This is a genomic window from Kitasatospora sp. NPDC114501 (assembly GCF_055633695.1).
On sequence record NZ_JBVKDS010000009.1, the window covers coordinates 94652 to 141243 of the forward strand.

Below are 46592 nucleotides of genomic sequence, written 5' to 3' on the forward strand. Positions count from 1 at the left end.
TCTCGCTTCTTGTTGGGGGGCCCCCGGGATAACAACCCCCCAACCCCCATCCCTCCCACCCCGGCGGCCCCCCCCCGGGGGGCAACCCCTCCGGGTGGGCCGCCGCGCTCGGGTCGTGCCACGGGACCCGGGCCGGACGGGGGTGTGGCCGGCCCGGTCCCGCGCCCGGCGTCAGGAGTCGCGTCGAACAGCCTCGACGCGACGGCGCCGGAGCACCATGCCGGCCCAGCCGACACCGATCGCGGCCGCGCCCGCGAGGAGCAGCGGACCGGTGGCCGTGGTGCCGCCCACGGCCGCGGCGGCGGTCGGGACCACCTGGCCGGCCGGGGAGTCAGGGTCCCCGCCGTGGCCGTGGTGGGCGACCGTGGACCTGGACGCGTCGGCCGCGATCTGGGCGTCGCTCGGCGCGGCCGGGGCCTGGGCGGCGAGCGCCGACACGGCGGTGGTCGAGGCGCCGAAGTCGACGTCGGAGCAGGCGTAGAAGGCCTCCGGGCTGTCGCTGCGCTGCCACACCGTGTACAGGACCTGGCGGCCGGTGCGCTGCGGCAGGGTGCCGGAGTAGGAGTACAAGCCGTTGACGGTGTTGCGGTCGACCTGCACCGTGGCCACCGGGGTCGGGTCGAGGTCCGACCACTTCAGCGGCTTGGTGGGGTCGTAGCCCGCCTTGGTGATGTAGACGGTCTGGGTGCCGACGTGCGGGGCGGTGGCGCGGAACTGGAAGGTGAAGGCGCCGGCCTTCACCGCGGTGGCCGGCCAGTCGGTGCGCGGCCAGTCCAGTGCCGCGTACTTGTCGCGGTTGGCCGAGCAGAGCCTGCCGTCCGGGATCAGCGCCTGGTGGTTGCCGCCGGCGTTGGCGATGTTGACCTCGTTCCAGTCGTACAGCGGCTGGGTGCCGCTCGCGGCGACGAGGTCCTTGCAGATCTGGGACACCGGGTGCTCGGGGCCCTCCGCGTAGCAGGCGGCGATCCGGCTCACGGGGTTGGTCATCGTGCCGTGGGCGCTGGCGGTGCCGGCGGTGGCACCGGCCACCGCGAGGACCGCGGCGCCGATCACGCCGACGGACAGGGCACTTCGCTTGATGGACATGGGGTGGGGACTCCTTGACCGTCGTTCCGGGCGAGTGTGGGGGAGCGGGCACGCCTGCCCGTTCGGGAGCCGCCGGCCCGGCGCGCGGCCCCCGGCCAGAGCGTAGGATTGGTCTGGACCAGATGGCAATAGCCGCGCGTGCCGCGCTTGTTGACGGACTGTAGGCCGCCGAACAGCGCAAAGGCCCGACGGACGGCCGTGGTTAGCCGTTCCATCGGGCCCCGTTAAGGCTCCGGAAAGGTCAGAGGTTCAGACTGTTGATCGTGTGGGCCTGTACGACCTTGCCGTGGATCCTGGCGTTCCCGCTGATCTCGTTGTGCACCGTGCCGAGTACCTGCTCGGACCGAGCTGGTGCGAACTCATCGAGGATCGCCCGGAGTTCGGCAACCATGGCCGGGTCGTTGGCCAGCAGTCGACGCAGCTTGGGCTCCCACTCGCCCTGTGCGCTCTGAGCGGCGGATTCGCGATCGTCCTCCGGTGTCGCGATCAACTCCGCCTGGGTTTCGTCCAGCTCCTCGGAGACCGACTCCGCCCGCCGACCGAACATCGCGGCTACGCGCGGCTTGACCCGTTCCCAGGCCGACGTGACCATGAGGCCGGCCAGGGCGGTCGCGCCCCTTGTCGCAATCTCGGTGATCTCGGCGTCCATGCGGCCCCCTTGGTGTCAGCGGTGTCGGCACCACGGTAGGGCAAGGACGGACGGAACGTCAGAGGAACGTCCTGCCCTCACCCCGGTACGTCGGCACGGTCCGGACGATCCGGTCGCCCTCGATCAGGTGCAGCTCGGCGAAGCGTTCGCACAGCTCGCCCGCCTTGGCGTGCCGGAACCAGACCCGGTCGCCGATCAGCAGGTCGTCCGCCGCCGAGCCGAGCAGCGGGGTCTGCACCTCCCCGGCGCCCTCCATCGGGTCGTAGCGCAGCCCGGCGGGCAGGTACGGCACCGGCGAGCGGTCCGGGCCGGCCGCGCCGGAGGCCGGGTAGCCGCCGCCGAGGACGGTGACCACGCCGAGGCCGGGGCGGCGCACCACCGGCTGGCCGAACAGCGCGGCCGGGCGGCCCCGGAAGGAGCGGTAGTTGTCGAACAGCTGCGGCTGGTACAGCCCGGAGCCGGCCGCCACCTCGGTGACGGCGCGCTCGGCCGCGGTGGACTCCACGCTGCCGGTGCCGCCGCCGTTGACGAACTCCAGGTCGGCCACCTGCCGCAGCCGCCGGACCGCCGCCGCCCGGCGCTCGGCCAGCTCGGTCCGGGCCCTGGCCTGCATCAGCCGGATCAGCTGCGAGCGCACCGGCCGTCCGGGCACCCGGTCGCCCACTCCGGCGACGTGCCCCTCGTAGGCCATCAGGCCGACCACCCGGAAGCCCCGGCGGCGCTGGACGAGTTCGGCGAAGGCGCCGAGGCCCTCGGGGGTGCGCAGCGGCGAGCGCCGGGCGCCGACCCGGACCCGGCCGCCGAGCAGGTGCAGCGAGGTGTCCAGCTCCAGGCAGACCCGGACCTCGGCGTCGCCGCTGCGGGCCTCGTCGATCAGGTCCAGCTGGGCCGGGTCGTCCAGGACGACGGTGATTCCGCGGGCGGCCTCCGGGTCGGCGGTCAGCTCGGCGAAGCCGGCCCGGTCGGCGGAGGGGTAGGCGAGCAGGATGTCGCGGACGCCGGCGCGGGCCAGCCAGAGCGACTCCTCCAGGGTGAAGGTCATCACCCCGAGGAAGCCGTCCACCGCCAGCGCCCGCTCCAGCAGTGCCCGGCAGCGGAGTGACTTGCTGGCCAGCCGGATCGGCTTGCCGCCCGCCCGGCGGACCAGGTCGGCGGCGTTCGCGTCGAAGGCGGCGAGGTCCACGACGGCCACCGGCCCGTCCAGGTGGGCGGTGGCGCGGTCGTACCGGAGGCGGTCGGAGACCGGGGCGGGCGCGGCGGGTGCGTCGAGGATCACCATGGGCGCAGGGTGCCACACCGCACTACCGGTGGGTAGGCCCCGTGCGGGGAAAACGGGGGATGCCCCGCGTGCGGGGGCGTGCAGCGGAATGGGGCGGCTGGGGCACGGTGGCATAGGCTCGGGCGGGTGGACCGCAAAGACTTCTCCAACCCGGCGTTCGTCGGCAAGAGCATCCCGAATCCCGGCTTCTCCGACGACGACGGCACCGCCGACCCGGCGCTCACCGAGGCTCTCGCCCGCTGGGCGCGGGACCGCGCGGCCGAGCCGGAGGTGCTGGCGGCCCTGACCCCCACCCGGCTGATGGTCCCGATCGTCGCGATCCTCGGCGAGGTCGAGGTGAGCCCGGAGGGGCACCGGCACGAGAAGACCAGCGACATGGCGGTCCCGGTGCTGGAGGCCGCGGACGGTCGCCGCGCGCTGCCGGCCTTCACCTCGCTCGAGTCGCTGACCCGCTGGCGGGCCGACGCCCGCCCGGCGCCGACGGCGGCCCCGCAGGCCGCGATGGTCGCCTTCGCGGAGCGCGCCGACACCCTGCTGATCGACCCGGCCGGGCCGGTGCCGTTCCAGCTGAGCGGCGCCCGGCTGCGGGCGCTGGCGGAGAACCGCCCGTTCCTGCCGCCGGTCCGGGACCCGGAGGTGCGCGAGGCGGTCCGCGGGCTGCTGGCGGCCGAGCCGCAGGTGGTCACCGGGCTGCTGGCGGCCTCGGACGACTCGGACGGGGTGCTCGCGGTGGTGTTCGACCCGGCGCTGGACCAGGCCGGGTTGCAGGCGGCCGCGCAGCGGGTCGGGCAGGCGGTGGCCGCCGACCCGTTGCTGCGGGTGCGGCTGGACCGGGGGCTGGACCTCGCGGTGCTGCCGGCCGGCGCGGAGCTGCCGGGGGAGCCGCTTCACAAGCGGTAGGGCGGTAGGACGAAGGGGCAGCGAACCGTACGGTCCACTGCCCCTGGTGCGTCGTGTCTCAGGAGTAGACGGGCCCGGTGAACTTCTCGCCCGGGCCCGCGCCCGGGGCGTCCGGGACGATCGACGCCTCGCGGAACGCCAGCTGGAGCGAGCGCAGCCCGTCCCGCAGCGGCGCGGCGTGGAAGTTGCTGATCTCCGGGGCACCGGCGGTGACCAGCCCGGCCAGCGCGGTGATCAGCTTGCGGGCCTCGTCCAGGTCCTTGTCCTTCTCGCCGCCCTCGGCGAGACCGCACTTGACGGCGGCGGCGCTCATCAGGTGCACCGCGACGGTGGTGATCACCTCGACGGCCGGGACCTCGGCGATGTCGCGGGTGAGGTCGTCGAAGCCGATCGCGGCGTCGTCAGCGCCGGGGTTCTGGGTGGGCTCGCTGCTCAAGGGAGGCTCGTTCCGTTGTGCCGTGTGGGTACAGGTGGAGCGTACAAGGGGTCCTGCGGAGGGGCGGAATAGCGTTCGACGGCGCGACGCTGTAAGCTTCGAGACTGACCGGCCGGGCTCCCTCAAGGGTCCCCGGCCAGCAAGAGGAGGCTCCACTGAGGAGGCCCGAGAGGGCAACCGCGAAAGTCTCCCACCTGATCGGCCTCGCGGTCGACGGGTCCCGGTCCGCGACGGGCGCCCCTGGCGCCGAGTCGCCGCAACGCCCCTCACCGGGCGTCGCCCCCGGTTGTGTGGAGCCCCGCTTGTACCGAGCGGGGCTTTTTTCGTGCGGCGGTGTACCCACCGGACAGCGCAGCACGAATGAAGCCCCGCCCAGTGGTCGAGTCCACTACGTGCGACCGCCGTCCGACGGCCGCATCGCAGAAGGTGCAACCGAGGAGGCCCCATCAGCACCGAGCCCCGCATCAACGACCGGATTCGCGTCCCCGAGGTGCGACTCGTCGGTCCCAGCGGCGAGCAGGTCGGCATCGTGCCGCTTGCCAAGGCGCTGGAGCTCGCGCAGGAGTACGACCTCGACCTGGTCGAGGTCGCGGCGACCGCCCGGCCGCCGGTGTGCAAGCTCATGGACTACGGCAAGTTCAAGTACGAGTCGGCCATGAAGGCCCGTGAGGCGCGCAAGAACCAGGCGCACACGGTCATCAAGGAGATGAAGCTCCGGCCGAAGATCGACCCGCACGACTATGACACCAAGAAGGGTCACGTCGTCCGGTTCCTCAAGCAGGGCGACAAGGTCAAGATCACGATCATGTTCCGCGGTCGTGAGCAGTCCCGCCCCGAGCTGGGCTTCCGTCTGCTCCAGCGGCTCGCCGACGACGTCCAGGACCTGGGCTTCGTCGAGTCCTCGCCGAAGCAGGACGGCCGTAACATGATCATGGTCCTTGGCCCGCACAAGAAGAAGACCGAGGCGATGGCCGAGGCCCGCGCCCTCGCGGACGCCCGCAAGGCCGAGCGTCAGGGCCGCACCCCCGGCTCCGACGCCGCCGCGGACGACGACGTGGCGGTCGACGATGACGCCGTGATCGACGACGCCGTGACCGAGGCGCAGGACGCCCCGGCCGAGGCGCCGGCCGCCGAGGCCGACGCTCCGGTCGAGCAGCCGGCCGCCTCCCAGGGCGCCTGAGCCTTCACCGGCCAGGAGGCCCGGGAGACCGGCCCACAGGGTGACGGGGCGGCCCGCCCGGTCACCGCAGATCCATCCAGTTCACGCCCGCGTGGCAGCCGCCGCGCGGGCGTGGACGGGACCGACGAGGAGATACGGCGAAATGCCGAAGCAGAAGACGCACAGTGGCGCCAGCAAGCGCTTCAAGATCAGTGGCTCTGGCAAGGTGCTGCGCGAGCGCGCCGGCCGCCGCCACCTCCTGGAGCACAAGCCCTCGACGCTGACCCGCAAGCTGGCCGGGACGATCGAGCTGGCCCCCGCTGACGCCAAGAAGATCAAGAAGCTTCTCGGCAAGTGATCGCCCTCCCGCCCGGTGCGAGCCGCGAGCGGGGCAGCTGATCCTTCCCGACCCATTCGAATGACGGACCACGTGAAGTAGTCCGTGGTCCAACCCAAGGAGTAATCAAGTGGCACGCGTCAAGCGGGCAGTCAACGCCCACAAGAAGCGCCGGGTCATCCTGGAGCGCGCCAGCGGCTACCGTGGCCAGCGTTCGCGCCTGTACCGCAAGGCCAAGGAGCAGGTCACCCACTCGCTGGTCTACAACTTCAACGACCGCAAGAAGCGCAAGGGCGACTTCCGTCAGCTGTGGATCCAGCGCATCAACGCTGCGGCCCGTGCCAACGGCATCACCTACAACCGCTTCGTGCAGGGCCTGAAGGCCGCCAGCGTCGAGATCGACCGCAAGATGCTGGCCGACCTGGCCGTCAACGACCCGGGTGCGTTCGCCTCCCTGGTCGAGGTCGCCCAGAAGGCGCTGCCGGCCGACGTGAACGCCCCGAAGGCCGCCGCCGACGCCGCCTGATCTTCCGAGATCGGTTGAGCTCCGACCGGACCCGCAGGTTCGCCTGCGGGTCCGGTCCTGCTTCTGCCCCTCCTTCAGCGCCTCCAGAGAACGAGACCATGCCGAGCACCGACACCCCCCTGCTGACCTCCCTGCGCTCGCCGCGCGTCGTCGCCGCCCGCCGGCTGGCCAAGCGCAACCAGCGCACCAAGGAGCGCCGGTTCCTGGCCGAGGGCCCGCAGGCGGTCCGGGAGGCCGTGGCCTTCGGCAGGCTGCCGGGCACCGGTGAGCACGCCGTGGTCGAGGTCTACGTGACGCCGGAGGCCGCCGAGCGGCACGCCGGCATCGTCGAGGCGACCCTGGCCGAGGGGCTGCCGGTGCTGACCGCCACCGACGAGGTGATCGCCGAGATCTGCGACACGGTGACCCCGCAGGGCATCGTGGCGCTCTGCCGCTTCATCGACACCCCGTTCGCCGAGGTGCTCAAGGCCCGTCCCAAGCTGGTCGCGGTCCTCGCCCACGTGCGCGACCCCGGGAACGCCGGCACCGTGCTGCGCACCGCCGACGCGGCCGGCGCGGACGCCGTGGTGCTCACCGACGCCTCGGTGGACCTCTACAACCCGAAGGCAGTCCGGGCCTCCGTGGGCAGCCTGTTCCACCTGCCGGTGGCGGTCGGCGTGCCGGTCGAGGAGGCCGTCGGGAAGCTGCGCGAGGCCGGCGTCCGGGTGCTCGCCGCGGACGGCGCGGGGGAGCGGGACCTGGACCGGGAGCTGGACGAGGGCACCCTGGGCGCGCCCGGTGCGTGGGTGTTCGGCAACGAGGCGTGGGGGCTTCCGGAGGAGACCCGCGCGCTCACCGACGAGGTCGTGCGCGTCCCGATCCACGGCCACGCGGAGAGCCTCAACCTGGCCACCGCGGCGGCCGTCTGCCTGTACGCCTCGGCCCGCGCCCAGCGTTCGCCCGGCGGCTGCCGCTCGAACGCCTGACGCACCGCCGAGCGCACCCGGGGGCGCGTCCGGATCACCCCGTTGCAAGCCCTACTGCACGGGCCTGGGAGGCGCTAGGGTCTGCCTCGGTGGGGGGAACGGCACGGTGGGTAATCGGGGAGGCAACCCATGGTCGGCAGCGGGCCCGAGCTCGACCCGGACGACCTGCCGGACGGCCTGGTGGTCGCCGACGCGCTGGGCCGGGTGGTCTGCTTCAACCGGGCCGCGGCCCGGCTCACCGGCGTGCTCCCGCAGGCCGCGCTCGGCAGCGGTCTGGAGGACGCCCTCCCGCTGGAGGACCTGGACGGCCGCCGCTGGTGGCAGCTGACCGACCCGTACGGCGGCCTGGCCATCCGCACCCGCCAGCCGGAGCGCAACCTGCTGCTGCCCGGGGGGCGCGAGGTGCTGGTCTCCGCCCGGTACGTGCGCAGCGCGCCGGGCGGGCCGCTGGAGCGGCTGGTGATCGCCCTGCGCGGCACCGAGGCCCGGCGCCGCACCGAGCGCAGCCACGCCGAGCTGATCGCCACCGTGGCGCACGAGCTGCGCTCCCCGCTGACCAGCGTCAAGGGCTTCACGGCGACGCTACTGGCCAAGTGGGAGCGGTTCACCGACGGGCAGAAGCGGCTGATGCTGGAGACCGTGGACGCCGACGCCGACCGGGTCACCCGGCTGATCGCCGAGCTGCTGGACATCTCCCGGATCGACGCCGGCCGGCTGGAGCTGCGCAAGCAGGTGGTCGACCTGGCCGCGGCGGTGCGCCGGCACGTCGAGCGCAAGGTCGCCACCGGCATCCCCGAGGACCGCTTCGACATCCGGATCGCCGAGCCGCTGACCGTCCTGTGGGCCGACCCGGACAAGGTCGACCAGGTGCTCGCCAACCTGCTGGAAAATGCGGTGCGGCACGGTGAGGGAACTGTCACGATCGAGGTGGCACCGGCCAAGGAGGTCGTCGAGGCGCCCCTCTGGGAGCGCGGCGGCACCCCGCCCCGCATCGTGGAAGGCACAGCGGTCACCGTGAGCGACGAAGGCAGCGGCATCCCCGAGGAGTCGATGCCGCGCGTCTTCACCCGCTTCTGGCGCGGCTCCAAGCGCGGCGGCACGGGCCTGGGCCTCTACATCGTCAAGGGCATCGTGGAGGCCCACGGCGGCTCGATCCGCGTCGACCGCGCGCCCGGCGGCGGCGCCCGGTTCCGATTCATCCTGCCCGCCGGGGTACCCGACTTCATGCTCTGAGGGAGCAGGAACGACAGGCACAGCGTGCCGTGGGTTCCCGAGCAGGTCGGACGTCGCTCCCCGGACGGGCTTCGCGGCAGCGGTGATACCCGCTGCGACTACACTCGACCTTTGGCGTTGGCCCAAAGACCTTGAGCACGGACGAGCAGGAGCACGGGAAAGATAGAGATGTCGGCACCCAACAAGTCGTACGACCCGGTCGAGGTCGAGGCCCTGAAGCCCGAGGTGGTGGAGCAGGCGCGGGACGAGGCGGTCGCCGCGTTCGCCGCCGCCGGTTCCCTGGACGAGCTGAAGCAGGCCAAGGTCGCCCACACCGGCGACCGCTCCGCGCTCTCTCTCGCCAACCGCGAGATCGGCGCCCTGCCCCCGCATGCCAAGGCGGCCGCCGGAAAACTGATCGGCCAGGCCCGCGGGGCCGTCAACCAGGCACTCGCCAAGCGGCAGGCCGAGCTGGAGGCGGAGCGGGACGCCCGCGTGCTGGTCGAGGAGGCGGTGGACGTCACGCTGCCGTACGACCGCGCCCCGCGCGGCGCCCGGCACCCGCTGACCACCATGGCCGAGCTCATCGAGGACACCTTCGTCGCGATGGGCTACCAGGTCGCGGAGGGCCCCGAGGTCGAGGCCGAGTGGCTCAACTTCGACGCCCTCAACCTGGGCCCGGACCACCCGGCCCGCTCGATGCAGGACACCTTCTTCGTCCAGGCCCCGGACGGCTCCGCCGACTCCGGCGTGGTGCTGCGCACCCAGACCTCCCCGGTCCAGGCCCGCACCATGCTCGACCGCGAGCCGCCGCTCTACGTGGTCTGCCCGGGCCGGGTCTACCGGACCGACGAGCTGGACGCCACCCACACCCCGGTCTTCCGCCAGGTCGAGGGCCTCGCGGTGGACGAGGGCATCACCTTCGCCGACCTCAAGGGCACCATCGAGGTGCTGGTCGAGAAGCTGATCGGCGGCGGCCTGGAGCTGCGCTGGCGCCCGTCGTACTTCCCGTTCACCGAGCCGAGCGCGGAGATCGACCTCCAGTGCTTCGTGTGCCGCGGCGCGAGCGTCGGCAACCCGGACCGGCCGTGCCGGACCTGCTCCTCCGAGGGCTGGATCGAGCTCGGCGGCTGCGGCGTGGTCAACCCGCGGGTGCTGGTCGCCTGCGGTGTCGACCCCGACCGCTACAGCGGCTTCGCCTTCGGCCTGGGCCTGGAGCGGATCCTGATGAATCGTCACAACGTCGCCGACATGCGCGACATGGTCGAGGGTGACGTCCGCTTCACCCTCCCGTTCGGGATGGAGATCTGATGCGCGTCCCGCTTTCCTGGCTGCGCGAGTACGTCGACCTGCCGGCCGGCGAGACCGGCCGTGACGTCGCGGAGCGCCTGGTCCGGGCCGGCCTGGAGGTCGAGACCGTCGAGCAGCTCGGCGCGGACCTCAAGGGCCCGCTGGTGGTCGGCGAGGTGCTCTCCATCGAGGAGCTGTCCGGCTTCAAGAAACCGATCCGGCACTGCTTCGTGAACGTCGGCGACGCCAACGGCACCGGCGAGCCGCAGGAGATCGTCTGCGGTGCGACCAACTTCGCCGTCGGCGACAAGGTCGTGGTCGTGCTCCCGGGCGCGGTGCTGCCCGGCCCGTTCCCGATCGCGGCCCGCAAGACCTACGGCCACACCTCGGCCGGCATGATCTGCTCCGCCCGCGAGCTGGGCATGGGCGACGACCACAACGGCATCATCGTGCTCCCGCCGGAGTACGAGCCCGGCACCGACGCCGTCGAGCTGCTCCAGCTCGTCGACGAGGTGCTCGACATCGCCGTCACCCCGGACCGCGGCTACTGCCTGTCCATGCGCGGCGTGGCCCGTGAGGCCGCCGCCGCGTACGGGCTGCCGCTGGCCGACCCGGCGCTGCTCGACGTGCCGCCGGCGAACTCCTTCGGCTACCTGGTGAAGGTCAACGACCAGGCCGGCTGCGACCGCTTCGTGGCCCGTACGGTCGTCGGCGTCGACCCGAACGCCAAGTCCCCGATCTGGCTCCAGCGCAGGCTCCAGAAGTCGGGCATCCGTCCGATCTCGCTGACCGTCGACATCACCAACTACGTGATGCTGGAGGTCGGGCAGCCGCTGCACGCCTACGACAAGCAGCGCGTGGACGGCCCGATCGTGGTCCGCCGGGCGGAGCAGGGCGAGACCCTCACCACCCTCGACGGGGTCGAGCGCAAGCTCGCCGCCGAGGACCTGCTGATCTGCGACAACAGCGGCCCGATCGGCCTGGCCGGCGTGATGGGCGGCGCCTCCACCGAGATCCTCGACCCGGCCGCCGGCCCGGGCACCACCGAGGTGGTCATCGAGGCGGCGCACTTCGACCCGGTCGCCATCGCCCGCACCGCCAAGCGGCACAAGCTGCCCTCCGAGGCGTCCAAGCGCTTCGAGCGCGGCGTCGACCCGGAGGCCGCCCGCGCCGCCGCGCAGCGCGCCGTCGACCTGCTGGTCCTGATCGCCGGCGGCACCGCCGAGGCCGGGGTCACCGACATCGCCGCCCCGCACCCGGTGCGCACCATCACCATCGCCGCCGACCTGCCCGACCGGGTGGCCGGCACCGCGTACGGCCGCGAGACCGTCACCCGGCGCCTGCAGGAGATCGGCTGCTCGGTCTCCGGCGCCGACGTCCTGGAGGTCACCCCGCCGACCTGGCGCCCCGACCTCACCGACCCGTACGACCTCGCGGAGGAGGTCATCCGGCTGGAGGGCTACGACAACGTCCCCGCCCGGATGCCCGATGTGCCCCCGGGCAAGGGCCTGACCGAGGCCCAGCGGGTCAACCGCCGGATCGGCGTCGCGCTGGCGGCGGCCGGCTACGTCGAGGTCAACAACTACCCGTTCCTCGGCGAGGCCGCCTTCGAGGCGCTCGGCCTGGAGGCGGACGACCGGCGCCGCCGCACGGTGAAGCTGGTCAACCCGCTGAACGACGAGGAGCCGGCGCTGCGCACCACGCTGCTGCCGGGCCTGCTCGGCGCGCTGCGCCGCAACGTCGGCCGGGGCAACACCGACCTGGCGGTCTACGAGACCGGCACCGTCTTCCTGCCCAAGGACGAGCTGAGCGTGGCCCCGCGTCCGGCGGTCGACCACCGGCCCAGCGACGAGGAGCTGGCCGCGCTGGACGCCGCGCTGCCGGACCAGCCGCGCCGGATCGCCGTCGCCCTCGCGGGCGAGCGGCTGCCGTCGGGCTGGTGGGGCAAGGGCGCCCAGGCCTCCTGGGCGGACGCCGTCGAGGCCGCCCGTACGGTGGCCCGCGCGGCCGGCGTCGAGCTGACCGTCCGCCAGGGCCAGCTGGCACCGTGGCACCCGGGCCGCTGCGCCGAGCTGGTGGTGGCCGGCACCGACCGGGTGGTCGGCCACGCCGGTGAGCTGCACCCGCGGGTGGTCAAGGCGCTCGGGCTGCCGGCCCGTACCGCCGCCATGGAGATCGACGTCGACCTGCTCACCGCCGACGGCGCCGAGCGGGTCGGCGGCCCGACCGTCTCCGGTTTCCCGGTGGCGACCCAGGACGTCGCGCTGATCGTCGACGCCGCCGTCCCGGCCGCCGACGTCGAGGCCGCGCTGCGTGCCGGCGCGGGCGAACTGCTGGAGGCCATCCGGCTGTTCGACGTGTTCACCGGTGAGCAGGTCGGCGAGGGCAGGAAGTCGCTGGCGTACGCGCTGCGCTTCCGCGCGGTCGACCGCACCCTGACCGCCGACGAGGCCACCGCCGCCCGCGAGGCGGCCGTCGCCGAGGCCGTCGCCCGCACCGGCGCGGTGCTGCGCGGCGCCTGACGCGGCAGCGCCCCAGGAGGGCCCCGCCCCGGACCACGCGTCCGGGGCGGGGCCCTCTCCGTTTGCCGGGCGCGCGGGGCCCGACCGCACCAAGATCTCTTGAAGAGGTTCCGTCAAAACCCTTGCGGGAGCACGGCCGGAGGCGTTTTCCTTTTCTCGTTAGGAAAGTTTCCTAACCCCCTGAGGAATCGGAGCGTCCCATGCGCCCTCAGCCCCGTCGTGCCCTCCGCATCGCCCTCGCCGCCGCCCTGGTGGCCGCGCCCCTGACCGTCGCGGCCACCTCGGCGGCCCAGGCCGCCCCGTCGCCGGCCGCCGCCGTCCAGTTCAAGGGGGTCGGGCTGGACGACCCGCACAAGAAGGACATCGCGATGCAGCTGGTGTCCAGCGCGGAGAACTCGTCGCTGGACTGGAAGGCCCAGTACAAGTACATCGAGGACATCAAGGACGGCCGCGGCTACACCGCCGGCATCATCGGCTTCTGCTCCGGCACCGGTGACATGCTGGAGCTGGTCCAGCACTACACCGACCTCAAGCCCGACAACGTCCTGGCCAAGTTCCTGCCGGCCCTGAAGAAGGTCAACGGCTCCGACTCGCACGCCGGTCTCGGCTCCGCGTTCGAGAAGGCCTGGGCCACCGCCGCCAAGGACTCCGTCTTCCAGCAGGCGCAGAACGACGAGCGCGACCGGGTGTACTTCAACCCCGCGGTCAACCAGGCCAAGAGCGACGGCCTGCGCGCGCTCGGCCAGTTCGCCTACTACGACGCCATCGTCATGCACGGTCCGGGCAACAGCTCGGACAGCTTCGGCGGCATCCGCGCCGCCGCTATGAAGAAGGCCAGGACCCCCGCCCAGGGCGGCGACGAGGCCACCTACCTCAAGGCCTTCCTGGACGCCCGCAAGGTGGCCATGAAGAAGGAGGAGGCGCACTCCGACACCAGCCGGGTCGACACCGAGCAGCTGGTCTTCCTCAACGCGAAGAACTTCGACCTCAACCCGCCGCTGAAGTGGAAGGTCTACGGCGACAGCTACGCCATCAACAGCTGACGTCAGGTCAGAAGCCGGTCCCGGCAGCCGGATCACGGCCGCCGGTCCCGGCTTCCCGGTGTCGCGAGGGGTCAGGCGCTCGCGGTGTAGTCGTAGAAGCCGCGGCCGGACTTGCGGCCCAGCAGGCCCGCGTCGACCATCCGGGAGAGCAGCGGGGGAGCGGCGTACAGCGGCTCCTTGTACTCGTCGTACATCGACTCGGCGATCGAGACGATGGTGTCCAGGCCGATCAGGTCGCACAGCCGCAGCGGGCCCATCGGGTGGGCGCAGCCGGCCTCCATGCCCTTGTCGATGTCGGAGGCGGTGGCCACGCCCGACTCGAACATCCGCACCGCGGACAGCAGGTACGGCACCAGCAGCGCGTTGACCACGAAGCCGGCCCGGTCGCGGGCGCGGATCGGCTCCTTGCCGAGCACCTGGGACGCGAAGGCCTCGACCCGCTCGGTGGTGGTCGCCGAGGTGGTCAGGGTCGGGATGACCTCGACCAGCTTCTGCACCGGCGCCGGGTTGAAGAAGTGCAGGCCGATCACCTGCTCCGGGCGGGTGGTGGCGGCGGCCAGCTTCACGATCGGGATCGAGGAGGTGTTGGAGGCCAGGATCGCGTCGCGGCGCTCGACCACCCGGTCCAGGGTCTCGAAGATCCGGACCTTGACGTCCTCGCGCTCGGCGACGGCCTCGACCACCAGGTCGCGGTCGGCGAAGTCGGACAGGTCGACGGTGAAGGACAGCCGGGCCATCGCCTCGTCCCGCTGCTCGGGGGTCAGCTTGCCCCGCTTGACCGCCGTGTCCAGGGAGTTGGTCAGCCGGGTGCGGCCGAACTCCAGCGCCTCGCCGCTGGCCTCCGCCACCAGGACGTCCAGCCCGGCCCGGGCGAAGACCTCGGCGATACCCGACCCCATCAGGCCGCAGCCGATCACTCCGACGCGCGCGATGTCACTCACTCAGTTGCCCTTCGACGGTGCTGGGGATCGCCCAGCTACGGGTGGCCCAGCGAGGTGCTGGACGACGGGCCGGTGTACCGGAATGGGTGCACCGGTCACCGCCCCGACGACGTTACTACTCCGTACCGGCCAGTAGGTCACCCCCTCCCCGGCAGGGTGCCACGAACGGGAATCCCCCGAACGAGTGACGGAGCACCCCCGGACCCGTGTGCCCGGGGCCGGCTCCGCCCGGCGGCCGACAGAATGCCGCAGACGGGGCCGGGGGCGGAAGCGGACAGGGCCGGGGGTTCGAAGGGAGCACAGGTGTCGACGGGATCGCTCGCAGGACAGGTCGCCCTGATCACCGGCGCCGGGCGGGGCATCGGCCGGGAGCTCGCCGTCGGACTGGCCGCCGAGGGGATGTCCGTCGGCCTGGTCGGCCGCACCCACGAGACGCTGACCGACACCCTCAAGGAGTGCGTCAGGCGCGGCTCCCGGGGCGTCGCCGTGACCGCCGACGTCACCCGCCCCGGCTCGGTGCGCGAGGCGGTCCGGGTGGTCGAGCGCGACCTCGGACCGATCGACCTGCTGGTCAACAACGCCGGCCTGGTCGACCGCGCCGAGGTGCCGCTCTGGGAGACCGACGCCAACCAGTGGTGGCAGGTGATCGAGACCAACCTGCGCGGCCCCTACAACCTGCTGCGCTGCGTGCTGCCCGGCATGGTCGCCCGCCGGCGCGGCCGGGTGGTCAACCTCAACTCCGGCTTCGCGCTGCGGCCGGACGGCGACTACACCGCGTACGCGACCTCCAAGGGCGCGCTGCTCCAGCTCTCCGACAACATGGCGGACTCGCTCGCCCGCAACGGCATCGTCGTCCTCGACATCAGCCCGGGCGCGGTGCCCACCGACATGACCGCCGGGATGCCGATGTTCAAGGACGCCAAGGACTGGAACTCCATCCCGTACATGGTCGCGGTCACCGTGGACGCCGCCCGCGGCCGCTTCGACGGGTTGCACGGGCGGTTCATCCACGCCGGCCGGGACAACCTGGAGGAGCTGGTCAACCGGGCCGACGCGATCCGCGCCGCGGACGCCCGCACGCTGCGGCTGCGCCCGTACAAGGACGACGACCCGATGGCCTGAGCGCGTCCTCAGGCGCAGAGCTGGCTGGCGGTCACCGGCTTGAGCCCCGCCTTGGCCAGCCCGTCCAGGATCCCGGGCAGCGCGTCCACCGTGCACTGGTGCCCCATGTGCAGCGCCACCACCGAGCCGCCGCGCACCGAGTTCAGCACCCGGCGCTGCAACTCGGCGGCCGACGGGTCGCCGTAGTCGCGCGGGTCGACGTCGAAGGACAGCACGTGCTCGTACCCGACCGCCCTGGCCTGCTCGCGCACCATCGGCGTGGCGTACTGCGCGGCGGAGGGGCGGAACCAGCGGCCGATCGAGCCGGTGAGCCGCTGCAGGCGCTCCGCGCACTGGGCGATCTCGGCGCGCGCCTGGTCCGGCGTCATGGCCGAGATGTTGAGGTGGTTCTGGGTGTGGTTGCCCAGCTCGTGGCCGCCGTCCAGGATCCGCCGGGCCATCTGCGGCTGCTGGTCGAGCCAGCTGCCGACCACCATCACGGTCAGCCTGGCGCCGCGCTGCTCGGCGGCCTCCAGCAGGGCGGTGGCCAGCTTCGGGTCGCCGCTGCCGTGGACGGTGAGCGCCACGTTCCGGCCGGTGCGCGGCCCGTACGCGACCTCGACCGGGGTGCCGGGCGCCAGCGGCGGCAGCGCGGGCGGGGCCGGCGGGGCGGAGGGCTGGGCGGCGGCCGCGGCGGTCGGCTCACCGGCCGGACCGGGCTCCGCCGGGGCGCTGGGCGCGGCGGAGGCCGGAGCTTCGCCACCGTTCCAGGCCGGGTCGGTGGTGTGCTGCGGGTCCACGGTGCCGGGGTGCGCGGCGAGCGCCCCCGGATCGGCCCGGCGGCGCGTTCCGGTGCCGCAGGCGGAGAGCAGGCCGCCGGTGGCGGCGAGGGCGGCGAGTCGGGCGGTGGTGCGCAGCACGGTGCGGCGGTCGGCAGTCATCGGCAGCCAGCATAAAGAGCGCGGTTCGGCCGGGCGATCCGGTGGGACCGGCCGTACCGGCCTTTGACGTGGACACCGTCCGTCACCGGGTGTTGCGTGAACCTGAACTCCCGCTGTTTCCGCGGATCGTCCTTGGATACGATCACCGCGCACCGCGTGACGGGCGGTGGCCAGGCTCTTCCGGCACGGCGCATTGGGGGCGGACAGGATGTACGAGGACAGCGCGGCGACCGGCCGGGGCGCGGACACCGAGTGGGACTGGGTCGGAGCCGACGACTGGCAGCCGCCGAGCGAGCTGGACACCGGCGTCCCGCACACCGCCCGGATGTACGACTACTACCTCGGCGGCAAGGACAACTTCGAGGCCGACCGCAAGGCCGCCCAGGCCGCGATATCCGCCTACCCCGCGCTGCCGCTGCTGGCCCGCACCAACCGGCAGTTCCTCGGCCGCGCGGTGGAGTTCGTGGCGGGCCGGGGCGTGCGCCAGTTCGTCGACATCGGCACCGGCATCCCGACGGTCGGCTCCACCAGCGAGGTCGCCCAGCGCGTCGCCCCGGACGCCCGGGTGGTGTACGTGGACAACGACCCGATCGTCGCCACCCACGCCCGCGCCCTGCTGGCGAGCCACCCGGCCGGGCACACCTCGGTGATCGAGGCCGACCTGCGCGACCCGGCCGCGATCCTCGGCCACCCCGCGCTGGCCGGCGCCGTCGACCTCTCCCAGCCGGTCGCGCTGATGCTGGTCGCCGTCCTGCACTTCATCCGCGACGAGGAGGGCGCGCAGCAGATCGTCCGCGCCCTGCGCGACGCGCTCGCCCCGGGCAGTGCGCTGATCCTCTCCCACGGCAGCCCCGACTTCGCCTCCCGCGAGAGCGCCGCCGAGGGCACCCGCATCTACCGGAGCGCCAGCGCCCCGCTCGTGCTGCGCCCGCGCTCCGGCGTCGAACCCTTCTTCGGCGACTTCGAGTTCGTCGGCCCCGGGCTCGTCCAGCTCCCGCTCTGGCGCCCCACCGCCGGCCACGTGCCCACCTCCGAACTCCCCGAGGGCTGGCAGGACGTCTCGGCGTACGCCGGCGTCGCCTTCAAGAAGTAGCCCTTCCCCGCTCCGTCGCGTCCGGCCCCGGCGCCCCCCTCCTACGCCGGGACCGGACGGCAGAAGCCTACGGACCCCCACTGACAACCCCTCACCTCCGGAGCCATCCCGCACCGTGACCCCCGCCCTGCCGCCGCTGCCCCCGGACGTCGCCGACCTCCTGCGGGCCGTCGACGCGCCGCCCCGCCTGGTCGCCCACCTCGCGCTGGTGCACCGGGTGGCCGAGGAGATCGCCGACTTCTGCGCCCGCGAGGGTCTGGCCTTCGACCGCGAGGCGGTCCGCTTCGGCGCCGCCACCCACGACATCGGCAAGGTCGTCCACCCCGAGGAGCTCTCCGGCCCCGGTTCCCTGCACGAGTCCGCCGGACACCGGCTGCTGCTCTCCCGCGGCGTCCCCGAGCGCCTCGCCCGCTTCGCCCGCAGCCACGCGAGCTGGGGTGAACCCGGTGTCACCGTCGAGGAGCTGCTGGTCAGCCTCGCCGACAAGGCCTGGAAGAACAAGCGCGTCCAGGACCTGGAGGACCGCGTGGTGGACCTCCTCGCCGCCGGCGGCAGGGAGCGCTGGGAGGCCTTCCTCGCTCTGGACGACCTGCTCACCCGGATCGGCGAGGACGCCCCGCGGCGGCTCGCCGTCCAGGCCGCCCATCCGGTCCGCACCGGGTGAAAACGGCGCGACAGGGCGAGCGGGTCGGTGTTAGCTTCCGCGGCATGGAACCCCTGAGTGAGAACGAGATCCGCGCGTCCTTCGTCAACTGCTCCAAGGGCGAGGCCCGTCGGCTCAACCTGCCCCGGGGCCTGGCCGAACTGCCCTGGGAGCACCTGGACTTCCTCGGCTGGCGGGACCAGGGCGCGCCCGACCGGGCGTACCTGGTGGCGCCGTACGGCGGCGAGCTGGTCGGGGTGACGCTGCGCTCGCCGGTGATCCGGCGCAGCCTGACCAAGACCAACGTGTGCTCGCTGTGCATCACCGCGCACGCCGGGTCAGGGGTGGCGCTGCTCGCCGCCCGCCGGGCCGGGACGGCCGGGCGCGAGGGCAACACGGTCGGCACCTACATCTGCGCCGACCTGGCCTGCTCGCTCTACGTGCGCGGGCTGAAGAAGTCCACCCTGGTCACCCGGCCCGACGAGTCACTGCCGCTGGAACTGCAGATCGACCGCACGGTGGGCAACCTCGGCGGCTTCCTCGCCAAGGTGCTCGCCACCGCCGACGCGTAACGGTCCGGTACCCCTCAGTGTCCGCGCAGCTGGTCCAGCTCGCGGCGCTCCCGCTTGGTCGGCCGCCCGGCGCCGCGGTCCCGCGTCCCGGCCGCCGCGACGAACTCGCGCGGCGGCCGCGGCGGGCTGTTGTCGAGCAGGCACTCTGCCGCGACCACGGCGCCGACCCGCTTGCGGATCAGCTTGCGCACCACCACGACCCGTTCGTAGCCCTCCTCGCGGATCCGCACCTCGTCGCCTGGCTTCAGCGCCTGGGCCGGCTTGGCCCGCTCGCCGTTCACCCGGACGTGCCCGGCCCGGCACGCGGCGGCCGCCAGCGCCCGCGTCCTGACCAGCCGGACCGACCAGATCCAGCTGTCCACCCGCACGCTTCCCTCGTGTTCAGCCATCCTCGGAGCCTACCCAAGACCTATCCCGCACGCGGTGCCTCCTGGACCGCCCAGCCGTTCCCGTCCGGGTCGTTGAAGAACACGAAGTTGTTCCACGCCTCGCCGTGCCCGTCCACCCGGCCCCCCGTCACGAAGTGCTGGACGGGGCTGACCGGCACGCCCCGCGCCGTCAGTTCGGCGTGCGCCTTGTCGATGTCCGGCACCACCAGCTGGAGGCCCTTCACCGAGCCGGGCGGCGAGTCGATCACCCCCTTGCCCACCACGATGGAGCAGGGCGAGCCGGGGGGAGTCAGCTGGACCACCCGGATCCCGTCCCGCAGCAGGGTGTCGTGGTCGACGGTGAACCCGACCTGCTCCTCGTAGAAGAGCTTCGAGCGGTCCACGTCGGACACCGGGACCACCACGACTTCGAGCTTCCACTCCATCGCCCTCACCCCTCTCGGTCGGGCTCTTCCAGTATCCGTCCGTAATCGTCCCCGGGGGCCGTCGGATAGCCTGAGAGCACGATGAATTCCCAGACCACGCCCGCCGCGACCCCGTCGAACACCGCCTTCGCCACCCCGTGGGGCACCTTCGAGCTCACCCGCTTCCCGGTGGACCCGCGCGAGCGGCTCCGGGGCTGGGACGCCGCCGACGAGTACCTGCTGCGCCACCTCGCGGGCGAGGCCGACAGCGCGGCCGGCGCCGCGACGGACCTGGCCGGCCGAACGGTCGCCGTCCTCGGTGACCGCTGGGGTGCGCTGACCACCGCGCTCGCCGAGTACCGGCCCCTCCAGATCACCGACTCCCACCTCGGCCGGCAGGCCACCCTGGCCAACCTGGCCCGGGCCGGCGCCGCCGTCGACGAGGCGCGGCTGCTGACCACCCGGGACGCGGTGCCGGAGCGGATCGACGTGCTGCTGGTGCGCGTCCCCAAGAGCCTGGCCCTGCTGGAGGACCAGCTGCACCGGCTCGCGCCGGCCGTCCACGAGGGCACCGTGGTGATCGGCACCGGCATGGTCACCGAGATCCACACCTCCACGCTCCAGCTGTTCGAGCGGATCCTCGGCCCGACCCGCACCTCGCTGGCGGTCCGCAAGGCCCGGCTGATCCTCTGCACCCCGGACCGGACCCTCGACCCCGGCCCCAGCCCGTGGCCGCACCGCTACGCGCTGCCGCCGGACATCGGCCCGGCCTCCGGCCGTACCGTCGTCAACCACGCGGGCACCTTCTGCGCCGAACGGCTCGACATCGGCACCCGCTTCCTCCTCGCCCACCTGCCCGTCCCCGCCCCCGGCGCCCGGGTGGTGGACCTCGGCTGCGGCAACGGCGTGGTCGGTACGGCCGCGGCGCTGGCCGGGCCCGGCGCGGAGCTGCTGTTCGTCGACGAGTCGCACCAGGCGGTGGCCTCCGCCGAGGAGACCTTCCGCACCAACCTGGGCCCGGACGCCCCGGCCGAGTTCCTGGCCGCCGACGCCCTGGCCCCGGACGTGGTCGCGGCCGGGTCGGTGGACCTGGTGCTCAACAACCCGCCGTTCCACTCCCACCAGGCCACCACCGACGCCACCGCCTGGCGGATGTTCACCGGCGCCAAGCGGGCACTGCGGCCCGGCGGCGAACTCTGGGTGGTCGGCAACCGCCACCTCGGTTACCACGTCAAGCTGCGCCGCCTCTTCGGCAACTGCCGACTCGTCGCCGGGAACCCCAAGTTCGTGGTGCTGCGGGCCGTCAAGCGCTGACCCGGGCGGCTCCGCCCCGCCGGGTCCCGGCATGAACTCCTTGCATGAATTTTCCGCCACGCGTATATTCATGCCAAGTCGAAGGAGGAACGCCATGGCATTGCGAGTCGCCGTCGCCGGCGCGAGCGGTTACGCGGGCGGTGAGGTGCTGCGCCTGCTGCTCGACCACCCGGAGGTGGAGATCGGGGCGCTGACCGGCGGCTCGAACGCGGGCACCAGGCTGGGCGCGCTCCAGCCGCACCTGTTCCCGCTCGCCGACCGCGTCCTCGACGCCACCACCCCCGAGGTGCTGGCCGACCACGACGTGGTGTTCCTGGCGCTGCCGCACGGCCAGTCCGCCGCCGTCGCGGAGGAGCTGGGCCCGAACGTCCTGGTGATCGACTGCGGCGCGGACTTCCGGCTCCGGGCCGCCGCCGACTGGGAGCAGTTCTACGGCTCCGCGCACGCCGGCACCTGGCCCTACGGCCTGCCCGAACTCCCCGGCCACCGCGCCGCGTTGAAGGGCAGCAACCGGATCGCCGTGCCCGGCTGCTACCCGACGGCCGTCTCCCTGGCGCTGTTCCCCGCGTACGCCGCGCAGCTCGCCGAGCCGGAGGCCGTGGTGGTCGCCGCCTCCGGCACCTCCGGCGCCGGCAAGGCCGCCAAGCCGCACCTGCTGGGCAGTGAGGTGATGGGCAGCGTCAGCCCGTACGGCGTCGGCGGGGTCCACCGGCACACCCCGGAGATGGCGCAGAACCTCACCCCGCTCGCGGGCGAGCCGGTCACCGTCTCCTTCACCCCCACCCTCGTCCCGATGCCGCGCGGCATCCTCGCCACCTGCTCGGCCAAGGCCAGGCCGGGGGTGACGGCCCGGAGCCTGCGCGCCGCCTACACCGAGGCGTTCGCGGACGAGCCCTTCGTCCACCTGCTGCCCGAGGGGCAGTGGCCGCAGACCAGCAGCGTCTACGGCGCCAACACCGCCCTGGTCCAGGTCGCCCTGGACGCCGCCGCCGGGCGGATCATCGCGATCAGCGCGATCGACAACCTGGTCAAGGGCACCGCCGGCGGCGCGGTGCAGAGCATGAACATCGCCCTGGGCCTACCCGAGGAGCTGGGCCTTCCCGTGAACGGAGTCGCACCGTGAGCAACAGCGTGAACGTCGGAGTGACCGCGGCCAAGGGCTTCCGTGCCGCCGGTGTGACCGCCGGCATCAAGGCCTCCGGCACCCCCGACCTCGCCCTGGTGGTCAACGACGGCCCCTCGCTCGCCGCGGCCGGCGTCTTCACCGCCAACCGGGTCAAGGCCGCGCCGGTGCTCTGGTCCGAGCAGGTCCTCAAGGGCGGCCGGGTCTCCGCCGTCGTGCTCAACTCCGGTGGTGCCAACGCCTGCACCGGCCCGCTCGGCTTCCAGGACACCCACGCCACCGCGGAGAAGGCCGCCGAGGAGCTGGGCCTCAACGCGGGCGAGGTCGCCGTCGCCTCCACCGGCCTGATCGGCGTGCGGCTGCCGATGGACATCCTGCTGCCCGGGGTCGCCCTGGCGGCGGGCGAACTCGGCGAGGCCGGCGGCGAGGCCGCCGCGATCGCCATCAAGACCACCGACACGGTGCACAAGACCGCCCAGTTCACCAGCCCGGCCGGCTGGACGGTCGGCGGTATGGCCAAGGGCGCGGGCATGCTCGCCCCGAGCCTCGCCACCATGCTGGTGGTGCTCACCACCGACGCCGCCGTCGACAGCGCCGCCCTGGACGCCGCGCTGCGCGGCGCCACCCGCACCACCTTCGACCGGATCGACTCCGACGGCTGCATGTCGACCAACGATACCGTGCTGCTGCTCGCCTCCGCTGCCTCCGGCGTCACCCCGGAGCAGGCCGAGTTCGCCGAGGCCGTCCGGACGGTCAGCGCCGACCTGGCCCGCCAGCTGATCGGCGACGCCGAGGGCGCGAGCAAGGAGATCCGGATCGACGTCACCGGTGCCGCCACCGAGGACGAGGCGGTCGAGGTCGCCCGGACGATCAGCCGCAACAACCTGCTCAAGTGCGCCATCCACGGCGAGGACCCCAACTGGGGCCGGGTGCTGGCCGCGATCGGCACCACCTCCGCCGCCTTCGACCCGAACGAGCTGGACGTCGCCATCAACGGCGTCTGGGTCTGCCGGGCCGGCGGCGTGGGCGAGGACCGCGACCTGGTGGACATGAAGGGCCGCGAGGTCGTCATCACCGCGAACCTCAACGCCGGTACGGCGGGCGCCACGCTGTGGACCAACGACCTGACGGCCGACTACGTTCACGAGAACAGCGCCTACTCGACCTGATCCGCGTCACTTCGTCCGCGACACCCTGGGCGGCGACACCCGGTCCGCGGACCGGATCCGCGACACCCGGTCCGCGACGCCAGATCCGCGACATCCGTTCCGACGAGGGAATCCCGTGCAGATCGCACCCAAGGGCGAACAGGCCCGCAACAACACCGCGTTGCCCAAGGCCATGACGCTGATCGAGGCGCTGCCGTGGCTGGAGCGCTTCCACGGCAAGACCGTCGTCATCAAGTTCGGCGGCAACGCCATGGTGGACGACAGCCTCAAGGCCGCCTTCGCCCAGGACGTGGTCTTCCTGCGCTACGCCGGCCTGCACCCGGTCGTGGTGCACGGCGGCGGCCCGCAGATCAGCGCCCAACTCGACCGGCTGGGCCTGGAGTCGAGCTTCACCAACGGCCTGCGGGTCACCACCCCGGAGACCATGGACGTGGTCCGGATGGTGCTGGCCGGCCAGGTGCAGCGCGAGCTGGTCGGCCTGCTCAACGAGCACGGCCCGTTCGCGGTCGGCATGACCGGCGAGGACGCCCACACCATGACGGCCGTCAAGCGCTACGCGGTGGTGGACGGCGAGCAGGTGGACATCGGCCTGGTCGGCGACATCGTCAACATCGAGGCCGGCGCGGTGAAGGCGATGATCGCCGACGGCCGCATCCCGGTCATCTCCTCGATCGCCCGCGGCACCGACGGCCACGTCTACAACATCAACGCCGACACCGCGGCCGCCGCCCTCGCGGTCGCGCTCGGCGCCGAGATGCTCGTCGTCCTCACCGACGTCGAGGGCCTCTACAAGGACTGGCCGAACTCCGACGACGTGATCAGCCAGCTCACCGCGAGCGAGCTGGAGGAGCTGCTGCCCGACCTGGCCAGCGGCATGCTCCCCAAGATGGAGGGCTGCCTGCGCGCCGTCCGCTCCGGCGTGGGCACCGCCCGCGTGCTGGACGGCCGGGTGCAGCACAGCCTGCTGCTGGAGATCTTCACCGACGAGGGCATCGGCACGATGGTCGTGCCGGACGACGAACCGACCGTGACCGGGGGACTGGCATGACTGGCATGACTGGCGGGACTGGTGCGACCCACAACGAGCAGCTCGCCGAGCGCTGGCAGCACTCCTTCACCGACAACTACGGCACCCCCCGCATCCCGCTGGTGCGCGGCGAGGGCAGCAAGCTCTGGGACGCCGACGGCAAGGAGTACACCGACCTGCTCGGCGGCATCGCCGTCAACGCCCTGGGCACCGCCCACCCGGCCGTCGTCGAGGCGGTGAGCCGGCAGATCGCCACCCTCGGCCACGTCTCCAACCTCTTCATGGCCGAGCCCACCATCGCGCTCGCCGAGCGGCTGCTGGAGCTGGACGGCCGCCCCGGCGGCCGGGTGTTCTTCTGCAACTCCGGCGCCGAGGCCAACGAGGCCGCCTTCAAGATCAGCCGGCGGACCGGCCGCACCCACCTGGTCGCCCTCCAGGGCGGCTTCCACGGCCGCACCATGGGCGCCCTCGCGCTGACCGGCCAGCCCGCCAAGCAGGACCCGTTCCGCCCGCTGCCCGGCGACGTCACCCACGTCCCGTTCGGCGACGTCGAGGCGCTGCGCGCGGCCGTCACCGAGGAGACCGCCGCCGTCTTCCTGGAGCCGATCCAGGGCGAGAACGGCGCCGTCCCGCTGCCCGAGGGCTACCTGAAGGCGGCCCGTGAGATCACCCGGGCCACCGGCACCCTGCTGGTCCTGGACGAGATCCAGACCGGCGTCGGCCGCACCGGCCACTGGTTCGCCCACCAGGCGTACGAGGGCGTGGAGCCGGACGTGGTCACCCTGGCCAAGGCGCTCGGCGGCGGCCTGCCGATGGGCGCGGTGCTCGCCTTCGGGCCGGCCGCCGAACTGCTCACCCCGGGCCAGCACGGCACCACCTTCGGCGGTAACCCGGTGGCCGCCGCGGCCGGGCTCGCGGTGCTGGACACCATTGAGTCCGAGGGCCTGCTGGAGCACGCCCGCAAGCTCGGCGAGCGGCTGCGGCACGGCGTCGAGGCGCTCGGCGACCCGCTGGTCTCGCACGTGCGCGGCGCGGGCCTGCTGCTCGGCATCGTGCTGACCGCACCGGTCTCGGCCGAGGTCCAGGCCGCCGCGCAGGAGGCGGGCTTCCTGGTCAACGCGGCCGTCCCGGACGCCGTCCGGCTGGCCCCGCCGCTGGTGCTCACCGAACCGGAGGCGGACGCGTTCCTGGCCGCGCTGCCGGGCATCCTCCGGACGGTGCGCGAGAGCGCCCCGGCCGATGCGAGTTGACCGCCGTCCGGGAGAATAATCACATGACCGCATCCCACTCCGGCCCATCCGCCGCCGGCCCGACGCCGCAGGTCCCGCAGACCCGCACCGCGCGCCACCGGCGGATCGTGGACCTGCTCACCCGCCAGCCCGTGCGTTCGCAGAGCCAGCTCGCCAAGCTGCTCGCCGACGACGGACTCGTGGTCACCCAGGCCACCCTCTCCCGGGACCTGGACGAGCTGGGCGCGGTCAAGATCCGCAACCGGGACGGCGCGCTGATCTACGCCGTCCCGGCCGAGGGCGGCGACCGCACGCCGCGCGCCCCGATGGGGGAGTCGGCCAGCGAGGGCCGGATGGCCCGGCTGGCCGGCGAGCTCATGGTCTCCGCGACGGCCTCCGGCAACCTGGTGGTGCTGCGCACCCCGCCGGGCGCCGCCCAGTTCCTGGCCTCGGCGATCGACCAGGCCGAGGTGTTCGAGATCATCGGCACCATCGCGGGCGACGACACCGTCCTGCTGATCAGCCGCGACCCGGCCGGCGGCCAGGCGCTCGCCGACCACCTCATGCAACTCGCCCAGGCGAAGGCGCAGTAGCGCCCCGCCGCGGCGAGCGCGGCACCGCCCGACCCCACGACCCCGGCCGACGGAGACCGTCCGGCCGGGGTTTGTTTTTCATACGGCATCGTGCATACTTATGCCACGCACCGCACATCCATGAAGGAGCCACGCGATGACCGCCGAGCAGTCCTCCGACGTCCGCCTCTGGGGCGCGCGCTTCGCCGACGGCCCGTCCGAGGCGCTGGCCAGGCTCTCGGCCTCGGTCCACTTCGACTGGCGCCTCGCGCCGTACGACATCGCCGGCTCCAAGGCGCACGCCCGGGTCCTGCACAAGGCGGGACTGCTCTCCGACGAGGAGCTGGCCGGCATGCTGGCCGGCCTGGACCGGCTGCTCGCCGACGTCGAGGCGGGCGCCTTCACCGGCACCGTCGCCGACGAGGACGTGCACACCGCCCTGGAGCGCGGCCTGCTGGAGCGCCTCGGCCCCGACCTCGGCGGCAAGCTCCGGGCCGGACGCTCGCGCAACGACCAGATCGCCACCCTGTTCCGGATGTACCTGCGGGACCACGCGAGGACCATCGGCGGCCTGCTGCTCGACCTCCAGCAGGCCCTGGTCGGCCTCGCCGAGGCGCACCCGGACACCGCGATGCCGGGCCGCACCCACCTCCAGCACGCCCAGCCGGTGCTCTTCGCCCACCACGTCCTCGCGCACGTGCAGGCCCTCGGCCGGGACGCCGAGCGGCTGCGCCAGTGGGACGCCCGCACCGCCGTCTCGCCGTACGGCTCCGGCGCGCTGGCCGGCTCCTCGCTCGGCCTCGACCCGCAGGCCGTCGCCGCCGACCTCGGCTTCGAGGGCGGCTCGGCGGGCAACTCCATCGACGGCACCGCCTCGCGCGACTTCGTCGCCGAGTTCGCCTTCGTGACGGCGATGATCGGCATCAACCTCTCCCGGATCGCGGAGGAGGTGATCATCTGGAACACCAAGGAGTTCGGCTTCATCACGCTGCACGACGCCTTCTCCACCGGCTCCTCGATCATGCCGCAGAAGAAGAACCCGGACATCGCCGAGCTCGCCCGGGGCAAGTCCGGCCGGCTGATCGGCAACCTGACCGGCCTGCTGGCCACCCTCAAGGCGCTGCCGCTGGCCTACAACCGGGACCTCCAGGAGGACAAGGAGCCGGTCTTCGACTCCTGCGACACGCTGGAGGTGCTGCTGCCCGCGTTCACCGGGATGATGGCCACCCTCACCGTGCACCGGGAGCGGCTGGAGGAGCTGGCCCCGGCCGGCTTCTCGCTCGCCACCGACATCGCCGAGTGGCTGGTCAAGCAGGGCGTGCCGTTCCGGGTCGCGCACGAGGTGGCCGGTGCCTGCGTCAAGGTCTGCGAGGCCGAGGGCATCGAGCTGTCCGACCTGACGGACGAGCAGTTCGCCGCGATCTCCGGGCACCTGACGCCCGAGGTGCGCTCGGTGCTCAGCGTCCACGGGGCCATCGCCGCCCGTGACGGGCGCGGCGGCACCGCCCCCTCGGCGGTCGCGGTCCAGCTCGCCGAGGTGAAGGCGGACCTGGCGCGGCAGCGGGAGTGGGCCCGGGGCTGACCTCCGGCGAACGCGGGCCGGGGCCGACCCCCGGCGCGGCGGGGGAGGGGCGCGGCGGTCCGACCGGCGCGCCCCTCCCGCGTCCGCGCGTCGGCCCGGGCGTAACCGGCCCCGCCCCGGACCGTCATCCACGGTGTGTGCACCGCCATCCCGCCCGTCCCCTCCGCCGAGGACGTCTACCTCGCCGAACACCGCCGCCGGGTGGTCCGCGACACTGTCGCCGCCCTGCCCGGCCGCTGTCCGCAGCTGATCGCCGCGCTCGCCGAGGACCCGCCGCCCACCTACCGTGAGCTCGCCGAGCGGCTCGGCATGCCGCGCGGCTCGATCGGCCCCACCCGTTCCCGCTGCCTGGCCTGCCTGCGGACGCTGCTCCACGGGGAGCGCTACCCCTGAGCGCGGGCCCGTACGACCCCGCGGAACCCTCGTGGCCCGGGAGGTGACCCTCCTCACGTCCACCCCCGCGAAGGTTGAGGGGAGCTGACCCCCGGGTAGAGCGCTGGCGAACGCAGCTCTTGACGGTGACGCGATCACTCGGATACTGAGCGTGAGCGCGCCACCCTCTGCGCGCCGGGCACGACGACTGGGGAGGCCCCTTCACATGGGCATGAGCGTGATCATCTCGGCCGCGACGGCCGAGGATGCGGAGCAGATCCTCAAGCTCCAGTACCTCGGCTACCAGCCCGAGGCCGAGCTGTACGGCGACTGGGCGATCGAGCCCCTGACGCAGAGCCTGGAGAGCCTGCGCGCCGAACTGTCCGAACAGCACTTCCTGGTCGCCCGGCTGGGCGACGAGGTGGTGGGCACGGTCCGCGGCCATGTCGGCGCCGACGGCGTCGGCCGGATAGGGCGCCTGGTCGTCCATCCGCGGATGCAGCGCCACGGCCTCGGCAGCCGGCTGATGGACGCGCTGGAGCGCAGCATGGCCCAGGACGGCCCGGTGAGCGCCTACCGGCTGACCACCGGCCACCGCAGCCTCGGCAACCTGCGGCTGTACGCCCGCCAGGGGTACCGTCAGACCCGGGTCGAGCAGGTCAACAGCCGGCTGAGCGTCGTCCACCTGGAGAAGCCCGTCGCGACGCCGTTCGCCGCGACGGCCTGAGCCCGCCCCGCGCACGGTTCCCGGCGCCGCCACCATCCGGACCCCCGGTGGCGGCGCCGAGCCGTATCCGCGCTGGTAGCAGCGGTGCATGTCCGCATTGCGGACAGCTCCGGCAAATAATTGGGCGGAAAACCACCCATCTGTTTTACTGGCTCACATGACTGCGACGACGAACTGGACCCCCACCGGCACCCTGCCGGCAGGTGAGCGTGCCATGTGTCGTCGAATGTGTCACTGCTGAGGGCCACCGCCCCCGGCACCCCCTGAGGGTGCCTCCCCCTCGCGCCCCGAAGCGAGACTCCGCGCCGCTCCCGCCCGTGCGAGCGCGCCCCTTCTCCCGGACCCCTCCCTCCGCCGTGCCCGCCCACCCGCGGGCCGGTGACTCGTTAGGGCCACGCCGTCGCGCGGCCCGGCCGTCCAGCGGCCACGATCAGGGGATGGTAGGTCCGGACCCTCCCGGCGCAGCGCCGTAACGCCGCCGCCGACCGCACACCGGTCGCGCGGTCGGCCCACGCCGCCCGCCCCCGACCCACGGAAAGTCGCTGTGATCACCACCACGGACCTGACGAAGGTCTACCGTTCCCGAGGCCGCGAGGTGACCGCCCTCGCCGGCGTCGACCTGCACGTCCGCCCGGGCGAGGTCTACGGAGTCGTCGGCACCAGCGGCGCCGGCAAGTCCACCCTCATCCGCTGCGTGAACATGCTGGAGCGCCCGACCTCCGGCACGGTCACCGTGGACGGGGTCGAACTCACCGCCCTGGCCGGCGGCGAGAACCGGGCCGGCCGGGAGCTGCGCGAGGCCCGCCGCCGGATCGGCATGGTCTTCCAGCACTTCAACCTGCTCTCCTCGCGGACCGTGCAGCAGAACGTCGAGCTCCCGCTGGAGATCATCGGACTGGACCGCACCGAGCGCCGCCGCAAGGCCGCCGAACTGCTCGACCTGGTCGGCCTCGGCGACAAGGCCCGCAGCTACCCCCACCAGCTCTCCGGCGGCCAGAAGCAGCGCGTCGGCATCGCCCGGGCGCTGGCCGGCGACCCCAAGGTGCTGCTCTCCGACGAGGCCACCTCGGCGCTCGACCCGGAGACCACCCGCTCGATCCTCAAGCTGCTGCGCGACCTCAACCAGCAGCTGGGCCTCACCGTCCTGCTGATCACCCACGAGATGGACGTGATCAAGTCCGTCTGCGACTCCGCCGCCCTGATGCGCGGCGGCCGGGTGGTCGAGTCCGGCGAGCTCACCGACCTGCTGGCCGAGCCCGGCTCGGAGCTGGCCCGCGAGCTGTTCCCGCTCAGCGAGTTCGGCACCGGCCACGCCGGCTCCACCGTCCTGGAGATCACCTTCCAGGGCGACAGCTCGGCCCAGCCGTTCGTCTCCCAGCTCGCCCGCACCTACCAGATCGACATCAACATCCTCGGGGCCGCGGTGGAGACCATCGCCGGCCGGATGGTCGGCCGGATGCGGGTCGAACTGCCGGGCAGCCACCAGGACAACGTGGTGCCGATCGGCTACCTGCGCGAGCAGGGCCTGCAGGTGGACCTCCTCGGTGCGGACGGCATCGGCACGGCGAACGGAGCGGTGGCATGACCTGGGACCAGATGCAGGAGCTGATGTGGCCCGCCACCCAGGAGACCTTCCAGATGGTCGGGGTGTCCGCGCTCGTCACCGTGCTGCTCGGCCTGCCGCTGGGCGTGCTGCTGGTGCTCACCGACAAGGGCGGCCTGCTGGCCAACCGGGCCGTCAACAAGGCCATCGGCTTCGTCGTGAACATCGCCCGCTCGGTGCCGTTCATCATCCTGATGATCGCGCTGATCTCCTTCACCCGGTGGCTGGTCGGCACCTCCATCGGCTGGCAGGCGGCGACCGTGCCGCTGACCATCGGCGCCATCCCCTTCTTCGCCCGCCTGGTCGAGACCTCCGTGCGCGAGGTCGACCGCGGCCTGGTCGAGGCGGTCCAGTCGATGGGCGGCAGCACCTGGACGATCGTCCGCAAGACCCTGCTGCCCGAGGCCCTGCCCGGCGTCGTGGCCTCGGTCACCACCACGGTCATCACCCTGATCAGCTACTCCGCGATGGCCGGCACGGTCGGCGGCGGCGGCCTCGGCACCCTCGCCGTCAACTACGGCTACCAGCGCTTCGAGACCGCCTTCATGTGGGTCATCGTGGCCGAGCTGGTGATCCTGGTGACCGCCGTCCAGCTGATCGGCGACTTCGCCGTCCAGCGGCTCTCCCAGCGCGGCCGCGCCGGCGGCCGGACCAGGCTGCTCCGCCGCACCCCGACGGCTCCCGACAAGGACCTCGTCGCCTCCTAGACCTCCCCCGTCCGACCCCGGACGCGGCTCCCCGTTCCATGCAGAAAGGCACTTTTCGTGCGCAACGCCCTGAAGTCCACCAGCATCCTCGCCACCGCCGGCATCGCCCTCTCGCTCGCCGCCTGCGGCAGCTCCGGGTCCTCCTCCTCGGACCCGAACGCGCCGCTCAAGGTCGTCGCCAGCCCCACCCCGCACGGCCAGATCCTGAAGTACGTCAAGGACAACCTCGCGGAGAAGGCGGGCCTCAAGCTCGACATCAAGGAGGTCACCGACTACGTGACCCCCAACACGGCGGTGCAGGACGGTTCGGCCGACGCCAACTACTTCCAGCACGTCCCGTACCTGGAGGACTTCAACAAGAAGCGCGGCACGGACATCGTGTCGGTCGAGCCCGTGCACCTGGAGCCGCTGGGCGTCTACTCCAAGAAGGTCAAGGCGATCACCGACCTGCCGGACGGCGCCACCGTCGGCCTGCCGAACGACGCCACCAACGAGGGCCGCGCGCTCAAGCTGCTCGCCGACAACAAGCTGATCACGCTCAAGGACGGCGTCACCACCACCGCCACCCCGGCGGACGTGACCGGCAACCCGAAGAACCTCAAGTGGAAGGAGCTGGAGGCCGCCCAGCTGCCCCGCTCCGTCGCCGACCTCGACGCCGCCGTCATCAACGGCAACTACGCGATCGACTCCGGCCTGAAGCCGGCCACCGACGCCCTGGTGCTGGAGAAGGCCGAGGGCAACCCGTACGCCAACATCCTCGCCGTCAAGAAGGGCAAGGAGAACGACCCGCGGGTCAAGAAGCTCGCCGAGCTGCTGCACTCCGACGAGGTCAAGAAGTACATCAACGACACCTTCCAGGGCTCGGTCGTCCCGGCCTTCTGAGTCGCGACCCGCTCGACGCCCCGATCCCGACCGGGCCCCCGCCGCACCTCGGCGGGGGCCCGGTCGGGCAGTATGCAGCAGCGACACTCCGGCCGATCGCGTTCTGACGTACCGTCGTGCGGGCAGCGCACCGCGTGGCACCCGGGGCACGACGGAGGCGTACGGTGTTGTGTTCACGACCCGGCGAGGAGAGACGGCATGGCAGCGAGCTTCCCCGAGACCGCCATCAGCACCGAGCGGCTGTTGCTGCGGCCCCTGGCGGAGGACGACGCCCCCGGCCTCGCCACCATGATGGCCGACGACCTCGTCCTCGCCTGGACGGACCTGCCGCACCCCTTCACCGAGGAGTACGCGGCCGACCTCGCCCGCACCCTCGCCCCCGCCCACCGGGCCGCCGGACGCGGCATCGTCTTCGCCGTCACCGAGCACCTGACCCAGCGCCTGGTCGGCCTGGTCGAACTGCGCAACACCGACTGGCGGTTGCGCAGCACCGAGATCTCCTACGTCACCGCCGTCTGGGCGCGCGGCGAGGGCTACGCCCCGGAGGCCGTCCTCGGCGTCGCCCAGTGGCTGTTCGAGGACCGCGGCTTCCTGCGCCTGGAACTGCGCACCGCCGCCGGCAACACCGCCGCCCAGCAGGTCGCCCAGAAGATCGGCGGCATCAGCGAGGGCGTGCTGCGCAGCGCCTGGATAGTCCGGGGGGAGTCCGGCGAGGTGGTCGAGGAGAGCCGCAGCGACCTCATCCTGTGGAGCCTGCTCCCGGAGGACCTGGAAACGCCCGAACCGCACCACGACGGCTGGCACGGCGATCACCGCTACGTGCTGCGCGACTGAGTCGCGCCGTCCGTCCTCCCCGCGCGGACATCCGTGCGAGATGTCGGGTCCTCGGGGATCACACCCGGTAGCCTCTGGACCGGCACCGCACGACGGCGGATCGCGTGGCACACCGAGTCGAGGGAGAACGGCCGCAGATGGCTGACCGGATCACGGTCATCGGGTGGGACGGCACACCGCTGACCGAGGCCGCCGGCGCGGCCCTGGCCGCGGCGACCCTGGTGGCCGGCGCCCCCTACCAACTGAACGCGCTCCCGGTGCCGGAGTCCGCCGAGCGGATCACCCTCGGCAACGTCCGGGAGGCCGCCCGCAGGATCGCCGAGCACCGCGGCGCCGCCGTCGTGGTCGCCGAGGGCGACCCGGGCTTCTTCGGTGTGGTGCGCACCCTGCGCCGCCCCGAGTACGGACTCGAACTGGAGGTGCTGCCCGCCGTCTCCTCGGTGGCCGCGGCCTTCGCCCGGGCCGGCATGCCCTGGGAGGACGCCCAGGTGGTCAGCGTGCACGGCGGACGGCTGCGCCGCGCGGCCAACATCTGCCGGGCCCACCCCAAGGTCGCGGTGCTCACCGCGCCGGGTGCCGGGCCCGCCGAACTCGCCCTGATGCTGCGCGGGGTGCACCGGACCTTCGTGGTCTGCGAGGCCCTCGGCACCCCCGACGAGGACGTCACCGTCCTCACCTCCGACCGGATCGCCGACCACGTGTGGCGCGATCCCAACGTGGTGCTGGTGATCGGGGGCGGCGCCCGGGCCGCGGTGGTGGACGAGGCGGCCGGCTGGCTCGCCGGCCGCCCGGTCGGCTACCCCGGCGCGGACCGCGGCTGGGCACTCCCCGGTGACGCCTACGCGGGCGCCGGGCGCGCGGAGGACGAACCGGGCGCACCGGAGGTGCTCCCCGCCCACGTGCGCGCCCTGGTGCTGGCCCGTCTGGGTGCCCGTCCCGGGGACCTGGTCTGGTCGGTCGGCGCCGGCAGCGGCGCCCTCGCGGTGGAGGCGGCCCGGTTCGGCGCCGCCGTGGTCGCGGTGGAGGGATCCCGCTCGGCCTGCGCCCGGCTGACCGTCAACGCCCGTCGCTACGGCGTCGAGGTGGAGACGGTGTACGGGAGCGGTCCCGAGGTGCTGGGCGGCCTGCCGGAGCCGGACGCGGCGGTGGTGGAGTCCGGCGGCCTCGACGTGGTGCGCGCGGTGCTGGCCCGGCGTCCGGAGCGGTTCGTCGCGCTGCCCCGGACCCTCGCCGAGGCCGAGGAGGTCCACCGGGCGATCGCCGGGGCCGGCTACCGGGCGGACGGCGCGCTGCTCCAGTCGACCCCGCTGCGGCCGGTGGGGGACGGCGACGGGCTGGCGCCGGGAGCGGGCGGAACCGGCGCACTGGTGCTCTGGGGTGAGCAGATCGTGTGAAGGCCGTGGGCGCGCGCCGGGACCGTCCGGTGGGGTCGACGGTGATCCAGGTCGCATCCGGACACCGATTCGAGAGGTGACCGCGCCGTGCCGGTAGTGTGACGTCATGGGCGGCCGCGTCGGTCGGCGACCCACCCGATTCGGTCGGTTTGTCACGTTTTTGACGCGGTGCAATCCGGTTCCGCTCGAAGTGTGGGCAATTCGACGGGCCTCGTGCCGGACCTGGAGAATGCCGTAGGGTCCGGTGCGGTCGTGCCGGTTGCTCCGGGTTGTCGTTGTTTCAGACGATGTGCCGCCCCGTACGGGCGGCGCGCCGGACCGGGGTGCCGCAGCGCACCGGATGGACTTGGGCCGCAGCGCCACGGCGCGGCGGCCGCGTGTGGTTAGGGGCGGGTCGGTGCTGGTTCGGCCCGTGCGGATGGGCGCTGCGATCGGTGATCGTGTCGCCGAGGGCGCGGCAGCGGCCTGGAAGGAGCTTTGACAATGACCGATGGCGGCCACGTCCCGGGCGAGGGACTGCCGGAGCACCTGCACGCCGGGCCGGACCCGCTCGGCGGACCGGAGGGCGTCGCGGGCGTTGCACCCCTCCAGGGCGTCGCGACGGACGGCGGACTGATCCCCGACCCGGCGGCCCCGATCGGCGGAGTCCCCGGCGCGGTGCCCCCGGGCGCGGGCGTCATCCCGCCGCAGGGCCAGCACGGCTACGGCGTTCCCGGCGTGCCCCAGCCCGGCCACCCCGGCGACGGCTGGGCCGTCGACCAGGGCGCCCCGCGCCCGGCCTTCCACTTCCTCGACCAGCCCGACACGCCGGACGGCCTGGACGACGAGGACGACGTGCTGCTGATGCCCGGCCCGCAGGGCTCCTGGGGCGAGCCGGCGGCCGTCCCGGCCGAGCAGATGCCGCTCGCGCCGCAGCCGGACGGCATGCCGGTCGAGCCGTCCTGGCCGCCGGTGGACCCGCCGGCGCTCGGCGCCGAGCAGGCCCTCCAGCAGCAGCCCGTCCAGATGCAGCCGCAGCAGCCGGTGACGCAGGCTCAGCAGCCGCGCCGGCCGCTGCACGCCGGCCCGCCGATCCCGGACCCGTCGCTGATGACCGGCCAGGTGCCGGTCCGCTCGCTGGCCGACCGGGGCCCCTCGCAGGGCGGCACGCCCGCGCACGGCATCCCGGTGGTCGGCCGGCCGCCGATGGCCGAGGCCGCCGCCCCGGCTCCCGCCGTCGCGCCGCAGGCCGTCCCGCCGCAGGCCGTCCCGGCGCCGGTCGCTCCGGCGGCCCCGGGTGTTCCGGTCGTGGACGGGCAGCAGCCGACGCAGGACTTCCAGCAGGCCCAGCAGGTGCCGCTGGCCGCACCGCCGGTCGAGACCGTGCTGGCCGTCGAGACGGTCGGGGCGATCGAGGTGATCGAGGTCGTGGAGATGCCGGAGGCCGTCCAGGCCGTCCCGGCCCAGCCCGCGCAGGACATGACGGCCCCCCAGGCCGGCGCCGAGGCGGTCGAGGCCGCCGAGGGCGCGCCGCAGGCCGTGGTGGCCGAGCCGGCCCAGGCCCAGGCCGAGGCCCAGCCCGAGAGCGAGGCCGTCCAGCCGGTGGCCGAGGCGGCCGGTGCGCCCGTCGCCGAGGCCGTTGTTGTCGAGGCCGTCGCCGCCGAGGGTGCTGCCACCGACGGTGCCGCCGAGCCCGCCGAGCAGCCGGAGGCCACCGCCCCGGCCGGTCAGCCGCGCCGGATCTCCGCCTTCCTCGCCGCGCCCACCCCGCACGGCCTGCCCAAGGTGGCGCCGGCCGAGCAGGCTCCGGTCGTGGAGGAGGCGGCCCCGCAGCAGTCCGTCCCCATAGCGGCCGCCGCCGACGCGCCGCAGGCCGTCGAGGTCACCGAGGCCGCCGAGGTCGTGGAGGCCGCTCCGACCGCCGAGGCCGTGGCGTCCGCCGAGCCCGCCCAGATCGCCGACGCCGTCGAGGCCGTCGTGCAGGCCCACCCGGTCGAGACCGCGCCGGAGGCCGTCGCGGAGCCGGTCGCCGAGCCGGTCGCCGAGACCGCCGCGGGCACCGGTGAGATGCCCTCCGGTCAGACCGTCACCGAGCCCGCCGCCGAGGCCGAGCAGCCGCAGCAGCAGCCCGAGGCCCCGGCCGGGGCGCCCGCCGAGCCGGTCGCGGAGCAGGCCGTCGAGGCGCCCGCGGAGGCCGACGCCACCGCCGCTGCCGAGCCGGTCGCCGAGCCGGTCACCGAGGCGCAGGCCGAGGCCGCGCCCGAGGCGGAGGCGGCACAGCCCGCCGTAGCCGTCGAGGAGCCCGCCGCCGAGGCCGCCGAGCAGGCCACGGAGCCCGCCGAGCAGGCCGCACCCGCCGAGGCCGCCGAGCAGCCCGCGGCCCCGGAGGCCGAGGCCCCCGTGGAACCGGCCGCCGAGCAGGCGGAGGCTCCGGCCGAGGCCGAGGCCGAGGGCGAGCCCGCCGCCGTCGCGGAGCCCGCCGCTCAGGGGCCCGCCCAGGAGCAGGCCGCCGAGCCCGCCGAGCAGCCCGCCGTCGAAGCCCACCAGGCCACCGACGCCCCCGAGGCCCCCGAGCCCGCCGAGGACCAGGCCGCCGCCGAGCAGCCCGTCGCCGCGGAGGCGCAGGAGCAGCCGGAGCAGCAGCCCGAGGAGGCCGCCGAGCCCGCCGAGCCCGCCGAGCCCGCCGAGCCGCGCGGCCCGGCCGCCCCCGGTTTCGACGAGGCCGGCCGCGAGGCCGTCCACCAGGTGATCCGCGAGCGCCGCGACGTGCGCAACGGCTTCCGCCCGGACCCGATCCCGCACGAGGTGCTGATCCGCGTCCTGGAGGCCGCCCACACCGCGCCCAGCGTCGGCTACTCGCAGCCCTGGGACTTCGTGGTGATCCGCTCCGCCAAGACCCGCCGGCGGATGCACGCCCTGGCCGAGCGCCAGCGCGAGGCGTACGCGGACTCGCTGCCCAAGGGCCGGGCCAAGCAGTTCAAGGAAATCAAGATCGAGGCCATCCTCGACACCCCGGTCAACATCGTGGTGACCTCCGACCGCACCCGCGGCGGCCGGCACACCCTGGGCCGGCACACCCAGCCGCAGATGGCCCCGTACTCGGCCGCCCTGGCCGTGGAGAACCTCTGGCTGGCGGCCCGGGCCGAGGGCCTGGGCGTCGGCTGGGTGAGCTTCTTCGACGACGAGGAGCTGGTCCGCGAGCTCGGCCTGCCCGAGCACCTGGAGGTCGTCGCCTACCTGTGCGTCGGCTTCGTCGACGAGTTCCCGGGCGAGCCCGAGCTGGAGCAGCAGGGCTGGGCCAAGAAGCGCCCGCTCTCCTGGGTCGTCCACGAGGAGCAGTACGGCAACCGCGCGCTGCCCGGCGAGGAGCCGCAGAGCCTGCTCGCCGAGACCCTGCGCGGCATCCGTCCGCTGGACGCCAAGGCGCTCGGCGAGGCCTGGGACCGGCAGAAGCGGATGACCAAGCCGGCCGGCTCGCTCGGCATGCTGGAGATCATCTCCGCCCAGCTGTGCGGCCTGTCCCGCAAGTGCCCGCCGCCGATCCCGGAGCCCGCCTGCGTGGCGATCTTCGCCGCCGACCACGGCGTGCACGCCCAGGGCGTGAGCCCCTGGCCGCAGGAGGTGACCGCCCAGATGGTCGGCAACTTCCTGGCCGGGGGAGCGGTGATCAACTCCTTCGCCAAGCAGATCGGCACCGAGGTCTGCGTGGTCGACGTCGGCGTCGCCGCCGAACTGCCGGACGCCGTCCAGCAGGGCCGGGCCACCGGCCTGCTGCCGCGCAAGGTCCGCCCCGGCACCGCCGACATGACCCAGGGCCCCGCCATGACGCGGGAAGAGGTGTTGAAGGCCGTCGAGGTCGGCATCGAGACCGCCCGCGACCTGGTCGCGGCGGGCAACAAGGCGCTGGTCACCGGCGACATGGGGATCGCCAACACCACCGCCTCGGCCGCCCTGATCTCGGTGTTCACCGGCCTCGACCCGGCCGAGGTCACCGGCCGCGGCACCGGCATCGACGACGAGACCCACGCCCGCAAGATCGAGGTCGTCCGCGCCGCGCTGGCCCTGCACCAGCCCGACCCGAGCGACCCGATCGGCGTCCTCGCCGCCGTCGGCGGCCTGGAGCACGCCGCCCTGGCCGGCTTCCTGCTGGGCGCCGCCTCGCTGCGCACCCCGGTGGTCCTGGACGGCGTCATCGCCGGTTCGGCCGCGCTGGCCGCCAAGGCCATCGCCCCCGAGGTGCTGGCCGCCTGCATCGCCGGCCACCGCTCCGCCGAGCCCGGCCACCAGGCCGCACTGGCGAAGCTCGGCCTGCGTCCGCTGATCGACCTGGACCTGCGGCTCGGCGAGGGCACCGGTGCCCTGCTCGCCCTGCCGCTGGTGCAGAGCGCGGCCCGGGCGATGCACGATGTAGCCACCTTCGACTCCGCCGGGGTCACCGAGAAGGCCTGACGCACCCCGTCACCGCTCCGTGGACCGGCCCGAGGGCGCGCCGGACCGCGGAGCGGTGTCGTGCCGTACCATCCCCACACCGTCACCCCGATCAGGAGCACCGCCGATGACCGCGCCCACCCCGCACCCGAGCACCGAGGGCCGTACCCCCTACCCGGTCGGCCTGCTGCTGGCCGGCCGCCGCGTCGTCGTGGTCGGCGGCGGCCAGGTCGCCCAGCGGCGGCTGCCCGCCCTGATCGCCTCCGGCGCCGACCTGCACCTGATATCCCCGACCACCACCCCGGCCGTCCAGGCGATGGCCGACGCCGGGGAGCTCACCTGGCACGCCCGCCCGTACCGGGACGGCGACCTGGCCGACACCTGGTACGCCCTGGTCGCCACCGACGACCAGGCCGTCAACACGGCGGTCAGCGCCGAGGCCGAGCGCGAGCGGGTGTTCTGCTCCCGCAGCGACGACGCCGCCGCGGCCACCGCCTGGACCCCGGCCAGCGGCCGCGACGCCGGCGCCACCGTCGCCGTCCTCACCGGCGACCCGCGGCACTCCGCCGCCCTGCGCGACGCCATCGTGGACGGCCTGCGGGACGGCTCGCTGGCCGCCCGCCAGTACCGCTCGCACGGCGCCGGCGTGGCCCTGGTCGGCGGCGGCCCCGGCGACCCCGACCTGATCACCGTGCGCGGCCGCCGGCTGCTCGCCGACGCGGACGTGGTCGTCACCGACCGCCTCGCCCCGCGCGAGCTGCTCGCCGAACTGCCCGAGCACGTCGAGGTGATCGACGCCTCCAAGATCCCGTACGGCCGCTTCATGGCCCAGGAGGCGATCAACCGCACCCTGATCGAGCACGCCAAGGCCGGAAAGTTCGTGGTCCGGCTCAAGGGCGGCGACCCGTACGTCTTCGGCCGCGGCGGCGAGGAGCTGCTGGCCTGCGCGGAGGCCGGGCTGCCGGTCACCGTGGTGCCCGGGATCTCCAGCTCGATCAGCGTCCCCGCGGCGGCCGGCGTCCCGGTCACCCACCGCGGCCTGACCCACGAGTTCACAGTGATCTCCGGCCACGTCGGCCCGGACGACGAGCGCTCGCTCACCAACTGGGAGGCCGCCGCGAAGATGAGCGGCACCCTGGTGCTGCTGATGGCCGTCGACAAGATCGGCGCGATCGCCGCCCGGCTGGTCGAGTACGGCCGGCCCGCGGACACCCCGGTCGCCGTCGTCCAGGAGGGCACCACCGCGGCCCAGCGCCGGGTGGACGCCACCCTCGGCACCGTCGCCGCGGTGGTCGAGGCCGAGGGCGTCAAGCCCCCGGCGGTCATCGTGGTCGGAGACGTCGTCGACGTGCTGGCCGCGGCCTTCCGGCCGTAGGCACGTCCGGAGCGGGAAGGCCGGCCCGCCTTCCCGCTCCACCACCTGGGCCGCACGGGCCTACTCCAGCGGCTGCTCCGTCCAGATGACCTTCCCGGTCGCGGTGTAGCGCGTCCCCCAGCGGTCCGCGAACTGCGCGACCAGGAACAGCCCGCGCCCGCCCTCGTCCTCGGTCGCCGCGTACCGCAGGTGCGGCGAGGTGCTGCTGCCGTCCGACACCTCGCAGATCAGCGCACGGTCCCGCAGCAGCCGCACCCGGATCGGCCCGGAGCCGTACCGGATCGCGTTGGTCACCAGCTCGCTCAGGATCAGCTCGGTGACGAACGCGGCCTCCGCCAGCCCCCAGGCCGTCAGCCGCTCCGCCACCGCGGCCCGGACCTCGCCCACCGCCGCCGGGTCGGACGGCACGTCCCACTGCGCCACCTGGTCCGGGGCCAGCACCCTGGTCCGCGCCACCAGCAGCGCGATGTCGTCCTGCGGGCGCTCCGGCAGCATCGCCCCCAGCACGTCCGCACAGGTCTGCTCGGGGGTGCGCGGCGGCCCGGACAGCGCCGCCCGCAGCAGCTCCAGCCCCTCGTCGATGTCCCGCTGCCGGTCCTCCACCAGCCCGTCCGTGTACAGCACCAGTCGGCTGCCCTCGGCCAGCTCCAGCTCGGCGGTCTCGAACGGCAGCACCCCCAGCCCCAGCGGCGGCCCGGTCGGCAGCTCCGGGAACACCACCCGGCCCTCCGGGTCCACCACGGCCGGCGGCGGGTGTCCGGCGGTGGCCAGCGTGCAGCGCCGCGACACCGGATCGTAGATCGCGTACAGGCAGGTCGCCCCGGCCAGCTCCGCGCGCCCGCCGCCCGCCACCTCGTCCTGGTCGATCCGGTTCACCAGCTCGTCCAGGTGCCCCAGCAGTTCGTCCGGCGGCAGGTCCAGGGTCGAGAAGTTGTGGATCGCGGTGCGCAGCCGGCCCATCGTCGCCGCCGCGTGCAGCCCGTGCCCCACCACGTCCCCGACCACCAGCGCCACCCGCGCGCCCGGCAGCGGGATCACGTCGAACCAGTCCCCGCCCACCCCGGCCTGGGCCGGCAGGTAGCGGTGGGCCACGTCCAGCGCGGTCTGCTGCGGCAGGTTGCGCGGCAGCAGGCTGTGCTGGAGCGTCACCGCCATGGTGTGCTCCCGGGTGTAGCGGCGGGCGTTGTCGATGCACACCGCCGCGTGCGACACCAGCTCCTCGGCGAGCGCCAGGTCGTCCGCCTCGAACGGCTCCGCCCGCTGCGCCCGCCAGAACCGGACCACCCCCAGCAGCACCCCGCGCGCCCGCAGCGGCACCCGCACCAACGAGTGCACCCCGTACGCCAGCGCCTGCGTCGACCGCTCCGGGTCCTGCTCCCGCCAGCCGACGGCCTCGGCCAGACTCGGCTCGAAGCCGGCCTCCCCGCTGTTCAACGCCCTGGCCAGCGGGGTCGCCGGCACCACGTCCAGCACCGTGCCGACCGGGTAGAACGGCGCGTCGTCCCGCACACCCGTCAGCGCGACCCGGCGCATCCGCCCCAGCAACGGGCCCGGCGGCGGCTCCTCACCGGTCAGCACCTGGTCCGCCAGGTCCACCGTGACGAAGTCCGCGAACCGCGGCACCGCGACCTGCGCCAGCTCCTCCGCCGTCCGCGTCACGTCCAGCGTGCTGCCCACCGTCACCCCGGCGTCGTACAGCAGCCGCAGCCGCCGCTGCGCGCGCTCGGCCCGGCCGGACAGCGCCGCCAGCTCGGTGGAGTCGCGCAGCGTGGCGACGCAGCCCGGCAGCCCGCCCGGCTGGTCGATCAGCCGGACGTTCACCGCCAGCAGCCGCTCCCCGGCGAGCACCACCTCGTCGGTCACCGGGCGCCCGGCGGTCAGCAGCCCCAGCGGCGCCTGCTCCAGGCCCAGCCCGCTCACTTGGCGGCCCTCGGCGTCCGCTGGCAGGTCCAGCAGCCGCCGCGCCTCGTCGTTGCAGAGCAGCAGCCGCCCGTCCCCGCCGACGATCATCACGCCCTCGCGCACCGCGTGCAGCACCGCCGCGTGGTGCTCGTACATCCGGGTCATCTCGACCGGGCCCAGCCCGTGCGTCTGGCGCCGCAGCCGTCGGCTGATCAGAGCCGTTCCGAGCGTGGCCAGCCCCACCGCGACCGCCGCCGCGCCCAGCACCACCGGCAGCTGGCGCTCGCTGGCGCTACTGACGTTCTTCAGCGTGACGCCCGCCGAGACCAGCCCGACCACCGAGTTGTCCGGGGCGTACACCGGGACCACCGCCTGCACCAGCGGGCCGAGCGTGCCCGTGACCTGCTCCGTCACCACCTGCCCGTGCAGCGCGGGCTCGTAGGTCCCGACGAACTTCGCGCCGATCCGCGCCGGGTTCGGATGGGTGTAGCGGATGCCCTGGTTGTTCAGCACCACGATGAAGTCCACGCCGGCGGCGATCCGCGCGGACTGCGCCCTCGGTTGCAGCACGGCCGTCGGGTCGGGGGAGCGCAGCGCGTCCACGATGCCCGGGGAACTGGCGAAGGTCTGCGCCACCGCCACGGAGCGGTTGCGCGCCTCGTGCTCGGCGTCGTTGCGGGACTGCACCACCAGGGCCACCGCGGCCGCCACCACCAGCAGCAGCACGACCAGGACCTGGAGCGCGAAGACCTGCCCCGCCACCGACCGGTGCCACACCGGCCACCGCCGGTTCGCACGCGGCAGCTGTGGCCGACCGTGTGGGCGCCCACCGGGGGAGCCGGCGGTGCCAGTGGCGCCAGAGGCCGACGGAGCCCAGGATCGACCCGGATTTCGGGCCATACGGTCATGTTTGCACTACGGCCAGCCGGGGACCACCCCGCCCCCTCGGCCGTTTGGCCTTCCCCGCCCCGGCTTGGCAAGATCGCAGGGTGTCCGAACCCCGCACCATCACCGACCCGGCCGACCCCCGCCTCGCCGACTACACCGGCCTCACCGACGTCGAACTGCGCCGCCGCCGCGAACCCGCCGAGGGCCTCTTCATCGCCGAGGGGGAGAAGGTCATCCGCCGCGCCCTCGCCGCCGGTTACCGGATGCGGTCGATGCTGCTCACCCCCAAGTGGCTGGAGGTGATGGGCGACGTCATCGCCGAGGCCGACGCCCCCGTCCACGTGGTCGAGCCCGCTCTCGCCGAAGCCGTCACCGGCTACCACGTGCACCGCGGCGCCCTCGCCTCGATGGCGCGCAAGCCCCTGCCGGACGCCGCCGAGGTGCTCGCCGGGGCCCGCCGGGTCGCCGTGCTGGAGGGCCTGGTCGACCACACCAACCTCGGCGCCATCTTTCGCAGCGCCGCCGCCCTCGGCATGGACGCCGTCCTGCTCTCGCCCGACTGCGCCGACCCGCTCTACCGGCGTGCCGTCAAGGTCTCCATGGGCGCCGTCTTCGCGGTCCCGTACGCCCGCCTGGACCCCTGGCCGGCCGCCCTCGACACCGTCCGCGAGGCCGGCTTCACCCTGCTCGCCCTGACGCCCGCCGACACCGCCGTGGACCTCCACACCCTGACCCCGCACGGCCTGCCCAAGGCCGCCCTGATGCTGGGCGCCGAGGGCGACGGCCTCACCCCCCGCGCCATCGCCGCCGCCCACCACCCGGTCCGGATCCCGATGGCCCACGGCATCGACTCCCTCAACGTGGGCGCCGCCGCAGCCGTGGCCTTCTACGCCGTCACCACCCCCACCCCGTAACCAACGGCACCGGCCCCGCGCCGCACGAGAAGTCGGCCCGCCCGACTTCTCACGCGTGCCGCTTCGCGAACCGCCCGCTGAGGCGTCGGTGCACAGCGCCGCCGGCACCGAAACGCATCGGAAGTCGGCCCACGCGACTTCTCGCGCGGTTGCTTCCGGGCTACCGGTCGGCCCGGTCGGCGTCAGCCGGTGGGGGAGGTGGGCGGGGCCGGGGCGGCCGCCGGGGGCGGGGTGGTGGCGCCGGGCCAGGACTCGTCCAGGGTTCCGTCGGGGCGGACGGTGTAGCGGGTGGAGGTCACGGCGCCGGTGACGGCCGAGCGTTCCTCGCGGACGACCGTGCCGCCCTCCAGCCGCCAGCCGGCCGCCGCCTGCGGGTCGGCCACCGAGGTGCGGTAGGTGGTGGCGACCGGCGTGTCCCCGGCGAAGGTGTAGAGCTGGACGAGGTCGACCGGCGCCGAGCCCTCCGTGCGCCGCAGGACGACCACCGCGGCCGGCAGGCCCTTGTACCGGGCCGGCAGCACCGCGCTCAGCGCGACCTGCGGCCCGGCCCCGACGGAGTGCCCGTTCTGCAGGGTGATGGCGGGCCCGCCGGGCCCGTCGGGGTAGCTGTGGTTGGGCCAGTCCACGGCCGGGACCGGCGCCTGCGGGGGCGTCAGCCCGGCGTCCGCACCGCTGCGGGCGGCTGCCGGGAGCGGCGCGGCGGAGGCCTGCGGTGCGACGTCGGCCGACGTTCCCGGCACCACCTGCTGGCTGCCGGAGCCCGCGTTCGCCACCACCCCGGTCGGCGGCCGCACGCTCCGGTCGTCCCGGTTCTCGCACCCCTGCGCCGCCGCGATGGCCAGCGCCACCCCGATGGTCACCGTGACGAAGACCACCAGCCGCTGCCGGAGCAGCCGCTGCCGGGCGGTACCGGGCCGTCCGCCGGGGGCGGGGGTGTGCTGGCGGTCCCGGGGACGCACCCGGTCGCGGGGCCCGGGGCGGGCCGGGGGCGGGGTCTGCGGGTGGTCCGGGCGCTGCCGCAGCGGGCGGGTCACCGGCGTGGCCTCGGGCCGGGGGGCGGGTGCGGCCGGGCCCTGCGGGCGCCGTCCGGCGGCTCCGGCCGCCTGGGCACCCGGCCGGCCGGCCGCAGCCCGGGCCCGCGCCGCGGCGGGCGGCTCGGGGGAGCGCCCGGGGGCGGGCACGCCCTGACGGCCGTTCTCCTGCTGGGCGGGAGCCGGAGCCGGGGCGTTCCGCCCGGGCCGTGCCCCCCGGGTGCCGGCGGTGGAGGCCCCCGCCGCCGTCCCGCGCGCCGCCAGCTCGCTGAGCCGCTCGTGCAGCGCGGCGGCCCCGGGCCGTTCGGCGGGCTCCTTGGCCAGGCAGGCCCGGATCAGCGGCGCCAGCTGCGGCGGCACCGCCGAGAGGTCGGGCTCCTCGTGGACGACCCGGTACAGCATCACTTCGGAGGACGCTCCAGACCCGAACGGGGTGTCCCCCGTGAGGGCGTACGCGAGGGTGGCCCCGAAGGCGAAGACGTCGGTGGCGGGCGTGACGGCGGCCCCGCGCACCTGCTCGGGCGCGAGGAAGCCGGGGGAGCCGACCGCCGTGCCGACGTGGGTGAGCGTGCTGGCGCCGCGCGACCACGCGATGCCGAAGTCGATGATCCGCGGGCCCCGGGGCGAGAGCAGGATGTTGGACGGCTTGAGGTCCCGGTGGACCACCCCCGCCTCGTGCACCTTGACCAGTCCGTCGGCCAGCGCGGCCCCGATCCGGGCCGCCTCGGGCCAGTTCATCGGCCCCTCGTCGCCGACCCGCTTGTAGAGCGAGGGCCCCGGCACGTACGCGGTGGCCAGCCAGGGCCGCTCGGTCTCGATGTCGGAGCCGACCACGCGCGCGGTGCAGCCGCCCCGGATCCGGGAGGCGGCGGCGATCTCGCGGGCGAAGCGGGTGCGGAACTCCTGGTCCTCGGCGAGTTCGGCGCGGATCAGCTTGAGGGCGACGCGCTGTCCGCGGCGGTCGGACCCGAGGTACACCACGCCCATGCCGCCGGCGCCAAGTCGCCGGTGCAGGCGGTACGGCCCGACGATGCGGGGGTCCTCACGCCTCAGCCGCATCATCGCCATGTTTCGTTCCCCGTCAGCCGGTGGGTGAGGCCCCGTCGGTTGGGGCATCGTCAGTTCCTGTCCGGCACAGCTTACGGACTGCCCGCTGCGGTGTGCTGATACGCAACACCTGAAGCCACCGTGCGATTGTCGGATCTTGCGCTGACCTGCAGGTCACAGGTCCGTCGAGGGGCGTCTCGGGGTTCCCCCTCAGGGTTCCCTCGGGGGTCGGACGAGACTTCCGTCCCCCTGCGGTAGTAGGTCCCGAGTCCCCTCGTCATCCTCCCGGACGTCCGAGGAACAGTACGACGGCATGACGTCCGGAGGACCCCCCGGCCAATAGCGTTGTGTCCAGCGGTGGACGGGGAGCTCGTCCCCCGAGGTAAGCCGTCCACCGCGCCAAACTCGACCGGATCAGGAGCCAGGACATGCCACCGCAGCTCACGGGAACCTCCCGCCGCCGGCGGCCGGCCTTCGTCCAGTCCCGGTCCGCCGAGCAGCCCACCCGGCACCCCGCCGTGGCGCTGGCCATGGCCCTGCCGTGCGCCGTGCTCCTGGTGCTGCTCTTCGGCGGGTGGGACCAGATGGCGAACCAGGCCCAGGCCGTCGCCGATCTGATCACCCGCTGAGCAGGGGGAAGAAGGACACCGGCCCCGAGCCGGTCGAAGACGGGCACCGATCCCCCGGGGACGGGGAACGGTGCCGCCGGGGAGGCCGCGGCCGCGATGACTCGCGGACGGGCGAGTGCGGTGCGCAGAGCACCCCGGCAGGCGGAGGCGCCGCGTACGGACGTCGGTGAGGGCGTCCGTACGCGGCTCTTCCTGTTCCCCGACCGTTCCTCTTCCCGATCCGTACGGGCACGCAAAAGGACCGGGGCCGCAGTCCTCACGGACTACGACCCCGGTCGTCACTGTGCGCGATACTGGGATTGAACCAGTGACCCCTACCGTGTCAAGGTAGTGCTCTCCCGCTGAGCTAATCGCGCCTGATGTGGCGGTCGTGCAG

40 protein-coding genes, 1 tRNA gene and 1 pseudogene are annotated in these 46592 nt (G+C 73.9%); 31 read left to right on the forward strand and 11 right to left on the reverse strand.

The window, feature by feature from the left end:
- Positions 1-171: 171 nt before the first annotated feature.
- The 3 genes from ACZ7RU_RS18280 to ACZ7RU_RS18290 all read right to left on the reverse strand — a co-directional run bounded on the left by ACZ7RU_RS18280 (position 172) and on the right by ACZ7RU_RS18290 (position 3014).
- Positions 172-1086, reverse strand: coding sequence for a lytic polysaccharide monooxygenase auxiliary activity family 9 protein (locus ACZ7RU_RS18280; RefSeq protein WP_470341950.1), 915 nt, complete (start codon positions 1084-1086; stop codon positions 172-174).
- A 241-nt stretch (positions 1087-1327) separates the two neighbouring features.
- Positions 1328-1735 carry a hypothetical protein gene (locus tag ACZ7RU_RS18285; RefSeq protein WP_470341951.1) on the reverse strand — a complete coding sequence of 136 codons (408 nt, stop codon included), beginning with the start codon at positions 1733-1735 and terminating at the stop codon, positions 1328-1330.
- Between the two features lie 58 nt (positions 1736-1793).
- Positions 1794-3014, reverse strand: a complete 1221-nt coding sequence (locus tag ACZ7RU_RS18290) for an amino acid deaminase/aldolase (protein ID WP_470341952.1) — start codon at positions 3012-3014, stop codon at positions 1794-1796.
- A 126-nt stretch (positions 3015-3140) separates the two neighbouring features.
- Here ACZ7RU_RS18290 and ACZ7RU_RS18295 point away from each other — a divergent pair, with 126 nt between their 5' ends.
- Entirely contained in the window at positions 3141-3914 is a 774-nt protein-coding gene (locus ACZ7RU_RS18295) for an SseB family protein (protein ID WP_470341953.1), read from the forward strand.
- A gap of 58 nt (positions 3915-3972) precedes the next feature.
- Here the strand turns inward: ACZ7RU_RS18295 and ACZ7RU_RS18300 are convergent, their stop codons facing one another.
- Entirely contained in the window at positions 3973-4350 is a 378-nt protein-coding gene (locus ACZ7RU_RS18300) for a DUF1844 domain-containing protein (RefSeq protein ID WP_470341954.1), read from the reverse strand.
- Positions 4351-4795: 445 nt separating this feature from the next.
- Between ACZ7RU_RS18300 and infC the strand changes: the two genes are divergently transcribed.
- From infC to ACZ7RU_RS18340, 8 genes are all read left to right on the forward strand, one after another.
- Positions 4796-5530, forward strand: coding sequence for a translation initiation factor IF-3 (gene infC, locus ACZ7RU_RS18305; RefSeq protein ID WP_470342177.1), 735 nt, complete (start codon positions 4796-4798; stop codon positions 5528-5530).
- A gap of 142 nt (positions 5531-5672) precedes the next feature.
- Entirely contained in the window at positions 5673-5867 is a 195-nt protein-coding gene (rpmI, locus tag ACZ7RU_RS18310; RefSeq protein ID WP_045701618.1) for a 50S ribosomal protein L35, read from the forward strand.
- A gap of 109 nt (positions 5868-5976) precedes the next feature.
- Positions 5977-6372, forward strand: coding sequence for a 50S ribosomal protein L20 (rplT, locus tag ACZ7RU_RS18315; protein ID WP_030055649.1), 396 nt, complete (start codon positions 5977-5979; stop codon positions 6370-6372).
- 98 nt (positions 6373-6470) lie between these two features.
- A complete protein-coding gene (locus ACZ7RU_RS18320) occupies positions 6471-7337 on the forward strand; it encodes a TrmH family RNA methyltransferase (protein WP_470341955.1) in 867 nt (288 codons plus the stop codon).
- A 129-nt stretch (positions 7338-7466) separates the two neighbouring features.
- A complete protein-coding gene (locus tag ACZ7RU_RS18325) occupies positions 7467-8570 on the forward strand; it encodes a sensor histidine kinase (protein WP_470341956.1) in 1104 nt (367 codons plus the stop codon).
- Between the two features lie 168 nt (positions 8571-8738).
- On the forward strand, positions 8739-9860 hold the full coding sequence (pheS, locus tag ACZ7RU_RS18330) for a phenylalanine--tRNA ligase subunit alpha (RefSeq protein ID WP_387750694.1): 1122 nt from the start codon (positions 8739-8741) through the stop codon (positions 9858-9860).
- Positions 9860-12361, forward strand: coding sequence for a phenylalanine--tRNA ligase subunit beta (gene pheT / locus ACZ7RU_RS18335; RefSeq protein WP_470341957.1), 2502 nt, complete (start codon positions 9860-9862; stop codon positions 12359-12361). Before pheS ends, pheT begins: the two co-directional genes overlap by 1 nt.
- A gap of 200 nt (positions 12362-12561) precedes the next feature.
- Positions 12562-13404, forward strand: a complete 843-nt coding sequence (locus tag ACZ7RU_RS18340; RefSeq protein ID WP_470341958.1) for a chitosanase — start codon at positions 12562-12564, stop codon at positions 13402-13404.
- A 71-nt stretch (positions 13405-13475) separates the two neighbouring features.
- Here ACZ7RU_RS18340 and ACZ7RU_RS18345 read toward each other — a convergent pair whose 3' ends face one another.
- On the reverse strand, positions 13476-14345 hold the full coding sequence (locus ACZ7RU_RS18345; protein WP_470341959.1) for a 3-hydroxybutyryl-CoA dehydrogenase: 870 nt from the start codon (positions 14343-14345) through the stop codon (positions 13476-13478).
- Positions 14346-14648: 303 nt separating this feature from the next.
- Here ACZ7RU_RS18345 and ACZ7RU_RS18350 point away from each other — a divergent pair, with 303 nt between their 5' ends.
- Positions 14649-15467: an SDR family NAD(P)-dependent oxidoreductase gene (locus tag ACZ7RU_RS18350; RefSeq protein ID WP_470341960.1), complete on the forward strand. Its 819-nt coding sequence runs from the start codon at positions 14649-14651 to the stop codon at positions 15465-15467.
- Between the two features lie 8 nt (positions 15468-15475).
- On the opposite strand, the gene ACZ7RU_RS18355 is transcribed toward ACZ7RU_RS18350, so the two are convergent.
- The gene (locus tag ACZ7RU_RS18355) at positions 15476-16387 is read right to left on the reverse strand and encodes a polysaccharide deacetylase family protein (protein WP_470341961.1); all 912 of its coding nucleotides are present in this window, start codon (positions 16385-16387) and stop codon (positions 15476-15478) included.
- 208 nt (positions 16388-16595) lie between these two features.
- Between ACZ7RU_RS18355 and ACZ7RU_RS18360 the strand changes: the two genes are divergently transcribed.
- The 3 genes from ACZ7RU_RS18360 to ACZ7RU_RS18370 all read left to right on the forward strand — a co-directional run bounded on the left by ACZ7RU_RS18360 (position 16596) and on the right by ACZ7RU_RS18370 (position 18695).
- The gene (locus ACZ7RU_RS18360; protein ID WP_470341962.1) at positions 16596-17480 is read left to right on the forward strand and encodes an SAM-dependent methyltransferase; all 885 of its coding nucleotides are present in this window, start codon (positions 16596-16598) and stop codon (positions 17478-17480) included.
- Positions 17481-17595: 115 nt separating this feature from the next.
- Complete coding sequence (locus ACZ7RU_RS18365; RefSeq protein ID WP_470341963.1) at positions 17596-18144, forward strand: HD domain-containing protein; 549 nt, start codon at positions 17596-17598, stop codon at positions 18142-18144.
- A gap of 44 nt (positions 18145-18188) precedes the next feature.
- Positions 18189-18695, forward strand: coding sequence for an FBP domain-containing protein (locus tag ACZ7RU_RS18370; RefSeq protein ID WP_470341964.1), 507 nt, complete (start codon positions 18189-18191; stop codon positions 18693-18695).
- 14 nt (positions 18696-18709) lie between these two features.
- Here ACZ7RU_RS18370 and ACZ7RU_RS18375 read toward each other — a convergent pair whose 3' ends face one another.
- Together ACZ7RU_RS18375 and ACZ7RU_RS18380 are read right to left on the reverse strand one after the other, a co-directional pair.
- Positions 18710-19084, reverse strand: a complete 375-nt coding sequence (locus tag ACZ7RU_RS18375) for an RNA-binding S4 domain-containing protein (RefSeq protein WP_470341965.1) — start codon at positions 19082-19084, stop codon at positions 18710-18712.
- 20 nt (positions 19085-19104) lie between these two features.
- Entirely contained in the window at positions 19105-19509 is a 405-nt protein-coding gene (locus tag ACZ7RU_RS18380; RefSeq protein ID WP_401104830.1) for a VOC family protein, read from the reverse strand.
- 81 nt (positions 19510-19590) lie between these two features.
- On the opposite strand from ACZ7RU_RS18380, the gene ACZ7RU_RS18385 reads away from it, so the two are divergent.
- The 16 genes from ACZ7RU_RS18385 (at position 19591) to cobA (ending at position 39805) form a co-directional block, all read left to right on the forward strand.
- Positions 19591-20802, forward strand: a complete 1212-nt coding sequence (locus ACZ7RU_RS18385; RefSeq protein WP_470341966.1) for a methyltransferase — start codon at positions 19591-19593, stop codon at positions 20800-20802.
- Positions 20803-20896: 94 nt separating this feature from the next.
- Positions 20897-21925, forward strand: a complete 1029-nt coding sequence (gene argC / locus ACZ7RU_RS18390; protein ID WP_470341967.1) for an N-acetyl-gamma-glutamyl-phosphate reductase — start codon at positions 20897-20899, stop codon at positions 21923-21925.
- Positions 21922-23094 carry a bifunctional glutamate N-acetyltransferase/amino-acid acetyltransferase ArgJ gene (gene argJ / locus ACZ7RU_RS18395; protein WP_470341968.1) on the forward strand — a complete coding sequence of 391 codons (1173 nt, stop codon included), beginning with the start codon at positions 21922-21924 and terminating at the stop codon, positions 23092-23094. The genes argC and argJ overlap by 4 nt, the downstream gene beginning before the upstream one ends.
- A 172-nt stretch (positions 23095-23266) precedes the next feature.
- Positions 23267-24142: an acetylglutamate kinase gene (gene argB / locus ACZ7RU_RS18400; protein WP_470342178.1), complete on the forward strand. Its 876-nt coding sequence runs from the start codon at positions 23267-23269 to the stop codon at positions 24140-24142.
- Positions 24143-24147: 5 nt separating this feature from the next.
- Positions 24148-25371: an acetylornithine transaminase gene (locus ACZ7RU_RS18405; protein WP_470341969.1), complete on the forward strand. Its 1224-nt coding sequence runs from the start codon at positions 24148-24150 to the stop codon at positions 25369-25371.
- A gap of 23 nt (positions 25372-25394) precedes the next feature.
- Positions 25395-25943, forward strand: coding sequence for an arginine repressor (locus ACZ7RU_RS18410; RefSeq protein ID WP_049652068.1), 549 nt, complete (start codon positions 25395-25397; stop codon positions 25941-25943).
- Between the two features lie 136 nt (positions 25944-26079).
- A complete protein-coding gene (gene argH / locus ACZ7RU_RS18415; protein WP_470341970.1) occupies positions 26080-27504 on the forward strand; it encodes an argininosuccinate lyase in 1425 nt (474 codons plus the stop codon).
- Between the two features lie 135 nt (positions 27505-27639).
- Positions 27640-27897 (forward strand): sigma-70 RNA polymerase sigma factor region 4 domain-containing protein, encoded by a 258-nt coding sequence (locus ACZ7RU_RS18420; protein ID WP_470341971.1) that lies wholly within the window; start codon positions 27640-27642, stop codon positions 27895-27897.
- 205 nt (positions 27898-28102) lie between these two features.
- On the forward strand, positions 28103-28603 hold the full coding sequence (locus tag ACZ7RU_RS18425) for a GNAT family N-acetyltransferase (protein ID WP_470341972.1): 501 nt from the start codon (positions 28103-28105) through the stop codon (positions 28601-28603).
- A gap of 544 nt (positions 28604-29147) precedes the next feature.
- On the forward strand, positions 29148-30188 hold the full coding sequence (locus ACZ7RU_RS18430; protein WP_470341973.1) for a methionine ABC transporter ATP-binding protein: 1041 nt from the start codon (positions 29148-29150) through the stop codon (positions 30186-30188).
- Positions 30185-30913 (forward strand): methionine ABC transporter permease, encoded by a 729-nt coding sequence (locus ACZ7RU_RS18435; RefSeq protein WP_470341974.1) that lies wholly within the window; start codon positions 30185-30187, stop codon positions 30911-30913. Before ACZ7RU_RS18430 ends, ACZ7RU_RS18435 begins: the two co-directional genes overlap by 4 nt.
- Positions 30914-30970: 57 nt before the next feature.
- Positions 30971-31795 (forward strand): MetQ/NlpA family ABC transporter substrate-binding protein, encoded by an 825-nt coding sequence (locus tag ACZ7RU_RS18440; RefSeq protein WP_470341975.1) that lies wholly within the window; start codon positions 30971-30973, stop codon positions 31793-31795.
- Between the two features lie 198 nt (positions 31796-31993).
- Positions 31994-32629 carry a GNAT family N-acetyltransferase gene (locus ACZ7RU_RS18445; RefSeq protein WP_470341976.1) on the forward strand — a complete coding sequence of 212 codons (636 nt, stop codon included), beginning with the start codon at positions 31994-31996 and terminating at the stop codon, positions 32627-32629.
- 137 nt (positions 32630-32766) lie between these two features.
- Positions 32767-34023, forward strand: coding sequence for a precorrin-6y C5,15-methyltransferase (decarboxylating) subunit CbiE (gene cbiE / locus ACZ7RU_RS18450; protein WP_470341977.1), 1257 nt, complete (start codon positions 32767-32769; stop codon positions 34021-34023).
- A 483-nt stretch (positions 34024-34506) separates the two neighbouring features.
- Positions 34507-38451: a nicotinate-nucleotide--dimethylbenzimidazole phosphoribosyltransferase gene (gene cobT / locus ACZ7RU_RS18455; protein ID WP_470341978.1), complete on the forward strand. Its 3945-nt coding sequence runs from the start codon at positions 34507-34509 to the stop codon at positions 38449-38451.
- Positions 38452-38557: 106 nt separating this feature from the next.
- Positions 38558-39805, forward strand: a complete 1248-nt coding sequence (cobA, locus tag ACZ7RU_RS18460) for a uroporphyrinogen-III C-methyltransferase (RefSeq protein WP_470341979.1) — start codon at positions 38558-38560, stop codon at positions 39803-39805.
- Positions 39806-39865: 60 nt separating this feature from the next.
- On the opposite strand, the gene ACZ7RU_RS18465 is transcribed toward cobA, so the two are convergent.
- Positions 39866-42607, reverse strand: a complete 2742-nt coding sequence (locus ACZ7RU_RS18465) for a SpoIIE family protein phosphatase (RefSeq protein WP_470341980.1) — start codon at positions 42605-42607, stop codon at positions 39866-39868.
- 89 nt (positions 42608-42696) lie between these two features.
- Between ACZ7RU_RS18465 and ACZ7RU_RS18470 the strand changes: the two genes are divergently transcribed.
- Positions 42697-43509 carry a TrmH family RNA methyltransferase gene (locus ACZ7RU_RS18470; RefSeq protein ID WP_470341981.1) on the forward strand — a complete coding sequence of 271 codons (813 nt, stop codon included), beginning with the start codon at positions 42697-42699 and terminating at the stop codon, positions 43507-43509.
- An 812-nt stretch (positions 43510-44321) separates the two neighbouring features.
- Here ACZ7RU_RS18470 and ACZ7RU_RS18475 read toward each other — a convergent pair.
- Positions 44322-45608, reverse strand: a pseudogene (locus ACZ7RU_RS18475) (serine/threonine-protein kinase); the annotation flags it as partial.
- 407 nt (positions 45609-46015) lie between these two features.
- On the opposite strand from ACZ7RU_RS18475, the gene ACZ7RU_RS18480 reads away from it, so the two are divergent.
- Positions 46016-46216, forward strand: coding sequence for a hypothetical protein (locus ACZ7RU_RS18480; RefSeq protein WP_470341982.1), 201 nt, complete (start codon positions 46016-46018; stop codon positions 46214-46216).
- A gap of 284 nt (positions 46217-46500) precedes the next feature.
- On the opposite strand, the gene ACZ7RU_RS18485 is transcribed toward ACZ7RU_RS18480, so the two are convergent.
- Positions 46501-46572, reverse strand: a tRNA-Val gene (locus ACZ7RU_RS18485).
- Positions 46573-46592: the final 20 nt, after the last annotated feature.

What these genes read in the sequence shown, in the direction of transcription:
- argB (WP_470342178.1), top strand. Translation starts at nt 23,267, where the DNA reads ATGACGCTGATCGAGGCGCTGCCGTGGCTGGAGCGCTTCCACGGCAAG.
- argH (WP_470341970.1), top strand. Translation starts at nt 26,080, where the DNA reads ATGACCGCCGAGCAGTCCTCCGACGTCCGCCTCTGGGGCGCGCGCTTC.
- cobA (WP_470341979.1), top strand. Translation starts at nt 38,558, where the DNA reads ATGACCGCGCCCACCCCGCACCCGAGCACCGAGGGCCGTACCCCCTAC.
- ACZ7RU_RS18355 (WP_470341961.1), bottom strand. Translation starts at nt 16,387, where the DNA reads ATGACTGCCGACCGCCGCACCGTGCTGCGCACCACCGCCCGACTCGCC.
- ACZ7RU_RS18290 (WP_470341952.1), bottom strand. Translation starts at nt 3,014, where the DNA reads ATGGTGATCCTCGACGCACCCGCCGCGCCCGCCCCGGTCTCCGACCGC.
- rpmI (WP_045701618.1), top strand. Translation starts at nt 5,673, where the DNA reads ATGCCGAAGCAGAAGACGCACAGTGGCGCCAGCAAGCGCTTCAAGATC.
- ACZ7RU_RS18380 (WP_401104830.1), bottom strand. Translation starts at nt 19,509, where the DNA reads ATGGAGTGGAAGCTCGAAGTCGTGGTGGTCCCGGTGTCCGACGTGGAC.
- pheT (WP_470341957.1), top strand. Translation starts at nt 9,860, where the DNA reads ATGCGCGTCCCGCTTTCCTGGCTGCGCGAGTACGTCGACCTGCCGGCC.
- ACZ7RU_RS18375 (WP_470341965.1), bottom strand. Translation starts at nt 19,084, where the DNA reads ATGGCTGAACACGAGGGAAGCGTGCGGGTGGACAGCTGGATCTGGTCG.
- ACZ7RU_RS18385 (WP_470341966.1), top strand. Translation starts at nt 19,591, where the DNA reads ATGAATTCCCAGACCACGCCCGCCGCGACCCCGTCGAACACCGCCTTC.
- ACZ7RU_RS18370 (WP_470341964.1), top strand. Translation starts at nt 18,189, where the DNA reads ATGGAACCCCTGAGTGAGAACGAGATCCGCGCGTCCTTCGTCAACTGC.
- ACZ7RU_RS18465 (WP_470341980.1), bottom strand. Translation starts at nt 42,607, where the DNA reads ATGGCCCGAAATCCGGGTCGATCCTGGGCTCCGTCGGCCTCTGGCGCC.
- cbiE (WP_470341977.1), top strand. Translation starts at nt 32,767, where the DNA reads ATGGCTGACCGGATCACGGTCATCGGGTGGGACGGCACACCGCTGACC.
- ACZ7RU_RS18435 (WP_470341974.1), top strand. Translation starts at nt 30,185, where the DNA reads ATGACCTGGGACCAGATGCAGGAGCTGATGTGGCCCGCCACCCAGGAG.
- ACZ7RU_RS18325 (WP_470341956.1), top strand. Translation starts at nt 7,467, where the DNA reads ATGGTCGGCAGCGGGCCCGAGCTCGACCCGGACGACCTGCCGGACGGC.
- ACZ7RU_RS18320 (WP_470341955.1), top strand. Translation starts at nt 6,471, where the DNA reads ATGCCGAGCACCGACACCCCCCTGCTGACCTCCCTGCGCTCGCCGCGC.
- ACZ7RU_RS18340 (WP_470341958.1), top strand. Translation starts at nt 12,562, where the DNA reads ATGCGCCCTCAGCCCCGTCGTGCCCTCCGCATCGCCCTCGCCGCCGCC.
- ACZ7RU_RS18425 (WP_470341972.1), top strand. Translation starts at nt 28,103, where the DNA reads ATGGGCATGAGCGTGATCATCTCGGCCGCGACGGCCGAGGATGCGGAG.
- ACZ7RU_RS18480 (WP_470341982.1), top strand. Translation starts at nt 46,016, where the DNA reads ATGCCACCGCAGCTCACGGGAACCTCCCGCCGCCGGCGGCCGGCCTTC.
- ACZ7RU_RS18405 (WP_470341969.1), top strand. Translation starts at nt 24,148, where the DNA reads ATGACTGGCGGGACTGGTGCGACCCACAACGAGCAGCTCGCCGAGCGC.
- ACZ7RU_RS18285 (WP_470341951.1), bottom strand. Translation starts at nt 1,735, where the DNA reads ATGGACGCCGAGATCACCGAGATTGCGACAAGGGGCGCGACCGCCCTG.
- pheS (WP_387750694.1), top strand. Translation starts at nt 8,739, where the DNA reads ATGTCGGCACCCAACAAGTCGTACGACCCGGTCGAGGTCGAGGCCCTG.
- ACZ7RU_RS18410 (WP_049652068.1), top strand. Translation starts at nt 25,395, where the DNA reads ATGACCGCATCCCACTCCGGCCCATCCGCCGCCGGCCCGACGCCGCAG.
- ACZ7RU_RS18445 (WP_470341976.1), top strand. Translation starts at nt 31,994, where the DNA reads ATGGCAGCGAGCTTCCCCGAGACCGCCATCAGCACCGAGCGGCTGTTG.
- ACZ7RU_RS18280 (WP_470341950.1), bottom strand. Translation starts at nt 1,086, where the DNA reads ATGTCCATCAAGCGAAGTGCCCTGTCCGTCGGCGTGATCGGCGCCGCG.
- cobT (WP_470341978.1), top strand. Translation starts at nt 34,507, where the DNA reads ATGACCGATGGCGGCCACGTCCCGGGCGAGGGACTGCCGGAGCACCTG.
- ACZ7RU_RS18360 (WP_470341962.1), top strand. Translation starts at nt 16,596, where the DNA reads ATGTACGAGGACAGCGCGGCGACCGGCCGGGGCGCGGACACCGAGTGG.
- argC (WP_470341967.1), top strand. Translation starts at nt 20,897, where the DNA reads ATGGCATTGCGAGTCGCCGTCGCCGGCGCGAGCGGTTACGCGGGCGGT.